The sequence below is a fragment of the Rhizobium sp. MHM7A genome, from assembly GCF_005862215.1.
GTDB lineage: Bacteria > Pseudomonadota > Alphaproteobacteria > Rhizobiales > Rhizobiaceae > Rhizobium > Rhizobium bangladeshense.
Window position 1 is genome coordinate 57,672 of sequence record NZ_VCHT01000006.1, and the last position, 56,810, is coordinate 114,481.

General features: G+C 60.8%; 50 protein-coding genes and 4 pseudogenes (2 of these 54 cut by a window edge). 29 read left to right on the forward strand and 25 right to left on the reverse strand.

Annotation, left to right across the window (positions count from 1 at the left end; genetic code table 11):
* The 3 genes in view from FFR93_RS20430 to fhuB are tightly spaced (at most 32 nt apart) and all read left to right on the forward strand, a layout consistent with a single transcriptional unit that may run on beyond the window.
* Positions 1–40, forward strand: the 3' portion of a protein-coding gene (locus tag FFR93_RS20430; protein ID WP_138394544.1) for a GNAT family N-acetyltransferase. 452 nt of this gene lie to the left of the window's left edge; the window shows 40 of its 492 coding nt (coding positions 453–492); its start codon lies beyond the left edge, outside the window; the stop codon is at positions 38–40.
* Positions 41–72: 32 nt separating this feature from the next.
* Positions 73–906, forward strand: a complete 834-nt coding sequence (locus tag FFR93_RS20435; RefSeq protein ID WP_138394758.1) for an iron-siderophore ABC transporter substrate-binding protein — start codon at positions 73–75, stop codon at positions 904–906.
* Entirely contained in the window at positions 903–2,870 is a 1,968-nt protein-coding gene (gene fhuB, locus FFR93_RS20440) for a Fe(3+)-hydroxamate ABC transporter permease FhuB (RefSeq protein ID WP_138394545.1), read from the forward strand. The genes FFR93_RS20435 and fhuB overlap by 4 nt, the downstream gene beginning before the upstream one ends.
* A gap of 67 nt (positions 2,871–2,937) precedes the next feature.
* On the opposite strand, the gene FFR93_RS20445 is transcribed toward fhuB, so the two are convergent.
* On the reverse strand, positions 2,938–3,687 hold the full coding sequence (locus FFR93_RS20445) for an SDR family oxidoreductase (protein WP_138394546.1): 750 nt from the start codon (positions 3,685–3,687) through the stop codon (positions 2,938–2,940).
* 94 nt (positions 3,688–3,781) lie between these two features.
* Between FFR93_RS20445 and FFR93_RS20450 the strand changes: the two genes are divergently transcribed.
* Positions 3,782–4,684 carry an AraC family transcriptional regulator gene (locus FFR93_RS20450; RefSeq protein ID WP_138394547.1) on the forward strand — a complete coding sequence of 301 codons (903 nt, stop codon included), beginning with the start codon at positions 3,782–3,784 and terminating at the stop codon, positions 4,682–4,684.
* 22 nt (positions 4,685–4,706) lie between these two features.
* Here FFR93_RS20450 and fhuF read toward each other — a convergent pair whose 3' ends face one another.
* Together fhuF and FFR93_RS20460 are read right to left on the reverse strand one after the other, a co-directional pair.
* Positions 4,707–5,492, reverse strand: coding sequence for a siderophore-iron reductase FhuF (gene fhuF, locus FFR93_RS20455; protein WP_138394548.1), 786 nt, complete (start codon positions 5,490–5,492; stop codon positions 4,707–4,709).
* Positions 5,493–5,496: 4 nt separating this feature from the next.
* Positions 5,497–7,671: a TonB-dependent siderophore receptor gene (locus FFR93_RS20460; protein WP_138394549.1), complete on the reverse strand. Its 2,175-nt coding sequence runs from the start codon at positions 7,669–7,671 to the stop codon at positions 5,497–5,499.
* Positions 7,672–8,148: 477 nt separating this feature from the next.
* Here FFR93_RS20460 and FFR93_RS20465 point away from each other — a divergent pair, with 477 nt between their 5' ends.
* Both FFR93_RS20465 and FFR93_RS20470 read left to right on the forward strand, forming a co-directional pair.
* Positions 8,149–8,820, forward strand: a complete 672-nt coding sequence (locus FFR93_RS20465) for a L,D-transpeptidase (RefSeq protein ID WP_138394550.1) — start codon at positions 8,149–8,151, stop codon at positions 8,818–8,820.
* Positions 8,821–8,833: 13 nt separating this feature from the next.
* The gene (locus tag FFR93_RS20470) at positions 8,834–9,370 is read left to right on the forward strand and encodes an OmpA family protein (RefSeq protein WP_064712310.1); all 537 of its coding nucleotides are present in this window, start codon (positions 8,834–8,836) and stop codon (positions 9,368–9,370) included.
* A 249-nt stretch (positions 9,371–9,619) separates the two neighbouring features.
* Here the strand turns inward: FFR93_RS20470 and FFR93_RS20475 are convergent, their stop codons facing one another.
* Both FFR93_RS20475 and FFR93_RS20480 read right to left on the reverse strand, forming a co-directional pair.
* Positions 9,620–10,090, reverse strand: coding sequence for an Hsp20 family protein (locus FFR93_RS20475; RefSeq protein WP_138394551.1), 471 nt, complete (start codon positions 10,088–10,090; stop codon positions 9,620–9,622).
* A gap of 233 nt (positions 10,091–10,323) precedes the next feature.
* Positions 10,324–12,789 (reverse strand): beta-glucosidase, encoded by a 2,466-nt coding sequence (locus tag FFR93_RS20480; RefSeq protein ID WP_138394552.1) that lies wholly within the window; start codon positions 12,787–12,789, stop codon positions 10,324–10,326.
* 172 nt (positions 12,790–12,961) lie between these two features.
* Here FFR93_RS20480 and FFR93_RS20485 point away from each other — a divergent pair, with 172 nt between their 5' ends.
* Positions 12,962–13,591, forward strand: a complete 630-nt coding sequence (locus FFR93_RS20485; RefSeq protein WP_064712421.1) for a TetR/AcrR family transcriptional regulator — start codon at positions 12,962–12,964, stop codon at positions 13,589–13,591.
* 32 nt (positions 13,592–13,623) lie between these two features.
* Here the strand turns inward: FFR93_RS20485 and FFR93_RS41535 are convergent.
* The 3 genes and pseudogenes from FFR93_RS41535 to FFR93_RS20500 form a co-directional block, all read right to left on the reverse strand.
* A pseudogene (locus FFR93_RS41535) lies at positions 13,624–13,731 on the reverse strand (alpha/beta hydrolase); the annotation flags it as partial.
* 78 nt (positions 13,732–13,809) lie between these two features.
* On the reverse strand, positions 13,810–14,532 hold the full coding sequence (locus FFR93_RS20495; RefSeq protein WP_064708499.1) for a response regulator transcription factor: 723 nt from the start codon (positions 14,530–14,532) through the stop codon (positions 13,810–13,812).
* Between the two features lie 13 nt (positions 14,533–14,545).
* The gene (locus tag FFR93_RS20500) at positions 14,546–15,784 is read right to left on the reverse strand and encodes a GAF domain-containing sensor histidine kinase (protein ID WP_138394553.1); all 1,239 of its coding nucleotides are present in this window, start codon (positions 15,782–15,784) and stop codon (positions 14,546–14,548) included.
* 275 nt (positions 15,785–16,059) lie between these two features.
* Between FFR93_RS20500 and FFR93_RS20505 the strand changes: the two genes are divergently transcribed.
* The 5 genes from FFR93_RS20505 to FFR93_RS20525 all read left to right on the forward strand — a co-directional run bounded on the left by FFR93_RS20505 (position 16,060) and on the right by FFR93_RS20525 (position 21,419).
* Complete coding sequence (locus FFR93_RS20505) at positions 16,060–17,076, forward strand: ABC transporter substrate-binding protein (protein ID WP_064708497.1); 1,017 nt, start codon at positions 16,060–16,062, stop codon at positions 17,074–17,076.
* A gap of 71 nt (positions 17,077–17,147) precedes the next feature.
* Positions 17,148–18,599: a sugar ABC transporter ATP-binding protein gene (locus tag FFR93_RS20510; protein WP_138394554.1), complete on the forward strand. Its 1,452-nt coding sequence runs from the start codon at positions 17,148–17,150 to the stop codon at positions 18,597–18,599.
* A complete protein-coding gene (locus tag FFR93_RS20515; protein ID WP_138394555.1) occupies positions 18,596–19,546 on the forward strand; it encodes an ABC transporter permease in 951 nt (316 codons plus the stop codon). Before FFR93_RS20510 ends, FFR93_RS20515 begins: the two co-directional genes overlap by 4 nt.
* Positions 19,543–20,493 carry an ABC transporter permease gene (locus FFR93_RS20520; RefSeq protein WP_138394556.1) on the forward strand — a complete coding sequence of 317 codons (951 nt, stop codon included), beginning with the start codon at positions 19,543–19,545 and terminating at the stop codon, positions 20,491–20,493. Before FFR93_RS20515 ends, FFR93_RS20520 begins: the two co-directional genes overlap by 4 nt.
* A 14-nt stretch (positions 20,494–20,507) precedes the next feature.
* Positions 20,508–21,419 (forward strand): SMP-30/gluconolactonase/LRE family protein, encoded by a 912-nt coding sequence (locus tag FFR93_RS20525; RefSeq protein WP_138394557.1) that lies wholly within the window; start codon positions 20,508–20,510, stop codon positions 21,417–21,419.
* Between the two features lie 238 nt (positions 21,420–21,657).
* On the opposite strand, the gene FFR93_RS20530 is transcribed toward FFR93_RS20525, so the two are convergent.
* Positions 21,658–24,684, reverse strand: coding sequence for a glycoside hydrolase family 38 C-terminal domain-containing protein (locus FFR93_RS20530; RefSeq protein ID WP_138394558.1), 3,027 nt, complete (start codon positions 24,682–24,684; stop codon positions 21,658–21,660).
* An 867-nt stretch (positions 24,685–25,551) separates the two neighbouring features.
* On the opposite strand from FFR93_RS20530, the gene FFR93_RS20535 reads away from it, so the two are divergent.
* From FFR93_RS20535 to FFR93_RS41960, 3 genes and pseudogenes are all read left to right on the forward strand, one after another.
* The gene (locus FFR93_RS20535; RefSeq protein ID WP_205910748.1) at positions 25,552–26,841 is read left to right on the forward strand and encodes a PLP-dependent aminotransferase family protein; all 1,290 of its coding nucleotides are present in this window, start codon (positions 25,552–25,554) and stop codon (positions 26,839–26,841) included.
* Positions 26,842–27,309: 468 nt separating this feature from the next.
* Positions 27,310–27,822, forward strand: a pseudogene (locus tag FFR93_RS41955) (aminotransferase class III-fold pyridoxal phosphate-dependent enzyme); the annotation flags it as partial.
* 88 nt (positions 27,823–27,910) lie between these two features.
* Entirely contained in the window at positions 27,911–28,561 is a 651-nt protein-coding gene (locus FFR93_RS41960) for an aminotransferase class III-fold pyridoxal phosphate-dependent enzyme (protein ID WP_281407909.1), read from the forward strand.
* 49 nt (positions 28,562–28,610) lie between these two features.
* Here the strand turns inward: FFR93_RS41960 and FFR93_RS20545 are convergent, their stop codons facing one another.
* Both FFR93_RS20545 and FFR93_RS20550 read right to left on the reverse strand, forming a co-directional pair.
* The gene (locus FFR93_RS20545; RefSeq protein WP_138394559.1) at positions 28,611–29,384 is read right to left on the reverse strand and encodes an SDR family NAD(P)-dependent oxidoreductase; all 774 of its coding nucleotides are present in this window, start codon (positions 29,382–29,384) and stop codon (positions 28,611–28,613) included.
* Between the two features lie 20 nt (positions 29,385–29,404).
* Entirely contained in the window at positions 29,405–30,307 is a 903-nt protein-coding gene (locus FFR93_RS20550) for a sulfite exporter TauE/SafE family protein (RefSeq protein WP_138394560.1), read from the reverse strand.
* A gap of 59 nt (positions 30,308–30,366) precedes the next feature.
* Here FFR93_RS20550 and tauA point away from each other — a divergent pair, with 59 nt between their 5' ends.
* The 4 genes from tauA (at position 30,367) to FFR93_RS40955 (ending at position 33,307) form a co-directional block, all read left to right on the forward strand.
* Positions 30,367–31,371, forward strand: a complete 1,005-nt coding sequence (gene tauA, locus FFR93_RS20555; protein ID WP_138394561.1) for a taurine ABC transporter substrate-binding protein — start codon at positions 30,367–30,369, stop codon at positions 31,369–31,371.
* Positions 31,372–31,433: 62 nt separating this feature from the next.
* Entirely contained in the window at positions 31,434–32,225 is a 792-nt protein-coding gene (locus FFR93_RS20560; RefSeq protein ID WP_138394759.1) for a taurine ABC transporter ATP-binding protein, read from the forward strand.
* Positions 32,222–33,076: an ABC transporter permease subunit gene (locus FFR93_RS20565; RefSeq protein WP_138394562.1), complete on the forward strand. Its 855-nt coding sequence runs from the start codon at positions 32,222–32,224 to the stop codon at positions 33,074–33,076. The genes FFR93_RS20560 and FFR93_RS20565 overlap by 4 nt, the downstream gene beginning before the upstream one ends.
* Positions 33,077–33,133: 57 nt before the next feature.
* Entirely contained in the window at positions 33,134–33,307 is a 174-nt protein-coding gene (locus tag FFR93_RS40955) for a hypothetical protein (protein WP_171049224.1), read from the forward strand.
* Positions 33,308–33,564: 257 nt separating this feature from the next.
* Here the strand turns inward: FFR93_RS40955 and FFR93_RS20570 are convergent.
* From FFR93_RS20570 to FFR93_RS20575, 3 genes and pseudogenes are all read right to left on the reverse strand, one after another.
* Positions 33,565–35,552: pseudogene (locus tag FFR93_RS20570) on the reverse strand (primary-amine oxidase).
* 89 nt (positions 35,553–35,641) lie between these two features.
* Positions 35,642–35,815: a hypothetical protein gene (locus tag FFR93_RS40960; RefSeq protein WP_171049225.1), complete on the reverse strand. Its 174-nt coding sequence runs from the start codon at positions 35,813–35,815 to the stop codon at positions 35,642–35,644.
* On the reverse strand, positions 35,812–37,263 hold the full coding sequence (locus FFR93_RS20575; RefSeq protein WP_138394563.1) for an APC family permease: 1,452 nt from the start codon (positions 37,261–37,263) through the stop codon (positions 35,812–35,814). The genes FFR93_RS40960 and FFR93_RS20575 overlap by 4 nt, the downstream gene beginning before the upstream one ends.
* A gap of 121 nt (positions 37,264–37,384) precedes the next feature.
* Between FFR93_RS20575 and FFR93_RS20580 the strand changes: the two genes are divergently transcribed.
* Both FFR93_RS20580 and FFR93_RS20585 read left to right on the forward strand, forming a co-directional pair.
* Complete coding sequence (locus FFR93_RS20580; protein ID WP_138394564.1) at positions 37,385–38,416, forward strand: AraC family transcriptional regulator; 1,032 nt, start codon at positions 37,385–37,387, stop codon at positions 38,414–38,416.
* 260 nt (positions 38,417–38,676) lie between these two features.
* On the forward strand, positions 38,677–38,913 hold the full coding sequence (locus tag FFR93_RS20585; protein ID WP_138394565.1) for a hypothetical protein: 237 nt from the start codon (positions 38,677–38,679) through the stop codon (positions 38,911–38,913).
* A gap of 416 nt (positions 38,914–39,329) precedes the next feature.
* Here the strand turns inward: FFR93_RS20585 and FFR93_RS41540 are convergent.
* Together FFR93_RS41540 and FFR93_RS20595 are read right to left on the reverse strand one after the other, a co-directional pair.
* Positions 39,330–39,562 (reverse strand): annotated as a pseudogene (locus FFR93_RS41540) (NUDIX domain-containing protein); the annotation flags it as partial.
* A 15-nt stretch (positions 39,563–39,577) separates the two neighbouring features.
* Positions 39,578–40,648: a LacI family DNA-binding transcriptional regulator gene (locus FFR93_RS20595; RefSeq protein WP_246661346.1), complete on the reverse strand. Its 1,071-nt coding sequence runs from the start codon at positions 40,646–40,648 to the stop codon at positions 39,578–39,580.
* A gap of 184 nt (positions 40,649–40,832) precedes the next feature.
* Here FFR93_RS20595 and FFR93_RS20600 point away from each other — a divergent pair, with 184 nt between their 5' ends.
* From FFR93_RS20600 to FFR93_RS20620, 6 genes are all read left to right on the forward strand, one after another.
* Positions 40,833–41,819: a tripartite tricarboxylate transporter substrate binding protein gene (locus tag FFR93_RS20600; RefSeq protein ID WP_138394566.1), complete on the forward strand. Its 987-nt coding sequence runs from the start codon at positions 40,833–40,835 to the stop codon at positions 41,817–41,819.
* Positions 41,820–41,884: 65 nt separating this feature from the next.
* Positions 41,885–42,358 carry a tripartite tricarboxylate transporter TctB family protein gene (locus FFR93_RS20605; protein WP_138394567.1) on the forward strand — a complete coding sequence of 158 codons (474 nt, stop codon included), beginning with the start codon at positions 41,885–41,887 and terminating at the stop codon, positions 42,356–42,358.
* A 24-nt stretch (positions 42,359–42,382) separates the two neighbouring features.
* Positions 42,383–43,882, forward strand: coding sequence for a tripartite tricarboxylate transporter permease (locus FFR93_RS20610; RefSeq protein ID WP_138394568.1), 1,500 nt, complete (start codon positions 42,383–42,385; stop codon positions 43,880–43,882).
* Between the two features lie 37 nt (positions 43,883–43,919).
* Positions 43,920–44,048, forward strand: a complete 129-nt coding sequence (locus FFR93_RS41965) for a hypothetical protein (protein ID WP_281407910.1) — start codon at positions 43,920–43,922, stop codon at positions 44,046–44,048.
* Between the two features lie 37 nt (positions 44,049–44,085).
* Positions 44,086–45,822, forward strand: coding sequence for an L-arabinonate dehydratase (araD, locus tag FFR93_RS20615; protein WP_138394569.1), 1,737 nt, complete (start codon positions 44,086–44,088; stop codon positions 45,820–45,822).
* Positions 45,823–45,841: 19 nt separating this feature from the next.
* Positions 45,842–46,567: a ribonuclease activity regulator RraA gene (locus tag FFR93_RS20620; RefSeq protein WP_064708488.1), complete on the forward strand. Its 726-nt coding sequence runs from the start codon at positions 45,842–45,844 to the stop codon at positions 46,565–46,567.
* Positions 46,568–46,741: 174 nt separating this feature from the next.
* Here the strand turns inward: FFR93_RS20620 and FFR93_RS20625 are convergent, their stop codons facing one another.
* The 4 genes from FFR93_RS20625 to FFR93_RS20640 all read right to left on the reverse strand — a co-directional run bounded on the left by FFR93_RS20625 (position 46,742) and on the right by FFR93_RS20640 (position 50,909).
* Positions 46,742–47,599: an AraC family transcriptional regulator gene (locus FFR93_RS20625; protein ID WP_138394570.1), complete on the reverse strand. Its 858-nt coding sequence runs from the start codon at positions 47,597–47,599 to the stop codon at positions 46,742–46,744.
* A 150-nt stretch (positions 47,600–47,749) separates the two neighbouring features.
* Entirely contained in the window at positions 47,750–48,460 is a 711-nt protein-coding gene (locus FFR93_RS20630; RefSeq protein ID WP_138394571.1) for a formylglycine-generating enzyme family protein, read from the reverse strand.
* Positions 48,430–49,485, reverse strand: a complete 1,056-nt coding sequence (locus FFR93_RS20635; RefSeq protein ID WP_138394572.1) for an aldo/keto reductase — start codon at positions 49,483–49,485, stop codon at positions 48,430–48,432. Before FFR93_RS20635 ends, FFR93_RS20630 begins: the two co-directional genes overlap by 31 nt.
* Positions 49,486–50,000: 515 nt before the next feature.
* Entirely contained in the window at positions 50,001–50,909 is a 909-nt protein-coding gene (locus FFR93_RS20640; protein WP_246661347.1) for a LysR family transcriptional regulator, read from the reverse strand.
* A 109-nt stretch (positions 50,910–51,018) separates the two neighbouring features.
* Here FFR93_RS20640 and FFR93_RS20645 point away from each other — a divergent pair, with 109 nt between their 5' ends.
* A complete protein-coding gene (locus FFR93_RS20645; protein ID WP_138394573.1) occupies positions 51,019–51,891 on the forward strand; it encodes a glucose 1-dehydrogenase in 873 nt (290 codons plus the stop codon).
* A gap of 297 nt (positions 51,892–52,188) precedes the next feature.
* Here FFR93_RS20645 and FFR93_RS20650 read toward each other — a convergent pair whose 3' ends face one another.
* The 3 genes from FFR93_RS20650 to FFR93_RS20660 all read right to left on the reverse strand — a co-directional run bounded on the left by FFR93_RS20650 (position 52,189) and on the right by FFR93_RS20660 (position 55,149).
* Positions 52,189–52,656, reverse strand: coding sequence for a DUF2269 domain-containing protein (locus FFR93_RS20650; RefSeq protein WP_064708484.1), 468 nt, complete (start codon positions 52,654–52,656; stop codon positions 52,189–52,191).
* On the reverse strand, positions 52,653–53,939 hold the full coding sequence (locus tag FFR93_RS20655) for an SDR family oxidoreductase (RefSeq protein WP_138394574.1): 1,287 nt from the start codon (positions 53,937–53,939) through the stop codon (positions 52,653–52,655). Before FFR93_RS20655 ends, FFR93_RS20650 begins: the two co-directional genes overlap by 4 nt.
* 835 nt (positions 53,940–54,774) lie before the next feature.
* Complete coding sequence (locus FFR93_RS20660; protein WP_064708483.1) at positions 54,775–55,149, reverse strand: response regulator; 375 nt, start codon at positions 55,147–55,149, stop codon at positions 54,775–54,777.
* Between the two features lie 299 nt (positions 55,150–55,448).
* On the opposite strand from FFR93_RS20660, the gene FFR93_RS40965 reads away from it, so the two are divergent.
* Positions 55,449–55,610 carry a hypothetical protein gene (locus tag FFR93_RS40965; protein WP_171049226.1) on the forward strand — a complete coding sequence of 54 codons (162 nt, stop codon included), beginning with the start codon at positions 55,449–55,451 and terminating at the stop codon, positions 55,608–55,610.
* 250 nt (positions 55,611–55,860) lie between these two features.
* Here FFR93_RS40965 and FFR93_RS20665 read toward each other — a convergent pair whose 3' ends face one another.
* Entirely contained in the window at positions 55,861–56,160 is a 300-nt protein-coding gene (locus tag FFR93_RS20665) for a DUF982 domain-containing protein (RefSeq protein WP_138394575.1), read from the reverse strand.
* Between the two features lie 302 nt (positions 56,161–56,462).
* A protein-coding gene (locus tag FFR93_RS20670; RefSeq protein WP_171049227.1) for a DUF4142 domain-containing protein crosses the window boundary here: on the reverse strand, positions 56,463–56,810 show its 3' portion. The gene runs 33 nt beyond the window's last position; only the last 348 of its 381 coding nucleotides appear in the window; its start codon lies off the right edge, out of view — the gene reads right to left on this strand; it ends in the stop codon at positions 56,463–56,465.

Here is a 56,810-nt window from a genome sequence, read left to right on the forward strand (position 1 = left end):
GCCGCTCGCTGGGGCGCAGCCGAGCGAGACCGCGCTTTGAGACGACGTGACTTTCTTCTGGGCGCGCTGGCGATAACGGGCGCACCCACTATCACGCGCGCAGGCGATAGTGGCGTCGTGTCGCTCGATTACGGGTTGGCATCGACGATGCTGGCGCTCGGCAGCGTGCCGCGTGCCATCGCCTCGCTGCGGAACTGGTCGGAATGGGTCGTCGAGCCGACCATGCCGCAAGGCGTCGTCGATATCGGCACCACGTCGGAGATCAATCTCGAAGTCCTCACCAGCCTCCGGCCATCGCTCATCCTCAGCACGCCGTTCCTTGCGGCGCTCGATGAAAAGCTGTTTCGCATCGCGCCCGTGGAGACTTTCACGGTCTATGCCGAAAACGGCGAGGCGCTCGGCCGCGCCTACGTCGAGACGCTGCGTCTCGGCGCCATGATCGGGCGGAGGCAGGAAGCGGAGGCATTTCTCGCCAGCGCCGACGCCACGTTCGGCCGGCTGCGCGAGCGGGTCAAGAGCCTGTCCGCGCCTCCTGTCGCCGTTATCAACTTCATCGACCAGAGACATGCGCGCATCTATGGCGGCCCCGGCCTTTACGGCGGCGCCATGAGACGCATCGGCCTCGAGAATGCCTGGAAAGGGGAGGCCAGCTATTGGGGATTTCGAACAATCGGCCTGGAACAGCTCGCCGATCTCGATGAGGAGGCCCATCTCGTCGTCGTGTCGCCGCTGCTGCCGCCCGATGTCCTGACCCGCCTTTCAGAAAGCCCGCTCTGGACCAGCCTTCCCTTCGTCCGGCGGCAGCGGATCTCGGTCGTGCCAGGCGTCCTGATGTTTGGGATGGTCCAGGAGGCTTTGCGCTTTTCGACCATAATGGTCGATGTTCTGGAGACTGCCGCCCGATGAAAGCGCAATCTTCCCGCTTTGGCGCGCCCGCACTTGCGGTGCTGCTGCTGTTTTCTGGCCTCAGCCTGGCCGCCGTTGATCTCCGACCGGCGCTGCCGCATCTGGAGGCGAGAGGCAGTTACGACGCGCAGCACCTTCTCCTTCTCCATTCGACGCTTCCGCGCATGGTCACGGCCCTGATCGCGGGAGCCGCCCTCGCACTTTCGGGAACGATCCTGCAGCAGGTGCTGCGCAATCCTCTGGCCTCGCCAACGACGCTCGGCGTTTCGGCCGGCGCCAATCTGGCGCTGGTATCCGTCATGCTCGCCTTCCCCTCACTGACGGGATGGGGCCGCGACGCGGTAGCGCTCGGAGGAAGCGCCGCTGCCGCCTTCGCCATCTTTTCTATCAGCGCCCGGCACGGCTTCTCGCCCTTTTCGCTCATCCTGTCGGGCATGATCATCGGCCTCTGGTGCGGGGCTGCGGCGGCCATCCTCATTCTGATGAACGATCAATATCTCTCGGGGATCTTCATCTGGGGCGCCGGGTCGCTGTCGCAGCAAAGCTGGTCAATCCCGACCTCGCTGCTGCCTAAGGTGGCGCTGCTCGCCGCTCTTGCCCTTATCGCCACCAGACCGCTGGCGCTCAGCCAGCTCGGCGATGCCGGAGCGACGAGCCTCGGCCTGCCGATCAAATGGGCGCGCGGCTTGATCATGGCGATCGCGATTGCGCTGAGCGCCCTCGTCACCAGCGCCGTCGGCGTCATCGGTTTCATCGGCCTGGTCGCGCCGCAGATCGTTAGGCTGGCCGGCGCAACACGCGTCCTCAGCCAGTTGATCTGGTCGCCCATCGCAGGTGCCGGCCTTCTGCTCCTGACCGACGAGTCGATCAAGCTTCTTGCTCCCGGCGATTTCGTCCCAACGGGAGCGGTGACCGCACTGCTCGGCGGGCCGATCCTCATCGCGCTCCTGCCGCGGCTTGCGACGGCCTCGCGCGCGCTGCCCGGCATGGCCTCGCCGCGGCTCGTGTTCGGCAACAGCGCGGCGGCATCGCTTGCCCTGCTTCTTCTCTCCGTCGTCGCATTAGCGATTGCGGCGATCTTTTTCGGGCGCGCCACCGACGGTGCCTGGGCTTGGCTTCCGGCCACCTCGTGGGAGGAAATCCTTCCCCTTCGCCTGCCGCGCGTCGCCGCGGCTTTCGGCGCCGGAACCGTGCTCGGCGTGACAGGCCTCATTCTGCAGCGGCTGACCGGAAACGAAATGGCGAGCCCCGAGGTTCTCGGCGTGTCGGCTGGGGCGACGCTCGGCGTCGCCGCCGCCATGTTCGCCTTCGCCGCGCCGGGGCTGACGGTTCAGCTTGCCTTTGCCGGCGGCGGCGCGCTTGGCGTGCTGCTGCTGATCTTCCTCTTGAGCGCCCATTCCGGCTTTGGCCCGAACCGCGTGCTGCTCGCCGGCATTGCCTTCGGCGCGATCCTTGACGCGGGCATCGGCGTCCTTGCCGCAGGCGGCGACCCCCGCGGCCTGGCGCTTATCCGCTGGATGGCGGGCTCGACCTATTTTGTCGACAACACGGTTGCCGTGAGTGCTCTCTCGATCGCCCTTGCCTGCCTCGTGGCGGCTTTTCTCGCCAGCCGATGGCTCGCCCTCCTGCAACTCGGGCCGGAGACGGCGAGCGAACTCGGCCTCAGGATCGCTCCCGCCCGAGCGGTACTGTTCGGGCTCTCGGCGATCATGACGGCAGCGGCCACACTTGTGGTCGGCCCCTTGAGCTTCATCGGGTTGATGGCGCCGCACCTCGCCCATGGGCTCGGCCTCCGCCGGCCCTCCATCCAACTCCTCGCCGCCGCCCTCATCGGAGCGATCCTGCTCGTCATCGCCGATTGGGCCGGCCGCATGATCGCCTTCCCCTATCAGGTCCCCGCCGGTTTGATTTCGGCTCTTGTGGGAGCCCCGATGCTGTTGATTGTTCTGCGCCGGCGACCGTGAGAGGCGCCCCCGCCCCTCGAGACAAGTATCCGTGAAGCCGTTTTGAGCCATGCGGCTTCGCGTCCGGTCAGCCGGCCAATGCCTCGGCATCGGCTCCTGCGGGAATGCGTATCGGAGAGGACGGATCCTTCGCGGCGCGCCACACGGCCTCGACGACAGCGGAGGGCTTGGTCAAGGCAGTTTCGGGCTGCTGCTCCCAAGACGCGAACACGTCCGAGACGACGGAGGAGTAAGCCTCGGGGAAGCCGCCCTGCTTTTGCATTCGCGTCCGTGCCGTTTCACTGAACCGCGTATCCGGCGCCCGCCCTGGAAGAACGATCCTCACGCGCACATTGAACGGCTCGAGCTCGAGCGCAACGGACTCGGTAAAGGCATTCACCGCTGCCTTGCTGGCCGTATAGACCGAGAGGAGCGGAAGCGGCTTCAGCGTCACGCTCGACGTGATATTGACGATGACCCCCTCCTGCCTCTCCCGCATCTGCGGCAGGACCGCTTGCGTCATGGCGATTGTGCCGAGCGTATTCGTCTCGAAAATATCGCGGACAATATCCATCGGCGTCCCCTCGACCGCGTTGAGCCAGCCGATGCCGGCGTTGTTCACCAAGACGTCCACCGGACCGGCCACATCAAGCGCAGCTCGGATGCTTTCAGGGCTTCTCACGTCAAGCGCGATGATCTTGAGGTTCTCCGATGGTGGTAGAATGTCTTCGCGCGGTGCGCGCATGGTGGCGACCACCTTCCAGCCCTTGCCCCAGAAGAACCTGGCGATCTCAGCGCCAAATCCCGACGAGCACCCTGTAATGAGAACGGTTTTCATCTCTGTCTCCTATTATGCTGACCGCCTAGATATAGACGGCGACCATCGATACTGCCTATGATGCAATGTCCGAATTTCGTTATCAGGAGTATCGATGAGCGACCCCTTGGCGGAGATAGTCACACTATTGCAGCCGGCGGCGCACCTTTCGAAGGTTGTCAGCGGAGCGGGAACCTGGCGCGTTGAACGCCACGAGACGGGGCAACCCTTTTACTGCGTGGTCATGGAAGGTGCCTGCCTGCTGAGCACCAAGGACGATCACATCATTCTCCGCCAGGGAGACTTCATGCTGATCCCGGCCGCCTCTTCATTCACGATGTCGAGCCTCGACAGCGGACCATCCGCTGAAATCGCCCCCCTCACTGTCACGGTATTTCCTGATGAGACACGGCACGGCGAGCCCGAAGGAGTTGCGAATGCGCGACTGCTCGTCGGTCACTTCGCCTTCGGTTCGCCTGATGCCGCCCTGCTGGTCTCCTTGCTGCCGCGCCTCGTCCACATCAGCAACGATCAGCGGCTTTCCGCTATCGTCCAGCTACTGACGGACGAAGCCCGGACCGAGCGGCCAGGAAGAAACATGATCCTTGCCCGGCTCTTGGAAGTGCTGCTTGTCGAGGCGCTGCGCTCGACCGGCGAAGAGACGGCCTCGGTCGGAATCCTGCGAGGTCTGAACGACGGACGTCTCGTCTTCGCCATCCGTCGATTGCATGAAAATCCAGCCAGAGAGTGGACGGTGGAACAGCTTGCCGAGGCAGCCGCACTGTCACGGTCTGCATTCTTCAACCGCTTTCGCCGCGTCGTCGGCATGGCGCCGATGGAATATCTGATGTCCTGGCGGATGGCGCTCGCCAAGAACCTGTTAAGGCATAGAGATCTCGGAATTCAGGAAATCGCGGAGCGGGTCGGCTATGGTTCAGCAAGCGCGTTCAGCACGGCATTTACCCGCTTCGTCGGAATGCCTCCGTCGAGATATGCCGAACTGGCAAAAACCGCCTGAGTTGCGGCGGTCGCATTATGCCTTAGTGGCGTCCGTCGGGCAGGGGGCAGGCTTCGCCGCAACCGCCGACACCCGGCAGGTTATAGCGCAGGCAGCAGACTTTGCGGCGGGCGAATTCGAGCCCGCATTGCTGGCGTGCGGTGCGGATCATGCCGAACATCGGATTGCGCGCGCCGCCCGGCCAGTGCGCATCATCGAGCAGCGTCATGCCGCCCTCGACGAGGGCGGGCTCGTGGCGATGAGCGATCTCTTTGAGAATCCAGGAGAGGTAGGCCGCGACATTGTTCCAGAGAAGCTTCGGCGCGACGCCGGCATTAGCGGCGATCGCGGCGATGACGGGCTCGGCATGGCCGAGCATCAGCCGGTGAAGCTCACCGGCTGGGTCGGTGGTCGGTTCGGGCATGCCAGACAGCACGAATGCTTCCGGTTCGCCGGTCTGCTCATTACAGACGAAAGACAGTCGGTTGATCTCCATTGGCAAGGCGATGCGGTTCACGAACATGTGGACGCTCGGAGCGATCGTCAGCATGCTGAAATAATAGAGCGTCCACATGGAGACGATCGCGCGGCGATCGCTGCCCGGAAATTTTTGCCCATAGCGAGCGATGATGCCGTCAAAGATGTCCCGGTCGCCGAGCTCGCTGCAGAGAACGATGATCCCGGTTGGTGGCGGAGAAGCCAGCAGCTTGCCGCGGCAATAAGAAAACGGACCATCACCAACCAGGCCATCGAGGCCGACCGCCTGGCGGGCGACAGGATGATCGGCGATCGAAGAGCGAGAGACCGCCCCGTTCATCTCCACCGCCATGCCGTTACCACCGATACTTCAGAGTTGCGGTCATGTTGCGGCCCTGGCCGAGATAGCAGAAGCCCTCGTTGCAGACGGTGTCCCGCTCATCGGCAATGTTGCGGATATTGAAGGCCGCCGTCAGGCCTTCGTATTTCTTGTCGACCGCGCCGAAATCATAAGCGGCGGACGCGTCGATGTAGAAGCTCGAGGGGTTCTTCGACGTATTGGCCGTATCCGTCCAGTTCTCGCTAACATAACGGACGCCCGCGCCTACTGACAGACCATGGAAAGGATTGGTTTCCTGGAAGGTATAGTTGGCCCAGAGGCTTGCGACATGCGAGGGCGTCAAGGCTGGCGTATTGCCCTCGTTTACACCGCCTCCCGTCACTTCCGACTGGTTGTAAGTGTAGGCCGCAATAAGATCCCAGCCATCGGCTACCGCCGCCCGGGCTTCAAGTTCGATGCCCTTTCCGGTTACTTCGCCGATCGAGCCATAAGCAAACATCACCGGATCGACCAGTACCGGCTTGTTCTTTTCGACGATGTGATAGGCAACGGCCGACAGGAGAATGTCGGAGCCGGGCGGCTGGTATTTCACACCGAGCTCGTATTGTTCACCCTCTGTCGGCGCCAGGATCTTGCCGGATTGCGAGCGATTGTTCACCGGATCGAACGAGGTGGCATATGAGACGAAGGGAGCAACGCCGTTGTCGAAGAGGTAGAGCGCCCCGGCTTGCCAGGAGAAGGCGTTCTTGTCGACTTCCTCCGAGCTGACCGTGGGCAAGGTCGCATCGCGCGTCTGGTTCACCCAGGTCTGCCGGCCGCCGAGGTTGAAGCGCCAGTTTCCGGCCTCGATCTGGTCCATGGCGTAAATGCCGACCTGCCGCATGTCGGCAACGGAAGCCAAGATACTATAGTCCGGCGTAGCGCCCGAGACTCCATAAGTCGGGTTGGCGATATCGAAGTCGAACGCCGGATCGGCGGCTCCGGCGCCATATCCGAAGCTCGACTGAAGATTGGTGTAGTCGAGCCCGAACAGCATCGTATGGGCAAGCGGGCCTGTATCGAACTTCGCCTCGAGCTGATTGTCGATCTGGAAAACGTTCATTTCGTCCCGGATCGCATTGGTGCCACGATGCGCGACGGTTCCGCTCCAGCCGGTAACGCCGAGATAGCGGGCCTCCAAATCGAGATGCGAGTATCGCAGGTTCTGCCGGAAGGTCAGCCCGTTGTCGAATTCATGCTCGAACTGATAACCGACCTGCTGCTGCTTGACCTTCTGGTAGTCGTAGTCGGGATCGCTCGCCCTGAGCTCGTGGATCTTGCCGTCCAAGGTCGTGATCGCTCCGACGTTGGAGTCGGTTTCGTCCGATTGCGCCAGACCGTATACCGTGAAAGTCGTGCCCTCGTCAGGCTTCCAGCTGAAGGACGGCGCGAGGAAGTAGCGGTCGTCGGCAATGTCGAAATTAGTATCGCCGCGGCGGGCGAGGCCAACGATGCGATAAAGGAAATCGTCGTTGCCTTCGCTGATCGGCCCGCCGAAATCGAACATTCCCTGCAGCCGGTCCTCGGTGCCGTAGCTAATGCCGACTTCGCGGATCGGCTCCTCGGTCGGAAGCTTCGATATCTTGTTGACGAGGCCGCCCGGCGATCCCGCACCATAGAGAACGGAAACCGGGCCCTTGATCACCTCGACGCGCTGCAGCTGATAGGGATCGGTGCGGAACATCCCGTAGTTGATGTAGGGTTGGCGCAGTCCGTCACGAAAGTCCCCGACCGTCGTGACGTTGAAGCCGCGAATGTAAATCTGGTCGAAACGCGGATCGAAGCCGTTCGGCCCCGTCGTCACGCCGGCCGTATAACGCACCGCCTCGATGACGGTCTGTGCGCCGCGTTGCTCGATTTCCTTCTCCGTCGTCACCGAGATCGAACGCGGTGTCTCGACCAGCGGGGTGCTGATCTTGGTCGCGCCCGAGCTGTTTTTGGCCGTGACTGATGTTCGGTCGGTCTTGCTATCTGAGGATGCACCTTGAATGACGATCGGTTCCAGCGCAGTCGCGTTGGCATCTGCGGAGGCGCTCTGGGCAAAGGCCGGCGATATGGCAACGCCGATCAGGAAGATCGCTGTCGAGGCAAATAAGGTCTCTCTATAAATTTCTGGTAGATTATTAGAAACGTTCAAAAAAACACGCGGCATTGCTTGGTCCCTGCGTCACGGATGCGGGCGGAACCTATGGAGCGAAATTGACCTTGTCAACATAATATGATTGTTTTTGTCATCTTTATCCGATCATCTATCCGTGTACGCTATTCCCGAACAGGTTGCACGCTGCCTCGATACTGGAAAGTCCCGAAGGGCGTGGTCCAATCCAAGAGCAGGCGCACGGAACTTCTGCGAGTGAGGTCGGGACGGGTCAGCTATCAGAGTTTGAGTGCCTGCAGACGAGATCGTCAGTGGAACTGTCCATGGCTTTCGACCGGGTAGGTCGCGTTTCCTATCCATCGCGGAGCGCGGTATAACCTTATTCAACTCGAAGTAACGAACGAAACAACGCGGCCTTGGGATACCCCAATTCGATATCAATCATGGCAAGGAGTAGAGTTTTCTGTTGAGGCAGATAAAAAATCTGGTTTACTGCCACTCGCTTGTTGGCTTTGAGGGGGAAATTGGCCGATGGTGTGCACTCGCAGGAGTATTGTGCTTGGTGGATTGGCGTTGCTTGGGACCGGCGCCGTCCGAAAACCGGCAGTCGCGGCGGCATCTTCTTATTTCGGTGGCACGGCCGTCGACAGCGGCGTGACATTTCGCAGCACCAATTTCGCGAAGATCGACAAGCGGTGGCACCGCCAGGTGGTCAAATATTTCAGCAGCGAGCCGATCGGCACCGTTGTCGTCGATACAAGGCATCATTTTCTCTACCTGATCATGGAGAACAAGACCGCCATCCGCTACGGCGTGGGGGTCGGCCGCGAGGGCTTTAAATGGTTCGGTCGCGCCACGATCGACGCTAAATCGCTTTGGCCACGCTGGACGCCGCCGCCGGAAATGCGCAAGCGCCATCCCGAACTGCCGGAGTTCGTCGCGGGTGGCTCACCGAAGAATCCGCTCGGCCCCCGCGCAATGTATCTGCATCGCGACGGCGTCGACACCGGCTATAGGTTCCACGGCACACTGGAGCCATGGAGCATCGGCAAGGATGCCTCCAGCGGCTGTATCCGCATGTTCAACGAAGACGCCATCGATCTTTACCAGCGCTGCCCCATTGGCACTGCTGTTCAGGTTCTGCCGCATATTGCCGACCAGGCGGGCAATGCGGAGCTGAGCCAGGCAACCCCGGTCGAATGAGGAAATCACCCCGATGTCTGCTATAACAGGCTATACGAAGCGCCTTGTCGGCGCGGCCATGCTCTTGGCGCTCGCCGCCTGCTCGACCACCGAGGTCGCCTCCCTGGAAGAGCCGGCTGCTGTGCCGATGACCGGTCAGACCAACGACCCCGCGCCCGGTTTCGAGAACGTCGCGGCTGGCAGCGAGGAGGATTTCATTCTCAATGTCGGCCGACGGATCTACTTCAAGCAGGACTCCGCCGCGCTCGATTCCGTCGCCATGGCAACCTTGGATAACCAGGCGGCATGGCTCAACCAGAACCCAACCTGGCTGCTCAAGCTGCAAGGGTTTGCAGACGATTCCGGTTCCGCCTCCCAAATGCAGACGCTCTCACAGAAACGTGCCGATGCGGCGATGGCCTATCTTGCCTCGAAAGGCGTAGACCCCAAGCGAATGTGGGCCAAGGGCTACGGCAATGACCGCGAAGTCCGCGACTGCACAGAGCGCTCCTGCAAGGTGCAGAACCGGCGCGTCGTCACCAATCTGCGCACCCAGCCAGATGCGGTCTGATTGCAGGGTGGGCCTGCGTCTTTTCAGGGCCCGCAACAAAAGCCGGGCAAGGGCCGGCCATACCGCGCCGGCCCTTGTTCACGTGAAGGCCCTGTTCAGGACCGCGCTTCAGAGACCGCGGTCACGCTTCGGAGCTTGCCTAGCGACTTCGAAAATAGAGGCTTATCCGCACTTTTCGCGCTGCTTCCGCGTCGTTTCCTGATCTCAACGATGAACGGCTTTATCCGGGACTTCATGGAGAAGCTCTCCTTAAGCCACCTGACGCTCGGCTTCAATCTGAAGAGGCGCCTGCTGAAAGGAGCCCTCTCCGATGGCGATCTTGCGCGGCTTCATGGCTTCGGGAACTTCACGCTTCAGCGCAATCGAGAGAATACCATTCGTCAGCGAGGCATTCTCGACCCTGACGTGATCGGCGAGTTCGAAGCGGCGTTCAAATGCGCGCCCGGCGATGCCGCGATGCAGATATTCGCCTTCCTGCCCTTCCGCCTTCTGCCCCTTCACCAGAAGGACATTCCGCTCCTGGGTGATGTCGAGGTCGCCTTCGGCGAAACCGGCAACCGCCATCTGAATGCGATAGTCGTCTTCGCCCGTCTTGACGATGTCATAGGGCGGCCACGAATCGATCGCCTGCAGGCGCTGCGCATTGTTCAGGAGATTGAAGACACGGTCGAAGCCGATGCTGGACCGATAAAGGGGGGCGAAGTCAAGTTCGTTTCTCATAGCCATATCCTCCGTAAAGCAACATGGGGTGGAGACGCGTCGGAAACCTGCGTCTCCGCTCTGATCATCGGCCCGCTTTTGCGCTGCCGACGGAAATGATCTGGTTTCGCACGATTTTCGATTCAAGAGGAGAGTCCAAAAATTTTGGCCTGCTTTATCCGACAGGCTGGAAAGCCTTTTGGGCGCTGTTTTCATTCACCTAATTCGACTGACGCCGGCCATTTCCACAAGTATCATGCGGAAGACGGCGGCAGCACGTAACCGGCTGGCGACGGCAGGTCGATCACGGATCTTATGTCCGCGGCATTTGCCGCCAGAACCAGCTGATAACCACCCGGTTCGGCCCGGAAGGCGCCGACCTCGATATCGAAGTAGGCCAAATCGCGCGGCATAATCTTCATGACGGCCGTGCCGGTTTCGCCCGGTTGCAGCGAGAGCTTTGCGAAGGCGCGCAGTTCCTTGTCCGGCCGTTCCACTTTCGCTCTCGGCGAGCGCACATAGAGCTGGACCAGCTCCGAGCCGGGACGGTCGCCTGTATTGGTGACGTCGACGCTGAAGGTTATGCCTTCGGGACCCATTTGTCGGGCCGAGAGCTGCGGTTCGCTCCAGCGGAAACTCGTATAGCCGAGGCCGAAGCCGAAGGGGAAGAGAGGTTCGATTTCGCGCGTATCGTGATGGCGGTAGCCGACGAAGATGCCTTCGGCATAGCGCACATGCCCGTCCTTGCCGGGATAGACGGCGGGATCGCCCGTGATGGCGGAATTGTCGGTCAGCACCTTCGGGCAGGTTTGCGGCAGGCGGCCGCCGGGCTCGACATCGCCGAACAACACGTCGGCGACGGCGTTGCCGAGTTCCTGGCCGGGATACCACATCTGCAGGACGGCGCGGACCTTGCCTAGCCAGGGCATCTCGATGGGACCGCCGGTCTGCAGCACGACCACGGTGTTGGCGTTGGCAGCAGCAACCTTCTCGATCAGTTCCTCCTGCCGGCCGGGGAGCCGCATGTCGGGCAGATCAAGTCCTTCGGTGTCCCACTCCCCATCGCGGCCGACGAAGACAAGCGCCACATCGGCATTACGGGCCGTTTCGACGGCGCCCTCGATATCGGCCTCGCCGAGCGGTTTTTCGACGCCGAACCGGACGGCAATGAGATTGATGCCCTCCTCGCTCGCCGTGGACGGCTCATACTCGACGATGACCTCATAGGACCGGCCGGCTTCGAGGGTCATCGTGCCCCGCTGTTCGTCATTGGCGGTGCCGAAATAATTCTCGCCGCGCGTCCAGCCGTCATGGCCATCGACGGTAAGCTCGCCATCAATGAAGAGTCGCGCCAGTCCGGCATTGGTCATGCCGAAAACATGTTCGCCGCTCTCCTCCGGCGCGAACTGCATCGTCATCCGGGCCGAGAAATCGGCCGGATCGAGTTCGCCGGCCGGCAACTCGAACCAGAAGAACTCGCCCTTGTCGACGGTCTCGACGTGAAGGGGATCGCCCTTGCAGCCGCGCCCCGTGAAATATTCGACCTTGATCTTACCCTTGAACACGTCGATCAGGCGGTTGTGGCGGCATCCGACGGCGTGGCTGATGCTGTTGGCATTGGAAAGAGCAGCGCGAATGCCTTCGAGCGGGCTCACCGTATAATGCGCCGCGATCTGCGCGCTGCCGCCGCCCATGACACGGGCGCTCGCGGCATTCGGCCCAATGACGGCGATCCGGTCGAGCGAGGTCTTGGCAAGCGGCAGGATGCCGTCATTCTTGAGGAGGACCGCGCCTTCGGCGCCGAGACGCCGGATCAGCGCCCGGTCTTCCGGCAGATCGATTGCCCGCTCCGTGAGATCCGGTGCACCCTCGAACGCGCCGACTCGCTCGAGCAGCAGCAGGATCCGCCGCGCCGCCGCCCTCACCGTCGCAGCCTCGACCTTGCCCTCATGCACGGCGGCAACGAGTTTCTCGCCGCGATCGCGCGCCGGCCCCGGCATTTCAAGATCGAGGCCGGCATTGATCGTCTCGGCGGTGGAGTGCGAGCCGAACCAATCGGACATGACGATGCCGTCGAAGCCCCATTCCTGGCGCAGCACCTTGGTCAGCAGCCAATGGTGTTCGCTCGTATAGGTGCCGTTCAAGCGGTTATAGGAGGACATGACGGCCAGGACGCCGGCGCGGCGGACGGCCTGCTCGAAGGGCGGCAGATAGATTTCGCGCAGTGTCCGCTCGTCGATGTCGGAAGACATTGTCTGCCGCTCGATCTCCGATTCATTGCCGGCGAAATGCTTGATCGTCGCTGCGACCCCCTCGCCTTGCACGCCCGCGATATAGGCGACGGCCAGCTCGGCTGTCAGCATCGGATCTTCGGAATAACATTCGAAATTGCGGCCGTTGAGCCCGGAGCGATGGATGTTCACCGTCGGTGCGAGCAGCACGGCGGCACCCTTGCTCTTTGCTTGGTGCGCCAGCGCCACGCCCATCTGCTTGACGAGATCGGGATTCCAGGTTGCGCCGAGTGCAATGCCGACAGGAAAGCAGGTCGCCTTGACGCCGGCAACCAGCGAGCCCGCACCACGCGCTCCATTCGGTCCGTCCGTCACCTTGATCTTCGGCACGCCTAAGCGCTCGACGGGAACAGTCGTCCAGAAATCGGCGCCTGATAGAAGGGCGACCTGCTCCTCGAGAGTCATCTTGTCGAGAATGGAATCGATCATGCGAACCTCCCTTGAGTGAAGTCAGAGTTTCGGACGGACCCACCATGGTCACTTCCATCATTAAACCTACCGATTACTCGGTATTTTTAAGATGTCAACCTGTGGAGCCTGATGTATGGTTGGGGCGGCCCGGAAACTCGATGGCGGTGTGACAGAGGTGAATCAGGAGACGATGGCAGGACAGCAGACGGGACAGGAAGAGAAAAGACGGCGCCGGTCCCGCAAGGGAGAGGAGCGTCGCGCGGAAATCCTGACAGCGGCGATGCGGCGTTTTGCCGAGGACGGCTATCAGAATGCCGCGATCGCGGATATTGCCGGTGATGTCGGCCTGTCACTGCCCGGCTTGCTGCACCACTTCCCGACCAAGGTCGATCTGCTGCTCGCCGTCCTCGCCAAGCGCGACGTCGAAAGCGCGGATTTCATCGGACATTATCGTTCCGGTCTTCGCGGCCTGCTCACGGGCATGGTCGACGTCTTCCGTCGCAACGCTGAAATGATCGAGGTCGTTCGAGCCTTCGCCATTCTTAATGCCGAGAGCCTGATGAAGGACCACCCCGCCAAAGCGTGGTTTCTCGATCGCGCCATCCAGATGGAGAATGACATCGCTGCAACATTCGAGCAAGCCATCGCCGACGGCTCGATCGACAACGGGATCGACGGCAGAGTCATGGCAGCGGAACTGATCGCCGTGATGGACGGCCTGCAGATGCTTTGGCTGCGCGATCCCGATCGCTTCGATATGGTGGGCGGCCTGGAAGCCTATGTCGGTCGCCTGCTGGCGAGGCTCGGTGTGGAGGGCTGAGCTTCAGCCTGCTAGTTGGCCGCGGAGGAGTCTCATGACTCGTCTGCATCGAAGCGGCTCAGCCAGGCGATGATGAGTTTTACCGCTTCGTGATACCTTTGCCCGACCAGCAGTCCCGTATGCGTCGCTCCCCAAAGGCCGTGCACAGCCCTGCGAACTTCTCGCGTTCCGCCAATTTCTGGCTGAGGATTCCTCCCGTGTCCGACGGAGGTCGGAAACTATTTTCCGTCGAGCCATTCCTGCAATTCCGCCTCCGCCCGTTCCAAAGCGCTGTAGTTCAGGAGTTTGCGCAGGAAAGCGATCGTAACGGCGCGGGCGCGCAGATTGAAGCGGCCGTCCTCGTGGTCATCGCCGGCCGTCTGATAGACGTCGAGTTTGTCGTAGAGCTGCTGCAGGCGGTTCTGCACGCTGCGCAGCGACAGGTTCCGGCGTTTGGCAATGGCCCGGTCGGTCAGGCCGAGGGCTATGTCGACGAGGATCTCGTATTCGGAATCGGTGAAGCCGTTGGTCTGACCGAGGCTCTTCTGCTGCAGGCCCCGCACCTCGCGGTCGATGACGCATTGGCTCTCGATGAAGATCGAGCGCAGCGCAAGCTTCAGCCGCTCGTCGGAGGCGGATTTCAGCACGTAGCCATAGGCCGCGCCATCCGGAACGATGCGCGAGACGCCGCGCACATAAGCCTCGTCCGAATAATTCGACCAGAATAGGATGCGGGTCTCCGGCCGCTCCTTCCAGATCGTCCGCGCCGCCTCGATGCCATTGCGGCTCGCCATCTGCAGATCCATGACGATATGCGCCGACTTGTGGTCGCGCGCGAGCTTTTCACCGACGGTTCCGTTCTCCGCCTCGATCACCGTATCGCACTCCGGCAGGGCAGCGTTGACAGCTTCGTGCAAATAGGACCGGTGCAGCGGGTCGTCCTCGACAATCAGAACCTTCATCGTGTCTTTCTCCTCAGTCTGGCTCGCCCCCTGGGGCGTTCGGCGCCAAGGGCAGCACGACGCGCACCGCGGTCCCGCGATTGTTTTGACCGGGGCCGGTCGTGAAGCGCGCCGAGATCAGCCGTGCGCGCGTCTTCATATTGTCGATGCCGCCACCGATGCGCCCCCGCGCCTTGGCGAGCCCGGTGCCGTCGTCGGAGATTTCGATCGACAGCTGTTCGTCGTTGGCTTCGAGCCGCACCATGATCGCCAGCGGCGCGGCATGGCGCACGGCATTGTTGATTGCCTCCTGCGCTATGCGAAACAAGGCGACGCTGACGGTCGGCTCCAGCCTTTCCAGCGCGCCGTTCGTCTCATCGACAAGGCCCCATTCGATGCCCGAGCCGGTGTCGCGGGTCGATCGGTCGAGATGATGTTCGATCGCCTGGGCGAGGCCGAACAGCTGGAGCACGGAAGGTTTTGCCTGCTCGATGATCTGCCGCAGATCCTGCATGCAATGCTGCAGGGACCGAGAGACGGGTTCGAGCGCTTCGGGCGTCACCTCGCCGTTGCGCGACAGCCGATCGATCCGGCGGGCAAGCCGCGTCAGGTCGGCGAGCGTTTGGTCGTGAAGGTCCATGCCGATCCGCTGACGTTCCTGCTCCAGCGCTTCCGTCAGCTTCAGCGCACCCTGGCGCAGCCCTTCCTCGCGAGCACGCGCCTCTGCCTCGACGATAGCCGAGCGTTGCGCATGCTCGGCTGCCTGCAGCGCGAAGAAATAGGGCGTCAGCAGGTCGGCGATGATGCGGGCGCGCTCGACGTCCTCCATCGTATAGGCGCCCGCTCGGTGAGAGGAACAGGAAAGTGCTGCAATGATCGTCCCCTGCACCTTCATCGGCACATGCAGCCGGCTCCTCAACGATTGCTCGACGATCGGCCGCTTGAACGCGCCCTCGAAATGGAAGCGCGGATCTTTCATGGCGTCGTCCGAGAGCAGAAATTCGACCTCACCTCTCAGGAGCGAACGGATAGGGCTGTTGACGACAGGCGCGCCGGCAATCTCGCCCCAGGCGGTCTCGATGCCCGTCTCATAGGCCGTGTGATAGTTGCCGCCTTCGAGCAGCACGCAGACATCGAGATGGTCGTGCGGGATGATGTGGGCGACCTCGGCCGCGACGGAACGGATGGCCGAGCGGAAGTCGAGCTGACCGGCGAGCAGCCGGGAGATGCCGAGATAGTGTTCGAACAGGGCTGCCGGTGCAAGATGCAGCATTGTCAGTTCCTCCCCGTCACGACAGGCTCCTCAACCGCGTGATCATTCCCAGTAAGCGCCCGCGAATGGGCTGCCGTCTTGCGTAAACCCGCAGCTTATCGCGCAAAACCCGCAAACGAGTTGCCGCCTTGCCCCTGTACAGGCGGGCCGATCTCCCGCATCCTGCCATTACTGAGAGGAGGAAGCTCAGTGCAAGAACAATTTTCACTCAGGCCCGACTCAGCCGGCAGGAGTGAAGCGATCCGCCGACCGGCGCGATCATGAGGGAGGAAGACATGACAATCCGTAAGATGCTTCTGGCATCGGCCGCTATTGCTTGCGCCGCCATGCCCGTTTCCGCCTTTGCCGACACGTCGGCCAAGAAGATCGCTCTTTCCAACAATTACGCCGGGAACTCCTGGCGCCAAGCCATGCTGACAAGCTGGAGCAAGGTGACGGGCGAAGCCGTAAAGGCTGGCGTGGTTGCCGCAGCTGATCCTTTCACCACGGCCGAGAACCAGGCGACCGAACAGGCGGCGCAGATCCAGAACATGATCCTGCAGGGTTATGACGCAATCGTGTTGAATGCTGCCTCGCCGACTGCGCTGAACGGCGCGGTCAAGGAAGCCTGCGACGCGGGCATAACCGTCGTCTCCTTCGACGGCATCGTGACCGAACCCTGCGCCTGGCGCATCGCCGTCGACTTCAAGGAAATGGGCCGGAGCGAGGTAGAGTACTTGTCGAAGAAGCTGCCGCAGGGTGGCAATCTGCTCGAGATCCGCGGTCTTGCCGGCGTCTTCGTCGACGACGAGATCTCGGCCGGCATCCATGAGGGCGTCAAGCAGTTCCCGCAGTTCAAGATTGTCGGCTCCGTTCACGGAGACTGGGCGCAAGACGTCGCGCAGAAGGCCGTCGCCGGCATCCTGCCGAGCCTGCCCGAGATCGTTGGCGTTGTAACGCAGGGCGGCGATGGTTATGGGGCAGCACAGGCGATTGCCGCAACCGACCGGAAGATGCCGATCATTATCATGGGCAACCGCGAAGATGAGTTGAAGTGGTGGAAGGAGCAGAAGGACGCGAAGGGCTACGAGACCATGTCCGTATCGATCGCGCCCGGTGTCTCCACGCTCGCCTTCTGGGTCGCCCAACAGATCCTTGACGGCAAGCAGGTCAAGAAGGACCTCGTCGTGCCCTTCCTGCGCATCGACCAGGACAACCTCGAAACGAACCTTGCCAACACTCAGGCCGGCGGCGTGGCCAATGTGGAATACACGCAGGCAGACGCGATCAAGGTCATCGAGTCGGCAAAATAACTCTCCCCGCGATTGCTGCGCGGCCGCAAATGGCCGCGCAGCAGTCCCTCCGAGCAGGTGTGGCGGACAGCATGAATGAGGTTTTGAAGGCGGTGATCGCCGTCGATGGCGCCAAGGTGAGCTTCGGGGCCGTCAGGGCGCTTGACGGCGTCACGCTCCGCGTCATGCCGGGCGAGTGCGTCGGACTCGTCGGGCACAACGGAGCCGGCAAATCCACGATCGTCAGCGTCATCAATGGCGGCCTTACGCCCCATGAAGGAAGTGTGTCGGGCGACGGCGAGCGGCTGGACCGTTACGGCATCAACGCTGCGCGATCGCGCGGCGTGCGCTGCGTCTTCCAGGAGCTTTCGCTCTGCCCCAACCTCTCCATCGTCGAGAATACGCGCATCATGCACCGCGATCTCGGGGGCTTCGGCTGGCGCAGGCGCGCCGCGAAAGTCATCGAAAAGAGCCTCGATATAGTTTTTCCCGGTCATGGCATCGACAGCGGCCACGCCATAGGAGATCTTTCGATCGCCGAGCGGCAGATGGTCGAGATCGCGATGGCCTTTTCCGACGCCGGCGTTGCGCCGCGGCTGGTGATCCTCGACGAACCCACCTCCTCGCTGGACGCGAGCCTCGCCCGCCAGATGCTCGACCATGTCCGCCGTTTCGTTGCGGCCGGCGGGTCCGTCATCTTCATCTCGCATATCCTGCACGAGATCCTCGAAACCTCAGACCGGATCGTCGTCATGAAGGACGGCCGCGTCGTTGCCGAACGCCCGGCGCGCGGCTTCGACCATCATGGCCTGGTCGAGGCCATGGGCACCGTTGCGAAGGAGGAGACGGGCCAGCGCCCTGCGCGCGAGCAATCCACCGCTCCGCTCGTTCTGTCCCATCAGACGGCAGGCCGTCCCTTTTCAGCCCGCAAGGGCGAGATCATTGGATTGGCCGGGCTGGCCGGTCATGGGCAGACCGAGCTCCTGCTTGCCCTGCATGCCGCCCAGTCAGGCAACTGGCTGCCTGAGCGCGACCCGCTGGTCACTTTCGTGGCCGGCGACCGCCGCCTCAACGGCGTCTTCGAACTCTGGAGCATCCTGCGCAATTTCTCGGTCGCTTCGCTGGGTGACCTCTCGCGACGCGGCCTCATTCTCGCTGATAAAGAGGAGACCAAAGGCGCCGACTGGAAGCGGCGGATCGAAATCCGCACCCCCGACATGGCAAACGGCATATTGTCGCTTTCCGGCGGCAACCAGCAGAAGGTGCTCTTTGCCCGCGCCCTTGCGACACGCGCGCCCGTCCTCCTGATGGATGATCCGATGCGCGGCGTCGATGTCGGAACCAAGCAAGAGGTCTACGCCATCATCCGCGATGAAGCTTCGCGCGGCCGCACCTTCATCTGGTATTCGACTGAAATGGACGAGGTGCGTCTCTGCGACCGTGTCTACGTCTTCCGTGAACGCCGCATCACGGCCGAACTCGCCGGCGACGCCGTCAACGAGAGCAATATCATCGCCGCCTCCTTCGAAGGGGTCGCCGCATGACGTTCCGGCTTTCGTCCGACGCCATGCGTCTTGCCGTTCCCGCCCTATCGCTGACGCTGCTGCTCGCCGCTGTCTTCTGGCTGCAGCCGCGCGCCATGAGCTATGTCGGGCTGAACCTGCTGTTCAACCTGGCTGTGCCGATCGCGCTCGCGACGATAGCCCAGATGCTTGTCATGGCGGTGAACGATCTCGATCTCTCGATGGGCACGTTTGTCAGCTTCGTTGCCTGCGTGAGCGCGACCTTTCTGCGCGACGATCCTGTAATCGGCGTCCTGGTCCTGGCGGTGGCGATCGCAACCTATGCCGCCCTCGGTGTCGTCATCCATCTGCGCAATTTGCCCTCTATTGTGGTCACTCTCGGCATGAGCTTCGTCTGGGGCGGGCTGGCCGTGCTGCTGCTTCCGGCGCCGGGCGGGCAGGCGCCGGACTGGGTGCGCTGGCTGATGACCGTCAAGCCGCCGCTGGCGCCGATGGCGATCGTCGCCAGCATCGTCATCGCCGCCGTCGCCCATCTTCTCGTCATGCGGTCCTCGCTCGGCGTGCTGATCCGCGGCATCGGCGGCAACCAGCGTTCGGTGGAGCGCGCCGGCTGGTCGATCGTCGCGGCTCGCGCCGCCGCCTACGGTCTGGCCGGTTTGTTCGCCGTGTTAGCCGGCATCGCCCTTGTCGGCCTGACGACGTCTGCCGATGCCAATATCGCGCTGCGCTATACGCTCCTGTCGATCGCCGGCGTGATCCTCGGCGGCGGCGAATTCATAGGCGGGCGCGTTTCCCCTGTCGGCGCGGTCATCGGCGCGCTGACGCTGACGCTTGCCGGCTCGTTCCTGTCCTTCCTGCGCATCTCGCCCGACTGGCAGATCGGAGCCCAGGGCGCGATCCTGATCATCGTGCTCGCGCTTCGCCTGATGCTGAACCGCCTGGAGAAACGGGAGAAACGCCGCCGATGACTCCTCTCCTCAGGCTTTTCGGCAAACCCTGGATCTGGTCATGGTTTGCCGCCTTCATCGTCTGGTTCCTGACGGTCATGGTGACACTCGGCGCCAGCACGCTCGGCCTGTCGCAGGCCGCGCTCACCTTCGCGGCCTTCTCGGTGATCGTCGGCATCGGCCAGATGTTCGTCATCACGCTCGGTCCCGGCAATATCGATCTGTCGGTTCCCGCCACGATGACGCTTGCCGGCACGGTGGCGCTGAAGCTGATGAACGTCGAAAACGGGCTGATTCTCCCCGGGCTTCTTGTCGCGATCCTCATCGGCCTCGTCGTCGGCCTCGGCAATTATGCACTCATCAAGGCGCTGCGCATTCCGCCGATCATCGCAACACTCTCCATGAGCTTCATAGTGCAGTCCGCGGCGATCTGGACGAACCGGGGCTTACGCATCAAGCCGCCCAGCATGCTTGCGGAATTCACCACCTCGAATACGCTCGGCGTGCCGAACGTGGCGATCGTCGCGCTCCTCATCTCGCTACTAGCCTGGTTCCTGCTCGAGAAGACGATCTACGGGCGCTGGATCTCGGCGATCGGCCAGAGCATGCCGGCCGCGCGCATGGCCGGCATCCCGGTCGACGGCACGCGCTTCGTCACCTATCTCTTCTGCGCCGTGCTCGCATCCGTCGCGGGCTATCTGCTCGCCTGCTTCTCCGGCGGTGCGGCGCTCAATATGGGCTCGGAATATCTGCTGACGTCGATCGCCGTCGTCGTGATCGGCGGCACGGCGGTCGCCGGCGGCGATTCCAACGTCCCGGGCATCTGGGGCGCGTCGCTCTTCATGTTCCTTGTCGTTTCCATGCTCAATACCTATGGGCTCGGCGCGGGCATCCGCCTCATCATGACCGGCCTCATCATCATCAGCGTCATTATGCTCGCCGGCGGTCGCCGGACCGGCATGCGATAATCAGGAAGACCGCCATGGCCGAGGGCAGCATCTATGAAATTCACGACCCGCGCTTCCGTCAGTTGATCGTGACGAGCGCAGGCCTCGACGAACTCTATTCCGGTTGCCGCTGGGCGGAAGGCCCCGTCTGGTTCAACGACGCGAACCAGCTTCTATGGAGCGACATTCCCAATCAGCGCATGCTGCGATGGACGCCCGAAGGCGGCGTCTCCGTTTACCGACAGCCGTCCAACTTCACCAACGGCCACACGCGAGACCGGCAGGGCCGGCTCATCTCCTGCGAACATGGCGGGCGCCGCGTCACGCGCACCGAGATCGACGGCTCGATCACCGTGCTCGCCGACCGCTTCGAGGGTGCACGGTTCAACTCGCCGAACGACGTGGTGGTGAAATCGGACGGCACGATCTGGTTCACCGATCCCACTTACGGCATCATGTCGAATTACGAAGGCTACCAGGCCGAGCCGGAGCAGGCGACACGCAACGTCTACCGGCTCGATCCGGCGACCGGCGAGCTTGCTGCCGTCGTCACGGATTTCATCCAGCCGAACGGCCTCGCCTTCTCACCTGATGAGACGATCCTCTACGTCGCGGATTCGGCAGCAAGCCACGATGAAAGCCTGCCGCGTCACATCCGCGCCTTCGACGTGGTCGACGGCAGGCTTGTGAACGGCCGCGTCTTCTGCCTCATCGACAACGGCATCCCGGACGGTATCCGCATCGACGTGAAGGGAAACCTCTGGTCCAGTGCCGGCGATGGCGTGCACTGCTTCGATCCGGCAGGCAAGCTGATCGGCAAGATCCGCGTACCTCAGACCGTCGCAAACCTCGCCTTCGGCGGCCCCGGACGCAACCGTCTGTTCATCGCCGCAACGCGCTCGCTCTATTCTGTCTACGTTGCCGCGACCAGCGCCCAAAGACCGTGAGCCGGTGATCGCCGCGTTCAAGGGAGCGAAACTGGCCGTTGAAAGCTGACCTTCACATGGTCCGACTGTGTTGCTGCCCGTGTAATTTGAGACGCTGCGGATAGCACAAATTGGATGTCGCCTGCTGTTTTTCGATTGAGATCGAAAAAGGTCATTCCGTTTGCTCACCGGTTATGCGGAGTCGTCGGGTGAACGCCGCCGCATCTAAGCGGCGGCGCGTCATCTCGTGACTCGGGCATCAGGCCTTTTCCAGCTTCCAGGTGCGGATCTCGAATGGCATGATGTCGGCGGGCCCCTTACGGTTCATCGGCTCTTCGAGAATGGTCAGCGGCTCCGATGCTGTCCACCCGGAGGCAAGGCCGATGGAAAGGCGGCCGCGGCGGCCGGCGGGCTCGTACAGGCGAAGGATCAGGCCCTCGCCCTCCTCCGCGGTCTTGAGGCCGGAGAAGGCGACGGGAATGCCGTCGACGGCGAGCGGCGCGAAGGTGCCGGCGGAGAGGCCGCTGGCTTCCGCCGTTATAAGCGGCTGGTTGAGATCGATCGCCTCGTCGAGGACGCCGCCTTCATACCAGGCGCCGTCATGCGGCATCAAGGCATAGGTGAAGCTCTGCTCGCCTTCGTCGGCCAGTGGATCGGGATAGATCGGCCCGCGCACCAGGCTCATGCCGATCAAATTGCCGCGAGCGCTGTGGCCGTATTTGGCATTGTTGAGAAGCGCCAAGCCGAAGCCCGGCTCGCTGATATCGACGAAACGATGAGCGACGGCTTCGAACATGGCCTGTTCCCAGGACGTATTCGTATGCGTTGCCCGCTCGACCACGCCGAAAGCGCATTCGAAGGTCGCCTTCCGCGCCTGGACATCGACCGGGTTCAGGGTCCGCAGCAGCGTGCGACGGTCGCGCCAGTCGATCGTCGTCTCGATGTCCAGCCGTTTGGCATTGGCGCTGAGCACGTATGTCTGCGTGACGCTCGAGTTGCGATAGCGGTGGACGACGCGTATCGCCGCACGGTGCGGACCGTTTTCGACCAGGCTGATGCTTTCGGGCGCATCGAGACGGACGGCCTTTTCGGCATAATCGGCGTCGATATCCCAGGCATCCCAGTTGCGCGGTTTGTCGGCCGGATAGACCCAGAGCTGGTTGGCGGAGCCATCGACCGCCTCGCGGCCGGTCGCCTTATGGATGAGGCTGGCAACAGCCCCATCCCTGCCGATGACGACCGAGAGATGATCGTTTTCGAGACGGTCGGCGCTGGCCTTCAGCCCGCCCGCCGGTTTCAGCGCCTGCCTGTCGAAGACGGCGATCGACAAGGGGGCGACGATGTCAGCGCTCGAGATCACCGCGCCATCGGCAAGTGTCGCGCTTACCGGCCGGGGCGCAAGCGACGGATTGACGACGATCAGCGCGTCGGTGACCCCGCCCTTCGGCAGATTGGCCGACAGCGCCTGCAATGCCTTCGCGTGCTCGGCCTTTGCGTGGTCGATAACGCCGCCGAGCTCCTGCTCCGCATCCTGATAAACCTCGCGGATGCTGGAACCGGGCAGGATATCGTGGAACTCGTTCTTCAGCACCACGCGCCAAGCCGTCTCGAGGCTTCGCGGCTTTTCGCCGCCGAGCATATGGGCGAGCGAAGCGAGCGTTTCGGCGGTGATCAGCGCGCGTTCGGCCTGGCGGTGCTTGCGTTTGACGCCGCTTTGCGTCGTCAGCGTCGCGCGGTGCAGTTCGAGATAGATCTCGCCGTCCCAGACGGGAAGGTGCTTTTCCCTAGCAGTTTGGTGCGCCTCTTCGTAGAAGCCCTTGACAGTGCCCCAGCGCGCCTGCGGAATGGCAGGAAAATCGCGCAGCTGCACTTCGCGCTCGACCATCTCGGGTGTGACGCCGCCGCCACCGTCGCCGTAACCGACGGCGAGAAGCGAGGCGTGATGCTGCACCTTGCCGCGGAAATTCTTCCATGTCGGCAGGTAGCAATCGGCCTGCACGAAGCCGTTATAGCCCTGCATCGGATTGTCGAAGGTGTGGGTCAGCACCTGGCTGCCGTCGAGGCCCTTCCACCAGAAGAGATCGGAGGGAATGTGGTTGGTCTCGCTCCAATTGACCTTGATGGTGAAGAAGCTGTCGATGCCGCCCTGTCTCAGGATCTGCGGCAGCGCGCCTGAGAAGCCGAAGCAGTCCGGCAACCAGCAGACGGTATGGCGCGCGCCGAAAGTCTTTTCGAAGTAACGCTGGCCGTAGAGCACCTGGCGAACGAGGCTTTCGCCTGTGGGCATATTGGTGTCGGGCTCGACCCACATGCCGCCGACCGTTTCCCACTTTCCTTCCGCGACCTTCTTCTTGATGCGCTCGAGAAGCTCGGGATCTTCCTCTTCCATCTGCGCGTAATAATGGGCGGTCGACTGGTTGAAGCGAAAATCTTGCGAGCGCTCCATCAGCGACAGCGCCGTGTTGAAGGTGCGCCGCATCTTCCGCCGCGTCTCGCGGTAGGGCCAGAGCCAGGCGAGATCGATATGGGCGTGGCCGGTCAAAACCAGTTCGCCGTTCGGAGGGAAGCGCTTCTGCAATTCCTTCAGCCGCGCCGTCAGACCCGCGAAGGCGGCGGCCGCCAAAGCGCTCTGCTCGTCGGAGAGGCCCGCCGGACCGGATACAAGCTCCGGCAGCTCCCAGATCTTCTGCTGCATGACAGCGCTTGAGGTGCGGGAGATGTAGGCTGCGGTATCCGATGGCCAATCGAGGCTGCGCAGGGCCTGCTCCGCAGCATCCATCATATGCGGCACGACCTCGTGTTCGCCCAGCACGCCGATGGCCTCGGAGACCTGCTGCAACAGAAGATGCAGACGATGCGCCGAGCCGTCGAGCCAAATCAGCCGAGCCTTGTTGAGCCGAGGCGCCCGATTCGGCTCGCCGAAGGGAAAACGAGCGACGCTTTCCGTTGCAATCGAGAAGCGATGGCCCTTCACCGGAAATTCCTGGTGATAGGGATCGAGGCCGAATGTCTCGCTTTCACCACCGGGATAGCTAAGCGTGATCAGGCTCTCGCCGCCGAGATCGAGCTGCAGGCGGATATCCTTGAGCGGCCAGCCCTCCGGTGCCTCGGCGCGCGCGGCAAAATGCACCGCACCCTCACGATGCGGCCAATCCTGCTGATGGCCAATCGGCTCACCCTCGAAGGTCCACCCGTTGATCGGGACACTCTGCCGGTCCCGCCAGTGCGCGAGCTCAGCTATGCGGACCTTGAGGCGATCGAGGCGTTGGGCGATGGTGAGCGGCATGGCTTATCCTGTTGAGAATCAGCGGAGAAAGATCCGGAATCATGGCGTTGGGAGATGAGAATGGTGCTACGGAGATCGGATTGCCGGCCCCTCCTCCCAGTGGGCCTGCTGAGACTTAGATTAAGTAACTTTGATTTCACGTCAAGCCCGATCAACAGGCTTACCCCTGTTGACGCTGGTGGTGAAGCTCGATTAGATCTTCCAAGATGTTTGCGTTCACGCGCCTGATTGTCCCTCTAGATTGAGGCCATCAAACCGAATCTCGACCTTTTTGATTAAAATGGGGCACGGCTTCAGGGCGTCGAAAGCCAGAGCCTCAGAATCTCTGACACGTCCGGCAGAGGGCAAGCTCGCACCTCGTGGCCGAACCGATAATATGGTCGCGACGGCTCGTCGTATTAGATCGAACTTGTCGACCACGCAGTCTGTCGAGACTCATTACGCCGACGGAGTTTCACTGCAACACTTGTCAGGACGAAGTCGTTACGTCGTCCTTGCCAGTGCTTTCGAGACGATTGTGACGCGGTATCAGCAGGCCGACCTTCAGCAGCAGCCCGACAATGCCAGTGATTCCGTTGAGCCCATGCATCCATGCCGGAAGCTCCGGCACCAGCCAGACAAGCAGCACCGGCAGAAGAAAGCTGGCGAAGCCCGGAAGGATTTGCCAACTAAGCGATCTGTCTGCCTATTTTCATGTGCCTCCGGACAGAAATTGATGGCGAGATTGTCCGCAAACCGAAGGGTCAGTTGGGATTGCTTCATCCCAGGCTAGATGTGGTTGAGCAAATTATCCAAGACTGGCCCGAGTCTTGCGTGTCCCTCTTTATGAAACCTCTGGGCACGAACAATTCGCAGGCGGTCACGGACGTGACATGGCGTCGTCTTTTCGGCGCTTTGACGAAGGACGGACAGGCACTTAACCTGCAGATTCGACGCATGATCGTCCATGCGATCGAAACGGGCATGCTCAGCAAGAATACGCGTCTGCCGTCCACACGCCAGCTTGCCAGCCTTCTCGGGATTGCGCGCAATACCGTCACGACTGCCTATCAATCGCTCATCGACGAAGGCTTTCTGGTCTCACGAGAGCGCAGCGGCATCTTTGTCGCGGCAGGCGGCAACGGTCGGATCAAGGCACGACATCAGGCTGATGCAGTGGACGACTGGTCGTCGCGCTTCGCGATCAAACCATCGGGTCTTCGGCAGATTTGCAAGCCGCGCAACTGGCTCGACTACGCCTACCCTTTCGTATTTGGCCAATACGATCCCGCCCTGTTCCCGACCAATAACTGGCGCGAGGCGGTGCGGGCAGCTTCCAGCGTGAAGGAAATACAGGGCTGGGCCGGCGACATGATCGACGATGACGACCCCGACCTTGTGGAGCAGTTGCAAGTGCAGGTGCTACCGAGGCGCGGCATCTTCGCCGGCAAAGGCGAGATCATCGTCACGATTGGCTCGCAGCAGGCTTTGTCGATGCTTGTCCAGCTGCTCGTCGGCCCGACCACGGCAGTCGGCATAGAGGATCCGGGCTATCCCGACGTCCGCAATATGGTGAGCCTCGCTACAAGGAACATCGTTGGCCTGACGCTCGATCGCCATGGCGTGTTGCCGGACGACGATTTTGTCAGCCGTGACGTCACCTTTCTCACTGTCAGCCACCAATGCCCCACAACCGCCGTCATGCCGCTCGATCGACGCCAACAATTGCTACAGATTGCCAGCCGCGAGAACGTCGTGATTGTCGAGGATGACTATGAGGCGGATCTGTCCATTGAGAGCGATGGAGACATCCCGTCCCTCAAGAGCCTGGATGCGGAAGGACGGGTCATCTATGTCGGCAGCTTCTCCAAGGTGCTGGCTCCAGGGCTGCGTGTCGGCTACATTGTCGCCCCGCCGCCGGTCATCAGCGAACTCAGGGTTTTGCGCCGTCTGATGTTGCGTCACCCCCCGACCAATAACCAGCGCGCACTCGCCAATTTCATCGCGCTCGGCCACTATCGACAACATCTTGGCCGAACCGGCGCCGTGATGCTTGAGAGGGCAAACCTGATTGCCGATCGGCTTCCCGATCTGGTGCCGTCATGCAGGATCATCCGGGGGCAGGGTGCGACAAGCTTCTGGATAGAAGGCCCCCCGGCTTCGACGGCCGGCAGTTGATGGATTTGGCGCGCCAGTCCGGAGTATTGGTCGAGGCGGGCGACATCTTCTTTGCTGATCCTCTCGCAGGGCGTCGATATCTCCGGCTCGGCTTCGGCTCGATTGCGACCCATCGGATTGAGGCAGGGCTCTTCAGGCTGGCAAAACTTATCGAGAAGTCTGTCGAGAGATCCGGCACAGGGTTGCGCGACCATGGCAGACAGCCGGGCTGTCATCCGGCTATTTTGGTCTGATGCCGGGTCCAGATCGGACATTCCATGGAGCCAGAGACGCTTTGGCCGGGCGCATGCACTGTGACCTATGCTAAGTGATGCCATCCTTTAATCGGAGGCAATCATGAATTCCCTCGTTCAACCCAACGACATCCGTGACGTCATCGAAGCCGATCGCGCGCATGTCTGGCACCATCTGACGCAGCACAAGACGTTCGAAACCGTCGATCCCCGCATCTTCGTCGAGGGACGCGGCATGCGGGTCTGGGATGCCACGGGCAAGGAATATCTCGATGCGGTATCGGGCGGCGTCTGGACGGTGAATGTCGGCTTCGGCCGCGAGAGCATCGCCAACGCCGTGCGCGACCAGTTGGTCAAGCTCAACTACTTTGCGAATTCAGCCGGCTCCATTCCCGGCGCGCTCTTTGCGCGGAAGCTCATTGACAAGATGCCCGGCATGAGCCGCGTCTACTATTCGAATTCCGGATCGGAAGCGAACGAGAAGGTCTTCAAGATGGTGCGGCAGATCGCACACCGTCATTATGGCGGTCAGAAATACAAGATCCTCTACAGGGAACGCGACTATCACGGCACGACGATCGGAACGCTTGCTGCAGCAGGGCAGCCGGAACGGCGCGAGCAGTACGGACCTATGCCGTCTGGCTTCGTGGAAGTGCCGCACTGCCTCGAGTATCGCGGCCAGTACGGCGACATTGCGAATTACGGCGAACGGGCGGCACAGGCGATCGAGGACGTCATACTCCGGGAGGGACCGGAAACGATTGGCGCGCTGTGTCTCGAGCCGATCACGGCCGGTGGTGGCGTCATCGTTCCCCCCCCCCGGCTATTGGGAAACGGTGCAGGACATCTGCCGGCGCTACGATATCTTACTTCACATCGACGAGGTCGTCTGCGGCGTCGGCCGCACCGGCAAGTGGTTCGGTTACCAGAATTTTGGCATCGAGCCGGATTTCGTAACCATGGCAAAAGGCGTGGCATCCGGCTACGCGGCCATCTCTTGCACCGTTACCAACGAAAAAGTCTTCAACCTCTTTAAGGACGATCCCTCCGATCCCCTTTCCTTCTTTCGCGACATCTCGACCTTTGGGGGTTGTGTGGCTGGCCCGGCTGCCGCGCTTGAGAACATGCGGATCATCGAGGACGAGAATCTTCTCGAAAACACCACGCTTATGGGTGAGCGCCTCCGCGCCAACCTGTGGGAGCTGCAGACGCGCCATGAGGTCATAGGCGACGTTCGAGGCGCAGGCCTGTTCTGTGGTGCCGAGCTTGTGAGCAACAGACACACAAAAGAACCTGTTGAGGAAAAGCAGGTGCAAGCCGTCGTCGCAGCCTGCCTGGCGAATGGTGTCATCATCGGCGCCACCAACCGGTCGCTGCCGGGATTGAACAACACGTTGTGCTTCAGCCCGGCCCTGATCGCCTCGGCCAGCGATATCGACGAGGTTACCGGTGCGGTCGATACGGCGCTGACCAAAGTTTTCGGCTGATCGACACAACAACAACGAGATGAGGGCTACGCCGATCATGCCGTGGCCTTCATCGTTCCGGTTGGGCAGTCGTTTCGCGATGGATCTGGAATGGCGCCCAGGATTGGCTGACCGGCATGATCTCGATGCTGTTGATGTTGACATGCGCCGGCAGTGAAGCGACCCAGTAGACGGTCTCGGCGATGTCTTTTGGCTGGAGCGGACTGGCGCCCTGGTAAAGCTTGTCGTATGCCGCCTTGTCGCCCCCGGTGCGCACCAGTGTGAATTCGCTTTCGGATAGTCCCGGTTCGATCGACGTCACGCGAACGCCGCGGCTGGAAAGATCGCTACGTAGGCCAAGGGAAAACTGTCGGACGAACGCCTTGGTGCCCCCATAGACATTGCCGCCGGGATAAGGCCAGTTCGACGCGATCGAGGCCAGGTTCACGACGAGGCCACGCCGTGCGATCAGACCGTCGAGCATTAACCGCGTAATAGTGACCAGACCGTTGATATTGGTGTCGATCATCGTTCGCCACTCGGCGAGGTCGCAGGTGTCCGCGGTGCCGGTGCCGAGCGCCAGGCCGGCATTGTTCACAAGCGCGTCCACGCCCTGAAACACGGGGGGCAGTGATGCAAGCGCCTGGCGCGTCGCCTCTTCGTCACGAATGTCGAAACACAACCCATACGCCTGTGCTGCACCGCCCAGTTCCGCCACAAGTTCATCAAGCCGGTCCTTACGCCGTCCCGTCACGATGACGCTCCATCCCTCAGCAACGAAGCGTCGGGCAATGGATTGCCCGAATCCGGACGTGGCACCGGTCACCAGCGCTATTTGGGGCATTTTTGAATTCCTTCCAACGATCAGGTTGAGATGAGAGCGAAAACAGCTTGCGCTAGACCGGCCAGGGCGATTGCGACCAGGCCGCCGGATGCTATCCGATGCCATATATTAGGCCGAAGCCACCGGGACAGCAGATAGCCGGCGCCAAAGCCGCCCAGGGTCACAGGAACATAGGAAACGAGGAGCCCGGGCAACTGTGGATCAACCCCGCCGATGAGCAAGCGGCTTGCAAGGCTGACCAAATCGATCACGCCGAAGAATACGGCCAGCGTGCCGCGGACGTGGGAGCGCTGCGTACCACCGGCGAGAAGCCAAGCAGCCGCAAGCGGCCCGCCGACAGCAAAGGCCGAAAGAAGTAGGCCAACTGCGAAACCGAACGCAAGTCCAAGGGCGCGGCCTGCCAGCCATCTCGGAGGATTGCGAATTAAGGCGACGCTGGCAGCCAGCATTACGAAAGCTGCGACAAATATACGGGCGGTGGATGCATCCAGGTACGCGGCAAGCCAACCGCCGGACAGCGCTCCGCAAAAGCCCGACACCAGAAGGATGCGTGTGGCGTTCCAATCCACGCTTCCTCCCTTGCGGTCGCCAAGGGTACATGCAGTCAGCACGAGATCGTTGAACAGGATGAACGGCACGCTGACGCTGGGCGCGATCAATGCGTTGGTCAATCCAAGGGCGGCAACCATCGCATAACCAAAGCCGGTAATGCCGCGAAACGCGCCCGCCACAAATGTCATGGCTGCAATCGCCAATATCTCCATCAAGCCTCCAGCATCAGCTCGCGCCTGATCTGCTTCTAGAATCTGCGTTCTGCCTAATGGCAGAGCCAGACCCGCACATCTGGGGTGCCAGTTAGAGTTCTTCGCACCGTCACTGGTCCAGATGGCGGGAGAGATGGCTGCAACTGGCTCTTTCGGCACAATGCTTGCTTCCGTCTTAATGGGTCCGTCTTCCCGATCCTCTCAAGGAGTGAGCTTCCATGAACCGCCTCAGCAAAGCCTTTGCATCCCTTGCCGTGACGTGCAGCGCCGTTTTAGGAATCTCGTTCGGGGCGGCGGCTCAGGACAAGAGCGTTACCTTCGCCTACCAGGACATGATGACGCCCATCCGCGTCTTGATGGAATCCGGCAAGTTGGAATCCGAAACCGGCTACAAGATCAAGTGGGTCAAGTTCGGCGGCGGCGGCGACGTTATCCGCGCCATGTCCTCCGGTGACGTTGAAATTGGGGAAGCGGGCTCCTCGCCTGTCGCTGCTGCCGCCTCGCAAGGTCTGCCGATCAAGCTCTTCTGGATCCTCGACGACATTGCCAACGCCGAACAGCTCGTCGCGCGCAATGGCAGCGGCATCAAGACGATTTCCGACCTGAAGGGCAAGACGGTCGCCGTTCCGTTCGTCTCAACGTCGCACTACCAGCTGATGTACGCGCTTTCCGAAGCCGGCCTGTCAAGCAAGGACGTCAAGCTGCTCAACATGCGTCCGCCGGAAATTGCGGCCGCATGGGAACGCGGTGATGTGGACGCCACCTTCATCTGGGCGCCGGTTCTCGATGTTGCCAAGAAAAGCGGCACTGTCATTGCCAGCGCCGGGGATTTCGCCGCCAAGGGCAAGGCGACGTTTGACGGCATCGTCGTCACCGACAAGTTCGCCGCCGCCAACAAGGAGTTCATGACGACCTTCGTCAAGCTGCTTGCGGCGGCCGATGCCGACTATACCGCGAACAAGGCTTCGTGGACGCCGGATTCCAAGCCGGTCGCAGCCGTCGTCAAATGGACCGGAGCGAACGCAGCGGACGTTCCCGCAGGCATGGCCGCCTACAAGTTCCCGACGCTCGACGAACAGGCTTCCGCCGATTGGCTGGGCGGCGGCGCGGCCAAGGCGCTACAGTCGACGGCCGAGTTCCTGAAGGAGCAGGGCCGCGTGACCGAGCTTGCCCCGGATTATGCCGCCTTCGTCACAGACGAATACGTCAAGGCTGCCAAGTAAGCCAATCCCATGGGCGAACTGGAGTGCGGTTGGCCCATCTTCTGTTTGGAGCGGTGAAGCAGATGCTCGAGATTCGCAATGTTAGCGTCCACTATGGTGAAGGCGAAAGCGGCGTAGTCGCGCTCTCACGCATCAATCTGGATATCCAGCCGGGCGAGTTTGTAGTGGCGCTTGGCGCCTCTGGATGCGGGAAGACCACGCTTCTGTCCTGCATCGCGGGCTTCCAGCCGGTGACGGAAGGCATTATCGAGATCGACGGCAAGCCTGTTACCAAGCCGGGAGCAGATCGCGGCGTGGTCTTTCAGCGCCACGCCTTGATGCCGTGGCTTTCGGTCGTGGACAACGTCGCCTTCGGTCTACGCATGCAGGGCATGGCGAAAGCCGAAAGACTCGAGCGCGCACGCCACATGCTGAGCCTCGTCAGCCTCGACGAATTTGGCGAGAAAAAGATCTACGAACTTTCGGGCGGCATGCAGCAGCGCGTCGGCATCGCCCGAGCACTTGCCGCAGATCCCGAAATGCTGCTCATGGATGAGCCTCTCGGCGCACTTGACGCCTTTACGCGCGAGCAGGTCCAGGAACTGATCCTTAAGGTCTGGGCTCAGACAAACAAGATGGCTTTCTTCATCACTCATGATGTCGAGGAGGCGATCTTTCTTGCGACAAAACTGATCATCATGACACCGCGCCCCGGGCGCATCGCGCGCATGATAGCGCTGAATTTCGGCCGGCGTTTCCTGGAAGGCGGTGATGCACGCGCGGTCAAATCCTCGCCGGACTTCATCGCCATCCGGGAAGAGGTCCTGGCCGCGATCCACAAAGGCGACAAGATGAAGGAAGGGTTGGTGGCATGAACGAGGGAGCGTCGAACACTGCGGCTGAGTTACCCGTCGCGCGACCGTCACGGGCCAAGCCTGCTCGCAGCCGCACCGCCCTGACCGCAATTCAAATGGGCCTGATCAGCATGCTGACCGTGTTGCTGGTTCTAGCGGTCTGGATCGCAGTGACTCATCTCGGCCTGGTCAAGCCGCTGTTCCTTCCCAAAGTTGAAACGGTCTTGAATGCCTTCATTTCGGCCATAGAGGGCAATATCGATGGCGCTCCGCTCACCGAACATGTTCTGATGAGCCTGTTTCGCGTGATTTCGGCTTTCCTGTTGGCGGCCTTGATCGGTATTCCCGTCGGCCTTTCCATGGGCCTCAGCCCTGCCATCCGCGCGATGCTCGACCCGTTCATTGAGTTTTACCGGCCGCTGCCGCCGCTCGCTTACTTGCCGCTCGTCATCATCTGGTTCGGCATCGGGGAAACATCGAAGGTTCTGTTGATCTTCCTCGCCTGCTTCGCGCCCGTGGCTCTTGCCGCACGGGCCGGCGTGTTGTCCGCTTCGTCCGACCAGATCAATGCGGCGCGCGCCCTTGGCGCCAGCCGTTGGCAGCTGCTTTGTTTCGTCGTTTTCCCGGCGGCCCTCCCAGACATCCTTGTCGGCCTGCGGATCGGTATGGGGGTCGGCTGGACAACGCTGGTCGCCGCCGAAATGGTCGCAGCCTCAACAGGCGTGGGCCAGATGGTCCTGAATGCTTCGAACTTCCTGCGCACCGACATCGTCATGATGGGCATCTTCGTCATAGGCTTCTTCGCGATCATGTTTGAATTCGCGATGCGCTGGCTGGAAAAGAAACTCGTGCCATGGCGTGGGAGGGCGTGATTGATATTTTCACTGGCCGCTCAGTGTTCACGAAACATGTCTCCGCAGGAGCGCGGGTTGATCGATCGCCGCCGTCGAATCGGAAGGAAGACGGAAGCGATCCTTCAGCAAGATGGCACCCGCCTGCTGAACTCGGCGCGGCTGAAACAGGTGGTGATGGCGAAGACCTACCTTTATCAGTTCCTGGCGACGCAAGCAGAAGCAGTGAAAGCGTTGGCGGAGAAGCTCTGAGGTCAAAATCTATCGGTACCTGGCAGCAAATCGCATCCCTGCAGTTGAACGGATACGAACCGTCGACCACGCGATTCCCTCGCGCGGCATATCGGTGATTTATGGAACCGTCTTGACGATTGGAATGGAGCGTACTTTGAGAGCAGCGCAGAGGACGGCGCCGAGAAATCCTTGCGGAACGACCGGACCCCGGACCCTTCCGAGAACCCGATCGCCCACTATCATGCGGGCATCATCCTTCGTCCTGCTTCTACGCTTTACGTGTGGCAACAGGAACCGCTTGCGATTTTTTCATGCGAGTGCGGCAGGCGATTGTCGACGCTCTCCTCGTTTCCATCAGGCGGCAGATCCATGGCGATGTTGGATGCGAAGAAGCCGTTCGGCTTCAGCGTAAAGCCTGCATATTCTACCGGCATGATCGGAAAATCCTCAGGCTTGCAGACATGGGTATGGCCGAAGGAATGCCAGAGCACGACATCGGCATTCTCGATTTCGCGGTTCTGCTTGACATAGCCCGGCAGGCCGTCACCGCCGGCATGCACGTTCGGATAGTCGCCGCTCGCATATTTTTCCCTGGCATCGAAGGCCGTGACCCAGATGTGTTTCTTGGCGAAGCCGCCGCGTTGGGCAACGGTGGACTCCGGCTTGGCAAGCATGACCGGTGACGGCATGACGACGATCTTGTAGCCTGGCGCTTTGCCGACGCTGTTCCGCATATTGGGGTGGAGACTTTCCAGTAGCGGCCGGTCTCGCCATTGGCGAGCGCAGGCGAATCGAGTTCGCGCTTCAGCACGCGAGTCCTGGTATCGAAGACATTGCCATAGGGATTGTCTTCACCCCAGGGACGCGGCACAAACTCATGCTCGGTCACGGTGTTGCCATCGCCATCGACATCCATATGCAGGCGCGCATTGAAGAAATGCTGATGGGTCGGACCGCCGAGATTGTCATCGACCATACCGCCCCATGGATAGGTTTCTCCAGTCGCGACTGCCGCCGTCTGGATGATGCCGGTGAGCTTGGCTTCGAGTTGGATCGTGCCATCCTGGTAGAGATACCAGTAGAAGCCGTAATCATAGTTGCCGACAGTTGCGAAGAAGGAGATGACGAGGCGGCGGGAGCGGCGCACTTCGAAAATGCCGTTGCGGAACTCGTAATGCTTCCAGAGGATGCCGTAATCTTCCTCATGCATGCAGATGGCGTTCTTCATAATGAAAGGCTGGCCGAAATCATCGGCCGCCGGCACGTCGAAATAGTGAATATGGCCGAGGCAGTCGCAGCCGAGTTCGAGGCTGTTGGCCAAACGCCCGAGGCCGTATTCGCCGGCATCGAAGGCGCTCTTCCAATAATGGTTCGCGGTCGGATCGGCATACGGCACGACCATTTCGGTAACGCTGGCGCGAAAGACGACGGGCCGCAGCCTTCCCTGATCCTTGATGCCGAGTTCATGCAGAACGAGGCCCTCGCGCGGGGTGAAACCGACACGGAAACTCCAGTTCTGCCATTCGACTTTCCAGCCGTCGACGGTAAAGCTCGGCCCCTGCGGCTGAACAATATGCAGCGGCTTGAGATCGGGCCGCGGTTCCGAGAAGGTTTCGCGGCCATAATTGCGCTTCTTCCTCGGGACCGGAATGATCTTTTCATCATCGACGAGATCGACCACTCGGTTGGTGATCAGGTCGACGACCGCCACGACACCCTCGATCGGATGCGCATAGCCGTTGTCACGGATATCTTCGCGCCAATAGGACACTGCGCGGACGATGCGCTTTCCCTTCTCGAATTCGCGGCCAAAATAGCCGGAGGAAAATGGATCGATCTGGATGAGCGGGATATCCTCGTCGGTAATGCCGCGCTTCTTCACGGCAGCGATCCAGCGCGGATCGGATTTGACGGTGCCTTCGACGGTTTCGAATTCGCACAGCATGACCGGCGGCTGGCCGTAGGGCAGCTCGTCGAGAGGTAATCTTATATAGGAGGACACTTTGCCGGCGGTCAGATCGACGATGCCCTCGAAGGTCTCGCCGTTGCTGATATCCATTGCCAGGATGAAGGCGAGGCGCGGCAGACTGTCGCCCACGCGATGGATCGCAAGATCCGCCTTGGTCGGTTCCTCCAGCCGGATTATCGGAAAGCGGAAGGTGGCTGCGAGTTTCTGCCTATCCTTGAGTATGGCAACGGCAGAGGCAATTTCGGCAAGGCTCAGAGGATCGAGCGGATGGGTGACTGCGACAACGGCGTCCATGAACATACCTCTTTGATTTAGGCTCTTTGATTGTGGGCCTCTTGGCTTCCGGAAAGACGACGCGCCTTCACGCTCGCAAGCTGCGGTGATCAGGATCGACCGGAGCAGAGCTGCATCTCGGTCACCATCGCTTCTGCGTGAACGCAAAACACGGAGCAGAAAACATGCGCCTCAACGGCAACCAGCAAAGTTGCGCCGGCTAGGATTGCGATCGCGAGAACCAGAAGGTGATCGACGGGTGCAAGTTCAGCAATGGCACTCATTCGAAAACCTTTCCGAGCGAGGCGTAGAGAGCGGGCTTGGATCTCTTGACGTGGATTGCAAGCAGCGCTCCGAGAATGCCCACCAGCACCATGACATAGGGGAAAGCCTTGACGATCAGGCTTTCACTGCCGGAAAGCAGGGAAAGATTGGAACTGACCAGCACCAGCGAACCGATGAGACCGAGCAGCGCCAGCGTCGGGGCGATCATCGTGGTCCAGGTGCCGTAGCCGTTCGGCGTCTTGCGGAAGAACATGACGATCGCGACGGAGACCAGCACCTGCACCTGCAGAATACCGATCCCTGCAAGCGCTGCCATCCACGAAAACACCACGGTGTATGGATCGGCTCCGAAGATCACGAACAGGGCAAGGACGACGGCCGCGATCAGACTTTGCAGCAGTCCCGCGGCGTAGGGTGAGCCATGCTTGGCGTGAACCTTGCCAAGCACCTGGGCGGCCAAGCCTTCCCGGCCGAGGGCGAAGAAATAGCGGTTGAGCGTATTGTGGAAGGACAGGATGCAGGCAAACAGGCTGGTGATCAGCAGCACGTTCATCACCTGGCTCGACCATGCGCCGAGCACGGAATTGGCGGCAGCGAAGTAGAAGCTGTCGAGGCCGGCAGCAGCAGAGGCCTGCACATTGCCCGGACCGTAGAATTGCACGATGGCCCAGGTGGAAAAGGCATAGAAGAGGGTGATGAGCAGCACCGCAACATAGGTCGCGCGGGGAATGGTCTTTTCGGGATCTTCGGCTTCCTCGCCGAAAATGGCCGTGGCTTCGAAGCCGATGAACGAACCGATGACGAAAACCAGCGCCACACCAAGACCAGGCGTAAAGACCTGCGACGGCGCGAAGGAAGAAAAGGCGATGCCTTCCGGTCCGCCGCCTGAAAAGACGATGGCAAGATCGAGAACCATCAATATGGCGATTTCGGCAATCATGCAGACGCCAAGGATCGCTCCTGAGAAGGCGATGTTGCGCTGACCGCAGACCAGCACGACGACGAGTGCCGCGAAGGCCCAGACCCACCACGGCAGGACCAGCCCAAGCGGCGCTATGGCGTTGGCCATGAAGAAGCCGAACAGGCCATAAATGGCGATCTGAACCGCGCTATAGGTGACCAGCGCCATAAAGGCCCCACCCACGCCGACCGGCTTGCCGATGCCGTGGGTGATATAGGTGTAGAAGGCCCCCGCCCCTCCCACATGGCGGCTCATGGCGGTGAAGCCGACCGAGAACAGCAGGTAAAGCAGGCCGGCGAGCATGAAAGCGCCAGGAACGCCTGCGCCGTTACCAAAGGCAAAAGCGGCTGGCGAAGCGCCGACGACGGCCGTGAGCGGCGCGGCCGCGGCAACGACGAAGAACACGATATGGGCAAGCCCCACCGAGTCCTTGGCCAGCCGACGCTCCGGCGATGATGGCGCGGGCATGCTTGCTTCCAGTGTCATGGAGAACCCCTCTTTGCTTGTTTGTTGCCAAGAGGGTAAGCGCGGCGATCTGGCCCCGAAATTGCAATTTGTGCCAATGAATCGATAATTCGCGCCACGACGGTCATCGGAGACGCTGAAAATGGCAGTTGCATCGCATTTGATCAGCCGGATGCCCGTAGTTGCTTCAATTCGAGCCTCTGTCCTGATCCCGCTGGTGCAACAAATCGACAAAAGATCCGGGAAAACGGACCTTCTTTTGGCCTCGCACGGCATTCTGCGCTCGCAACTGGAAGATCCCTACGCTGTCCTGCCCATGGCGCGTTACGTCGCACTGTTCGAGGATGCCGCGACGATAATAGGCGAACCGGCACTGGGAGCCCGGATGGGCACAGGGTTCAAGCCAGCCGATCTCGGCCCCATCGGCATGCTCTTCGCGCTCTCGCAGAACATTCGCAGCGCCTTCCAACGACTGTCGAAATATGTAAACGCGGTGCAGGGCGCGACCAATTCGGGCGTATTCGAAGAGAATGGCGATTTTATCTGGAGCTACCGGATCGTCGATACCGGCATGTGGCCGCGCCGGCAGGACAGCGAATTCACGATCGCCGCCTCCTGCCAGCTTGTCCGTTCCTGCTTCGGCCGCGGCTGGCGGCCGACCGAAATTCAGCTTGAACATCACGCTTCGCGCGATGCCGGCGCGCTGGAACGGATCTATGGCGCGCCCGTCCTGTTCGGCCAATCCGGCAACCGGATCGTCATGAACAAAGCGGATGCCGATCGTGTCTACCGCTCCGAAGACAAAAGTCTTATCGAAATCCTGGAGCGGCATATCGGCGATCTGGTCGACGATCCGACGGCCGGCGACGCCGTCACGGAAAAGGTCCAGGCCCTGATCGGCATCTATCTCGGCCGCAAGCCGATCACGGTCGCAATCCTCGCGGCGGAACTGAAGATGTCGCCGCGAAGCCTGCAGCGTCGGCTGTCGGAGGAAGGCGTGTCGCTTCGCGATCTCATTCGCCAACACCGCCAGACGCTCGCAGCTCATTATCTCGGCGACCGACATGCCCCACCGATGTCCGAGGTGGCGCGTGTGCTAGGTTATGCAGACAATACTGTGCTCTGGCGTGCGCTGCGGTCCTGGAAGAAAAGGAAACCATCTGCCTTCGGATAAATCGAAGAGCATGCGATGTGTCCACAAACCGCCGGACAACATCGGTGGCATTTCTCGGAACGGCCAAGGATCATCAAGGCCCTCTCGCCAACCTGTCGGTGACGTGATGTGTTGGAGCCGGTCGAGCTTTCTCGCTAGGACACACCAGGACATCTCAGTGTTTTCTTGTCAGCTCTTAATGAGAGCAGAATCTGAGAAATCATCGAGCGTCTAGCGCAGTTGAAAGGAATCGAACCGGAAACGGCTCGCCGGGAATAACTATGTATCTTGCAATCGGTGTTTTTCCGTTCGTCGGTACACAGCCGCTTCAGTCGATCCATTATGCGATCTTCTTCGCACAGAATGTGAACATCTTCGCAACAAGCCTCGGACAGGGCTCGTACGAACGGCTCCCTTCGGACCCATTGCCGCCGCTCGCCGGCCAGGTCCGGAACTTCCGACACTGGTGCCATAAGCCGACATACTGGCTGGCGGCCGAGCAGACCGGCATTGGATGAACCAAGCGGCTATCCTGAAACCTTGAGGAAAGGGTGGCGGCGATGCTACCGCATCCCAACAGATCGTGAACAAAGGCGTAGCCGTTGCTAAGATCCGGCATCATCCTGAAGGTGTCGCCGCTGCCAAATGGCCAGGTGGTGCATCAGACTTCGGTCCGATTGAGGATTATGACTGATCGGCATATTTTCCTTCCGCTGGATTGCAAGCTTCAGCACGAAAAGGGTGTCTGCCCCTGATCCGGAGCACCCTTTTCATTTGTTTTTAGGTTTCATGCTGGCAAACAAGTCGTCCATCTAGCTGACGGGTTATGTCGCCGAAGAGGTGCCCGTCTGCGGGAGCCGTCGAGATCGATCACGCATAATCCTTAGGTGCGAGTGCCGGAGCTACGGTCGCTTAGAGTTCGCTTCGCTTCCTGAAAAACCGGAAAAATGCTGATGGCATCGCGCTCAGCCTCATAGAATTGCTTGCATAACTCTGCGGAATAGAGACGACTGCATGTCAATCCAGTTTCCTCCGCCACCTCACTAGCGCTGCTTCCCATGCCTTTTCGCCTTCCTCGATGCCGCCGACGATCTGGCACCACTCGCCGATCTGTTTCGCGATGGATCGAGTGAACGGCCAAACCACCACATCTCTGGAAGATGAAATGCCGCGCGGCTGCGATCAAGCGGACTGCCTCGCGACGATCTGGAAATCAATTTCAATCATGGGTTCGACAGTCTCGCCGGAAATTTTTCTCAATATTGATTGCGCGGCCTTTGTCCCAATCATGCGTCTGTCGATGCGGACTGTTGTCAGCGGCGGATAGGTGTGCGGCGCGAAGTCGAAGTCGCCGAACCCAATAATGGCGACATCCTGCGGAACCCTGCACCCCCTTGCTATCGCTTCCGTCAGCGCCCCGTGCGCGACAACATCGGAGCTTCCGAATACAGCTAGCGAACCCGATCCACGACCAAGTAACTGACTCAACGCTCTCCGCCCGTCACTAAAGGTCGAGGGGGAGTTCATTTCTACGTCGGGGAGTTCCACCTTTGCGACCCCGGAGAGCCGCTTTATGAACCCATCTCTACGTTGAATGGCTCGAGGATCGTTGGCGCCGATTTGCGCATATCGGCTATAGCCCTTCGCCATAAGATGTTCGGCTACCAACGCTCCGACATCATAATGCGAAAACCCCACCGCGGTATCGAGCGGTGACGGCGTCGAGTCCCAGATCTCGACGACTGGCAGACCGGCGCCTGACAACATCGCTCGCGTCTCCTTTAGATGAGTGATGCCGGTCAGGATTATGCCGTCGGGTCGCCGCGCGAGGATGGCTCGCGTCAGCTCCATCTCCCGCTTGTGGTCATAACCGGACAGGCCCAGCAAGAGTTGATAGCCTGCCGCGACGAGTTCGGCGTTCAAGCCTTCGATTGCCTCAGCGAAGATCGTGCTGGACACCGATGGAACGATGGCCGCCACCAGCCGCGTCCGCCGCGAAGCGAGTCCGCCAGCCAGCAGGTTCGGCACATATCCTGTCCTGGCGATGACGCGTTCTATCGCTTCAAGGGTCTTAGGCTTGACGAGGCTGGGCGTGTTGATTGCGCGGGAAACCGTCACGGGAGACACCCCGGCAAGCCTAGCGATGTCCGCCAGTGTCACCGGGCTCGCTACCTCTGTCAGCCTGCGGGTTTTCTGTCCAACCATGATCATCTCCACTGGAATGATGTACGCTTTCATTTTGTCACTTGGCAAGTCTTTCAGGAAAAAAGTTTCGTCATTTTCTTCAAAGCGCTGATATCACACACCAAAATTTGGAGCGACCAAGTCTTGCGAGACCAAATTATGATGCTAGAATGAAAGCGCTTCCATTTTCCGGTTGAGGAGCCGGACCTCGATTTCATCAGGGCGTAGGAGCGCCCAAACGGGAGGAGAAATCATGCGTTTAATGCGCTTCATCACAGTGGCGGCGATGGCCGCTTCGATCACTTCCTTTGCCGCGTCTGCGGGGAAGGCCCAGAACCAGGACTATCCGTCTAAAACTGTGACGGTGATCGTGCCCTTTGCCGCAGGCGGCAATACCGATACCTTCGGTCGCCTCGTGGCCGAACAATTGGATAAGCGCCTCGGCCAGCGCTTCATCGTGGAGAATAAGCCGGGAGCCGGCGGCAACGTCGGCCTTGGCGATCTCGCGAGAGCGGTTCCGGACGGATACACCATCGGCATGGGCACGGTCAGCTCCAACGCGATCAACCAGACGCTATTCAGGACATTGCCCTATGACAAAGCAAAGGGATTCGCGCCACTATCGTTGATCGCCCGGCTGCCGAACGTTCTGGTAGTCAATCCGGAAAAGCTGCCGGTCAATTCCGTGCAGGAACTGATCGAACTGCTCAAGAAGGAGCCGGGCAAGCACACCTATGCCTCCTCGGGCATTGGCACATCGATCCATCTCGCCGGCGAACTGCTCGCCACCAAGGCCGGTGTCAAAATCACCCACGTGCCGTACAAGGGCAGCAGCCAGGCAATCATGGACGTTGTCGCCGGCCATGTCGACTTCATGTTCGATAACATCCCGACGGCTGCCCAGCAGGTCAAGGCGGGTAAGCTGCGCGCGCTGGCAGTCACCAGCCTCGACAAGGCATCGCTGCTGCCGGACGTGCCGACTATGGACAGCGTCATTCCAGGCTTCGAGGCAACGTCCTGGCACGGCATTTTCGCACCGCCAGGCACGCCGCCGCAAATCGTCGAGAAGCTCAGCAAGGAGGTTCAGGCCATTCTTCACGACCCAGCCATGAAGGAGAAGATCGAAGGCATGGGCGCAACGCCCGTCGGCAATACCTCGGAAGAGTTTGCGACCTTTATCAAGGACGAAACTGAAAAATGGGCAGAGGTCATCAAGGCGGCGAACGTCCCGCTGCAGTGAAATTCCCCACCGGCCGGCGCATCGTCGCGTCAGCCGGGGGTTTCTGACCTATGGATCGTAAAGCCATGTTGAAGATTAGAAACGGTCGCGACTTTGTTGGCGGCGCGGCGATGATCGTCGTTAGCCTACTGTTCATTGCCTTCGGGCGAGAGCTCGATGTCGGGAATTCGTTCCAGATGGGACCTGGCTACTTCCCCGTCATGCTGAGCTTGCTGCTAATCGGCATCGGAGTCCTCATCATAGTTCAGTCTCTGGTGGTTGCCGTCAGGGATGAGCCGGATGCACCGGCAAACTGGAAAGCCTCCATACTAGTGATCCTGGCGCCAGTTTTCTTCGGCCTCGCGCTCCCGAGACTAGGGCTCGCACCGACCATGTTTCTGATGGTCGGTGGTGTTAGTTGCGCCAGCAGATATGCCGGCTGGCGCCATTCGATCGCGCTCGCGCTGTTCATGGCGATCAGTTCGGTCGTTCTGTTTACACGGCTCCTGTCGCTTCCCGTCAGCGCCTTCGGTCCATTGATCCCCTTCCTCAGCAACTGACCGATATCATCCGCGGAGTTTCGCATGGACATCCTTTCCGACCTGTTGCTGGGTGCCGCCACCGCCTTCCAGCCCATGAACCTGCTCTATGGCTTCATCGGCTGTCTGCTGGGCACCGCTATCGGAGTGTTACCCGGTCTCGGGCCGACTGCCACGATTGCCATGCTGTTGCCGATTACCTTTGGACTGCAGCCGGAATCGGCATTAATTATGCTTGCCGGCATCTTCTATGGGGCTCAGTATGGCGGCTCGACCACGGCGATCCTGATCAATCTTCCGGGCGAAAGCTCGTCTGTCGTCACCGCGATCGATGGTTACCAGATGGCCCGGCGTGGGCGCGCCGGCGCAGCACTGGCAACGGCCGCGCTTGGGTCCTTCTTTGCCGGAAGCGTCGCAACCGTTCTCCTTGTCATCGCCGCCCCGCCGCTCGCCGCGGTCGCATTGAAATTCGGGCCCGCCGAATATTTCTCGCTGATGGTTTTGGGCCTTGTGGCATCCGTGGCGCTTGCCAGCGGTTCGCTCCTAAAGGCCTTCGCGATGATCGTCTTCGGCCTACTGCTTGGCTCGGTCGGCACCGATGTGGAAAGCGGCATGCCGCGATACATCTTCGGCATCCCAGAACTTTACGACGGTCTCAATTTCGTCGCAGTCAGCATGGGCATATTCGGCATCTGCGAGATCCTCCGCAATCTCGAGAACGAGCATGAGCGTTCGGTCGGAGTGAAGAAGGTTAGCGGCCTGATGCTGACCCGCGACGATTTCAGGCGCATCCGCGGCCCAATCCTGCGCGGCACAACGCTCGGCTCGTTCCTGGGCGTGCTGCCAGGCGGTGGCGCTATGCTATCCTCCTTCGCCGCCTATGCGCTGGAAAAGCGCATTTCGCCAAACCGCGCCGAATTCGGAAAGGGCGCGATCGAGGCCGTGGCTGCACCGGAATCTGCCAATAATGCCGGAGCGCAAACCTCCTTCATTCCAATGCTCACACTCGGCATACCCGGTAACCCGGTTATGGCCCTGATGGTCGGCGCGATGATCATTCAGGGCATTACTCCCGGCCCCAACGTCATCTCCGAGGAACCTGATCTATTCTGGGGCATGATTGTCTCTATGTGGTCGGGAAATCTGATGCTGGTCATCCTCAACTTGCCATTGATCGGCTTGTGGGTACGAATGCTGACCATTCCCTATCACCTGCTGTTTCCTGCAATCATCGGCTTCTGCTGCATTGGCGCTTACAGCATCAACAACAGCGTTTTCGACGTTTTCATCATGGCGGGCTTCAGCGTCGTCGGCTTTACGCTGTCCAAGCTGCGCTTCGAGCCTGCACCGCTGTTGCTCGGCTTCATCCTGGGGCCAATGCTGGAGGAGAACCTTCGCCGCGCAATGCTGATCAGCCAAGGCGATCCGACAATCTTCGTGCGCAGCCCGCTCAGCCTTTCGTTGCTGATCGTAGCCTTGATCGTGCTGGGCATGGTGCTTTCACCCTCGATCAGCCGCAAGCGCGACGAAGCCTTCACCGAGTGATCCAATGCGAAACTTTACTGAGACAAGGGAGCAGCCGATGACCGAAAATCTACGCAAGGCCCTCACAGGCAACTCCGGCATTCTTGTCACCCCCAATGACAAGGCCGGAGAAGTCGATACCGTCCGGCAGAAGCCGATCGTCACATCAAACGCAATCCGCTTCTGACAAAGTCAAAGCGGTCGAAGACCGTCCGGAGACGCTAATGACATCGAAAAAGACCTACGAACAACTGCGATCCGCCCGCTGGATGGTGCCGGACGATCAGCGTTCCTTTGGCCACCGTTCGAGGACAATGCAGATGGGATACGATCCGGTGGACTGGGAGGGCCGTCCTATCGTCGCGATCCTCAACACCTGGTCGGACGCCCAACCCTGCCACATGCATTTCAAGGACCGTGTGGAATGGGTCAAACGCGGCATCCTGCAGGCAGGTGGTTTTCCCTTGGAGCTCCCGGCGATATCGTTATCGGAAAACTTCGTCAAGCCGACGACCATGCTTTACCGCAACCTGCTGGCAATGGAAGCCGAGGAATTGTTGCGCTCGCATCCTGTTGACGGCGCCGTTTTGATGGGCGGTTGTGACAAAACTACGCCGGCCCTTATCATGGGCGCGCTCAGTATGGGCCTGCCCTTCATCTTCCTGCCGGCCGGACCGATGCTGCGCGGCAATTATGCCGGCAAGTATCTGGGCTCCGGTACAGACGGGTTCAAGTATTGGGACGAGCGTCGTGCCGGCACCATATCGAAAGAAGAATGGCAGGGCATCGAGGGCGGTATCGCCCGCTCCTACGGCCATTGCATGACCATGGGAACCGCCTCAACCATGACTGCAATTGCCGAGGCGATGGGGCTTTCCCTGCCCGGCGCCTCGTCCATCCCTGCCGCTGATTCCAGCCACCAGCGCATGTCAACCCAATGCGGACGCCGGGTCGTCGAGATGATCTGGGAAGATCTCACGCCGCAAAAGATAGTAACGCCAGCGGCGGTCGAGAATGCAGTAACGGTGGCCATGGCAACGGGCTGCTCCACCAATGCTATCATCCATGTAATCGCCATGGCGCGACGGGCTGGCATTCCGCTTGAACTCGACGATCTCGATCGGATAGGCCGCACCACGCCAGTGATTGCGAATATAAGGCCATCCGGTAGCAATTACCTGATGGAGGACTTCTACTATGCCGGCGGCCTGCGCGCGCTGATGAAGCAGCTTGGTGAAAAGCTCGACAATTCTGCGATCACGGTTACCGGCAGACCGCTGACCGATGGGCTCGAAGCGGTGAAGATCTGGAACGAGGATGTGATCCGGCCCCTCGCCAATCCGGTCTATCACGAGGGATCGCTCGCCGTGCTGAAGGGCAATCTTTGCCCCGATGGCGCCGTGATCAAGCCAGCGGCCTGCGATCCGAAATTCCACCGGCACAAGGGACCGGCGCTGGTGGCCGACAGCTATGCTGAACTGAAGAAGATCATCGACGACCCGGATTATCCGCTGACGCCGGATACCGTGCTGGTTCTGAGAAACGCCGGCCCGCAAGGCGGGCCGGGTATGCCGGAATGGGGCATGATCCCAATGCCGAAGGCACTTTTAAAGCTTGGCCTGCGCGACATGATGCGCGTTTCCGATGCCCGCATGTCGGGCACATCGTTCGGGGCATGCGTGTTGCATGCGGCTCCCGAAGCCTATGTCGGGGGACCGCTTGCGCTGCTTCGGACCGGCGACATCGTCGAGATGGATATTCCCGCACGCAGTCTCAACATGCTTGTGTCGGACGATGAGCTGGCGGCACGACGCGGCGCCTGGACGCCGCCGCCGCCGCGTTACGGGCGCGGCTACGGCCTGATGTTCTCGAAGCATATCGAGCAAGCCGATAAGGGCTGCGACTTCGATTTTCTTAAGACGGATTTCGGCCCGATGGTCGATGAACCGGCAATCAACTGACCAGATCAGGAGCTTTGAGATGTCCGACTATGTATTGTCCGATGCCGTTCGTGCCAAGCTGATGAAGATCTCGACGGCCTCTGTGGCGACCGCCCTTTACAAGCGCGGCCTGCGCAACCAGTTCATCCAGAATGTTCATCCCGTTTCGTGGAAGGGCGTCAACATGGTCGGCCAAGCCTTCACGCTGCGCTACATCCCGGCGCGCGAGGATCGCAACGCAATTACGGTCTTCCGCAACGCCGAACATCCACAGCGGGTGGCGGTGGAGACCTGCCCGGCCGGGCATGTGCTGGTCATGGACAGCCGCAAGGACCCGCGGGCAGCGTCTGCCGGCTCGATCCTTGTCACTCGCCTTGCCGTGCGTGGCTGCGCCGGTGTTGTCTCCGACGGCGGCTTTCGCGACGCAGAGGGTATTGGCCGTCTCGATATGCCTTCCTACCACCAGAGACCATCGGCGCCGACCAATCTCACGCTGCACGAAGCGCTGGACATCAACGTACCGATATCCTGTGGCGATGCCCCGGTCTTTCCGGGCGACGTGATGCTTGGTGATGGCGACGGTGTGATGGTGATCCCCGCCCACCTTGCCGACGAGATCGCCGAGGAGTGCACTGAGATGGAGATTTATGAAGACTTCGTGCTGGATCAGGTGAAGGCTGGCGACCCGATTATCGGCCTTTACCCGAGGACCAGGGATGAGTACCTGCCTAAGTACGAGGCATGGCGCAAAGCGAAGGATCGCTAAGACGCAATCTTTAAAAAGATCCTGCTGTCGAACAGCGCCACAATGGCACCGGCACCGATGGTCGCGAAGTCAGACGGCTGTCACTTCATGGCGAATGGCCGATCTCAGGGGTGCTGCCCAAGGGCTCGCCGCCGAGTTGAGCGGGGAACGGCCTCAAACGAGGGGTCCAGCAAGTCATTTATCTCGCCACCGAGAGGGCGAATGGCCCGTGTGGGAGCGGAACAAGCGCGCAAAGTGACTTGGACTCGCGATCCCGCAGAGCGCCGCGATCTCGATGATCGGCAGATCCGTCTCGCTCAAAAGACGAGCCGCTCGTTCCATACGGCGGCTGGATATCGCTTCCAAAGGGGTCTGGCCGGTTGCTCCGCGAAAGGCCCGGAAGAAGTGCCCCTCCGAGATCCCAAGCGGAAGCGACAGGTCGGATATCGCGATCGGCTCCGCCAGTCCGGCATCTATTCTGTCGTAGGTATCGCGAACCTGCCGTCTCGTCAGGGCGTATTTCACCTTCGCCCCGCGCGAACTGCCCCCTTCGCCTCTATTCATGAGATACTCGCAAAGGGCAAGGGCCATCGTTGAGCAGTAGGTCGCGTCCAGACCGCCGTCACGATGGAGAAGGCCGCTCATCTGCGCCGTCATGCCGTAAATAAAATCGTCACGGTCGATGAGGAACGACTTCCTGCCAAGGATCTGGGGGCTTCCCACGCCCGGATCAATGGCGATCGCACCCCATTCCCATGCCACATCGCGAAGCACAAGCTCGCGACTGCAACCGGCGGGCAGAAAGGAAACCATGCCCTTGACGTCGCGGCCCTCATAGCGAAATCCGTCGTCGGTTCGAAATGCGTGATGCGCGGCGCCGCCATTCAGCGTAACCATGATCAGATGGAAGTCCGGTGCAATCCTGCCTTCGACGCCTCGCGTGCGTCCCCGCCGGGCGGTTTCAAAACGACCGCCGGACCACTCTATCCGCATATGGTCCTGGGGCGCTAGGTTCAACTGCCAGCCTTCGATCTTGGTCTTCTGTTGTTGCATCAAATACTCGACTCCAGCCAATCACCCACATAGTCCATTCAGCAGAAACGATGCTCAACGATAGGACTGCTGGCCGGCGTATTCATCTGGAAATCGGACGTTATCGATCCTCGCCGTTCAACAGTGTGTGAGCCTTCTCAGCAGGCGAGGCTACGATTTAAGGTCGTAGGCGCAGCGAAAGCCGATGTAGACGACATAGAAGTCGGCAGGCTTCCACTGCATGGCTTCTTCGCGCATTTTGTCCGGGCCGTACCACCATGACCCGCCAGCCGTGAGCGCGTTATCGCCGTCTCGCTCGGCGAGCCACTCCCACACGTTGCCACCCATGTCGTAAAGCCCGTTCACGCCTTGGCGGGTGGTTCCCGCGGGGGCATGCCGAAGCCACGGATCGTTACCGTTCGTATTCGCCCCTTCCGGTGTATCTCCCGTTGGATAGGCATAGGTTTTTCCGGCGATGAAGCCCGCTCCCGATCCACTTCCATGTTCGCTATAGGCGGCACGCTTCCACTCGGCGCGGGTCGGCAGCCGGCCGCCAACTGAGGTGCAATAGTCGCGTGCCTCATACCAGCTCACATGAACGGCGGGTTCGGCCATTTCTTGCGGTCGGTTTCCAAACGGGTTTCGAAACGTCCAACCTGGGCGACGTTCCCATCCGCTCCCCCATTCGTGACCGCCGCCGTCGCGTTCAGCAGCCGTCCTCAGCCTGGTCGCGGCAGCGAAGGCGGCGAATTCGGCAATACGAACCTCAGTCCTGTCGATGGCGAACCCTGCAATTGTGACGCGGTCGTTCCCGGCCGTAGCGGCGGCCGGGAACGCAAGGAGGATGAGTGTCAGGTACGTTGTGCTTGCGGGAAAGGCCATGTGACGACGCCGCCGTATTTTTTGCCGGGATAAGGAGGTTGTTTAAGCGCATCGGCGACGCCTGTCAGCCCGGTATAATAATCCGCCATGCGTTCACGCGTCGCGCGGTCGGGCAGGTCGCCGTAGAGCGCACCCATGTTGTCGACGACGTGCTGTGGCTGGCTCGTCGCGGGGATAACATTCGTCACGGCCGGGTGGGAGATGATCCATTTTAAAAAATACTGCGCCCATGTCTCGATGCCCATCTCCTTGGCGAAGTCTGGAATGGACTGTTCCGCCACGGGCCCAAAAAGCCGCGCCTTTTCGAACGGAATGTTGACCTGAACGGCGACACCGTTGGCGGCGCAGGCATCGAGCAACCGCTGTTCGGCGGTACGCGTCAGGATCGTATAGGCGATCTGGACGAAGTCGAGCGTGCCTGTGTTCACCAGGCGCTCCATAGTGTCGTAGTATTCCGGGCTCCACTGTGTGATGCCGATATAGCGCACAGAACCCTCGGCCTTTTTCTGAGCAAGCCAGTGGCGGACTTGATCATGGTTTTCGAGACTGTGAACCTGCAGGACGTCGATGCGATCCCGCCATAGCCGTTGCCGCGATTGCCTGAGCTGCCCTTCCGAATGGCTGTTGTCGGAAAGATATTCACCGGTGGTCCAGGTCTTGTTGGTGATGAAGATGTCTTCAGCGATGCCAAGATCGGCGATGAAATCGCCGACGCACACTTCCGACATTCCATAGAGCGGCGATGTATCGATGACCCTTCCGCCATGTTCATGGAATAGGCGGACTACCTCGCGGACATGGTCGCGCGGCTCTCCTGGTTGGAGGTCGAAGGTCTCGAATGTGCCGAGGCCGATCGCCGGGATCATCTCCCCCGATTTCGGAATGGGCCGCATGATTGGGGCACGGCCAGGTTGTTGTGCGACGGCCTGTCGCATGGAGAAAGCCGAAGCGAACATCGATGTTGCGGCAACTGCCGCCACGCCGGTTAGAAAAGTCCGGCGTTTGGTTGCGAGTCCTGAGGTCATTCCAAAAATCCCTGTTGTGACCACAGGGACGTTAATCGGTACAGAGTCGCCGCGCGCTCTCTATCCTCACCATTTGCTCGATCATGATCATTTTCTGCACGCGGCGGGCTCCCACCTTGGTGCTGGTTCACAATGCAGAGGCGCAACGTGTCAGGCCCTTCTGTATAGGGGTTCATCTGCCAAATATGGCATCGGGGCGACATGGGTGGTGCCTGTCTGCTGGTCTAAGCGGACAGCGAGGAGGGCGTCCGTGAGGCGCTCGCCACCCCTTCCCCTCGTGGCCTCCGGCATGCTGGGGGCTACTTCTGTTCTACCCCTGAAGCTCTGTTCGGGGTTTGCCCCGCCGCCGGAACCGTTCAGGTGATGGGCCATCCGGACGCTCCTGCACCTGCAACAGTCCGTTTGGAAATTAATGGATAAGAGATCTCCGGATGATGCGTGTGCTCACTGCGGCATCGGCAGTCACGGAGGTACAGTAAGTACTGTACTGTACTGTCTTGCCTGTCTGCTTCTGCTCATCGCATCGGCTGCAGCACCTGTTTGGCTACATCGATAAAGGCACGCAGCTTCGGCTGGGCCTGCGCACGCTGAGGGAAGTAGAGAAACAGGCCGGGGGTCCTCGGCAGGAAGGGCTCGAGAACTCCGACGAGATAGCCGTCGTGCAATTCGGACTCCACCGCAATGTCGGCGACATAGGCGAGGCCGAGACCGGCGCGCGCGCAGGAAGCGAGCAGCGCACCATCGTTTACGATCAAGCTGCCGGGCGGATCGACGGAGAAAGTGCGGCCGTCCCGCTCGAACTCCCACCGGTAGAGGGCGCCTGACCGGGGGAAACGATAGCGGATTGCCTCATGCGCCGTCAGCTCCTGCGGCGCCTCCGGCCTTCCATGCGCGGCGAGATAAGCCGGGCTCGCCACCACCGACCAGGCGATGTCGCGCGTAAGACGCACCGCGACCATGTCGCGCGCGATATACTCGCCGATGCGTATTCCGGCATCGAAGCCACGCCCGGGCAAGTCGACCGTCGCATCCTCGACCGCAATCTCGATCGCAATTCGAGGATGCGCAAGTCTCAGCGCGGGAATGACCGGTTCGACGACAAGCGGCACCGCCATGCGTGGAACGGTAAGCCGTAGTAATCCGGAGGGCTCGTCTGTTGCTGCCGCCTCCTCGACAGCTGCGATGATTTCGGCCGCAGCCGGATTGACGCGCGCCAGCAGGGCCGCACCCGCCTCGGTCAAGCCGACGCGCCTGGTCGTGCGGACGAACAAGGGCGTTCCGAGCCTTTCTTCGAGGGCCCTCACCGCCTGGCTCACGGCAGCCGGCGAGACATCCAGCCGCGCTGCCGCCGCGGTGAAGCCACCCGCCTCCGCCACTGCGAGGAAAGCCGAAAGGCCAGAGAATGGATCCGGTCGCATGTTCATGTGCCGATTATAAACTAAAACTTCAAAATCATGAAAGCAGACACGGATTTTTCCGGCAAATACTCTCTGTTAGCCTTCCTCCATCCATCGCAGAGAGAGGAGACGAGTGATGACAGAAGAAATCACATCCGCCACGATGATGCTTCCGCGCAGGCACGTTCTAGCCGGCATGCTTGTCGCTGGCGCAACGGCTAGCACCGGGCTCACAGCGGCCCCCGCAATGGCGCAAACCCCTGGTATCCTCGAGGGCAAGGTCGCAATCGTGACCGGCGGCACCTCCGGCATCGGCGCGGTGACTGCCGCCGCGCTAGTCCGGGCCGGTGCAAAGGTCGCGTTCAATGGTCGCCGGGAAGCGCTCGGGCGCGAGGTAGAGAGCCGCCTGCGCGCCGCGGGCGGCGACGTTGCATACATTAAATCGGATGTGCGGGATGCACATCAAATCGAGCGTTTCGTGGCCGAGACCGTCGAGCGTTACGGCCGCCTCGACATCGCATTCAACAATGCCGGCATCGACCTGCCGCCGGCGCCGATCGCCGACACCGACATTGCTGGTTTCGACGATCAGATCGTTACCAATTTGCGTGGCGTATTCGTCGCGATGAAATACGAGCTGCCGCATCTCGTGCAATCACAAGGCGCTATGATCAATACCGCCTCGATCGGTGGCCGCCACGCCTTCCCGAACATCGTCGCCTACGGAGCTTCCAAGGCCGCCGTCATCCACATGACCCGCGCCGCCGCTCAGGAGTACGGCCGGCACGTGCGCATCAACGCCATCGCGCCGGGGCCGATCGAGACACCCATGCTGGAGCGCGTGCGGCGAGACTGGAAGGTGACGACGGAACAACTCGTTGCCCCTTACCCCATGCGCCGCGTCGGTACGCCAGAGGAAGTGGCCTCGCTGGTGGTGTTCCTGGCCAGCGATGCAAGTTCGTACATTAGCGGACATGTGATCGGCATCGACGGTGGCGATCTCGCCTAGTCCGATCATTGGACTAGCGACCGAAGCCGCCACCGGTCACTATCGAGCACTTCTCCGTGGCGCGTTTTCCGGTCAATACCTCCGACCTCGTCGCGACCGGACCCCGCGCCACCCTTTCCGGACCGACGCCAGTCGGCTGCCGCTTGGGTTCTTTCCCGCCTCCGACTGTCTGCTGCCACCAGTGTGTCACGTCTTGCTACCAACAACGCTACCTCTCGGCATGACCGAGCCGTCCAGCAAACCTATTCGACAGGCGAGCACCGCCTTTGCCGCGCCTTTAGCAAATGCTCACCCTGATCATTCGACCGGCCGCGTGATCATCAGCCAGATAATTCCCAAAACTGCAGCAAAGGCCGGAAAGCCGAAATAAAACCAGGTCCAGAACAGCCTATGGTATCGCGCCGGCAGCGGCTCACCATTCGCCGCGGCTTTCGTTGCAATATTGCGCATCTCCATCTGCATCCAAACGACCGGCAACCAGAAAGCACCCGTGATGAGGTAGAGAACGATCGACCAAAGGATCCACCGCTCCCACAGGGAATACCCGACATACCAGGCGAGCGCTATGCCAGTGACCGGCTGGGCGATCACGGCCGTTGTCGTAAAAACGAAATCCGCAATGACCACGATCCGCGCGACGGCGGCCACTGTCGTCGCATTGCCGGTGCGATGCGCCACCAACATGAAGAAGGCGATGCCTGCGCCGGTCCCGAGAAGAACAGTGGCACCGATAATATGCAAGAACTTGAGCACGAAATACGTCATCGCTCCTCCAAAATCGCGAGAGCAACCAGGTGCAACACGAGGATCGGCCATATCTTTGTCAGTGGACCGAGCGGCTCATTCCACAGCTCCGGTAATATCGCCGTGCCGGCCGCCGCGTAAAAGAGTGACAGCAGGACAGCTGCGTAGAGGCCCCATCGCGCGGTGCGGCGTATGGCAATGGCACATCCGATTATGATGTCTGTAAGTGCCCCGGCAATAACGCTTGGTCCCGCCAAAGCACCTGCACCGCCGGCCAGCATCAACTCGACACCCTGCTCGAAACCCGTTGTCAGCGAAATTATACCCGTGGATATCCAGAAGAGCGGCAGCAGCACAAAAATGACCGGCTTCAGGAAGTAGAGCCTGGCAAACCAGCGCTCCTGAACCGAAACTGGCCGACGTGCCAAAGCATCGTCCAACGACAAAGGCAGGATGCCGGTGGCGGCTGTCCAATCGCTTGGATTACCCACGGCACCGCGGACGATTTCCTTTGCGGCCGTGCTTCGAACTGGCGGCCGCCAGCCCAGCAATCCGGCAATGTCGCCGAGCCAATAGAGGAGGCTGGCAAGCGGGCGGGGCAGCAGATAGCGCTTAGCGGGACGCCAGCCGAGCCACCTTCGGTATCGCTCTACGATCTCATGGAACTCAAGCTGTTGCGGCCCGACGATTTCGAGCGAAAGTTTCGATGGGGCGGTTTTGTCGATAAGCCGAAGGACGGTTTCAGCAACGTCCTGCAGCTGCACCACCTGAAGCTTCCCCGTGGAAGGCATCAATGGCAGAAACGGCAGCGCGGCAAGCCCCCGAAACAATGCGCTCGAGCCGAAGGCCGCATCGCCAACGATCACCGCGGGACGCAATATTACCCAATCGAGATCGGTCTCCATCAACGCCATGTCACCGGAAAGCTTGGTGCGTGAGAATGCCGACGGCTGCTGCCGATCCACTCCGACCGCCGAGAAATGGACCATTCGGCGCACACCAGATTGCTGGCATGCACGAAATAAGGCTCGTGGCCCGCGAGCGTGGACGCCCGTCATGCTGTGCCCCATTCCGTCCTGCAGCGCGCCGGAACAGTTCACGACGGCATCTATGCCTTCGAGATGACGCAGCCAGTCGGCAGGAGCCACGGCCCTTGCCATGTCGACTTCGACCCAAGCGCCGGAGCCAGCTGCCGGCCGTTTTCCGGGACGAACCGCGTGAATGACGTCATGTTCGCTTGCCGCCAGCCGGGCGCACACCGCGCTGCCTACCAGTCCCGTCGCACCGATGACTAAGATTTTCATACTTGCGGCTTTCACGATCAAAATCCCCGAACTTCTGCCTGCGCCATTCGTTCCGATGCCAGCCCGGCAGTACCCAAGCTGTTCGGCGGATATTCGCGTCCGCGCGTATTCGTCTATTGCTGCACCGCCTGGGGCCGAGATCTGCCTTCACCAATGTCCAGATGAATAGCGTCAAGACCAGGGCTCCAGGCCGCGCTGCGACAATGGCCATGGCCGTGCGATCGTGGCTGAGATATTTAACGAATATCATGGTGCCCTCGGGCTCTTGTCGCCCGTGCACGTGCAGAAGCTGCCTTGGGCCCAAGATCCGGCGGAGCGCAGCGACCACAGTCGGAGAGGCCGCGGCAGCCGCCTCCATCGCATAACTATGTTTTCCGCGACAGGACTGAAAGTGGCGCTGAGTATGGCCCTATCTATAATGCGGCTTTTTCGCCGCCCATCGGCTGCCCCGAGGCCTCGGCATCGGTTTAGAGCGGCGCGGCCTGGCGCGGCTGCGACCAGAGTCAACGACGAGAAGGCTGCGGTTCAGTGTGATAGAGCGCCGCTGACATGCCACCGGGCCGCCCCTATCACGAGGGCATCCAGCTCTGCGAGTGCGCTCGTCATCGTTGATTTCCTCCGAAAAACTCCGCACTCCAGCCGCGTCAAGGCTTCGCAGGTTCCGGAATATCCGATGCGAGACCTCAAGAGGGTTGCTGTTGGTGGAATTTTCTGTGGCTGCTGCTTTATCAGTGCAGCTTATTGACAAGCCTGAGACAAAGCTAAGGGAGCCGTGTCGGTAAAGGTGGAGGTTTGGTTCCGTCGTGATTGTCGACAGCAATTTGCATACTTCCCGTCAGGAGCTGTATAAGGACAAGGCGGCGGCGACCTTTTCCAGGTCGATCGGTTTGCCGCAGAGCACACCCCCCTTGTACTTGGCCGGAATGACAGTCCCGTCGTAGCCGGTCGCAAAGACGAAGTTAATGTCGCGCTCCTCCAATTCATCGGCGACAGCGAAGACGAGTTCGTCACCGAGGCAGACATCGAGGATTGCCGCATCGATATGTTCGCGGCCAATAAGTCCGAGCGCGTGACCGACTTTTGCCGTCGGACCCACGATGGTTGCGCCTAGGTCTTCGAGCCTCCGGCGGGTTTCGTCGGCAAGATAATATTCGTCTTCGACGATAAGGATGCGCTTTCCTGAGAAAACTTTTTGATCGCTTTCTTCCACTGGGGCCTCTCCGAAGGAACAGGGGTAACAGCCGGCAACCCGACCGACGTCTTCGCCGGCCGAGGCGCTCGACCCGAGGAGGGAGCGCCCTCTCATCCCGCGAGCATCGACGAGAGGGCAGGCGGACGCCGCTTCGGATGGTCGCGAAGAACTCGAGATCGGCAGATGTAAATGGGCGTAGGTGATGGCTTGAACAAGGTCCACTTCCAGCTGGTACGCGAGCGGACAAAAAGCTTCAACCTGTTGCTAAGGTTTGCCACCGGACCCACATATGAGCAAAGCCTTATGGATTGATTTTTATGGTAAGCAGAATCAGGAGAACGCTGACCGTGCAGCAGCGCGCAGCGGCGTTCGAGCACACGAGTAAGGTCGCGGTGGAAACCGCTGAAGAAGAGCGTCGCCTTCGCGACGAAAAGAACGACCGCCTGCGAAAATTGCGGCTAGCGTCTACGAAGTCCTGACAGACAGAAGCTTTTGCTCACGGCTTATCTGGCATAGGAACGTTGAGCATGGACACGCCGGGGCAGCGAAATCCGCTCAGTCTTGTAGACCGCATCGACTGACCTTTAAGTCCGGTCGCCTGACAGGACCCCGCCTCACTGGGGAACACACAACGATATTCGGTCGAGCGCTGAACAACCGTGGTAGTGGTTTCGAACGGCCAACGTTATCCTTGGCCGCGGCTCAAGGTGCTGCCGTAACCAGCTCATTTCAGTACAGCTGAGGATCCTTATCTCGTGACACCTGAGAGAGAGCAACGATTTGGTCATCCGGCGCCAGCAAATCGTGTTTTTCAGCGAAGGCAACATACAGGCCGCGTGCCGTCTCCGGCTCGATTTCGCCGCGTAGCGCCGCACCGCAAGCCTTGAGCGCGACGGAATGCGCGCGATCCCGTAACGACGCTGGCCATTCGGTCAGATGCCGATATGCGTCCATCACGCTGCGGACCTCAACTGGGAATCCAAGACCAACAAGAACGGAGACAGGCTGTCTAAACATATCGGGCTTCATCATTTCTCTCCTTCCCGACCCGCGATGTTGACGGGCGCCGCGGCCATGGCGCCCTCTGATGTGTGTAAGTTCGGCCGCTTTCCGCGCTGGATCAGCCGACTGCACCCGATTTGGTTTTCGTGTGTCGCGAGTTCAAGAGGAATCGCAAACGTCGCTGCACTGATCCTGCGACAGCCTGCAGCCGTCCTAGCACATTAGCTGAGCGTGCTCTTAATGGTCCTAAGCATGACCAGATGGCTTTGAATGCCGGTTACTGCGACCATCGACGCTCCTCGTGCCATAGGGTCGTCGCCGTTTCTGGCCTAGCCTTTGTGGGTGGTTAGAAGCTCCTCATGTCCATCGATCTGGCCGTTGATGTACATGCGGTCGAATTCCGCTCCTTTTGCCGCTTGGAGCTTCTGCACCGCCGTCTGATGTTTTCCGCTGAGCCCACTAGCGCCTGGCTTGGAGCCGAACGCCTCAGCAACTGCCGCTTGTTCAGCTATCTCAAGTTCGGCAAATGTCCTGACTGCGCGGTTCCTTGCTTTGGCTACAGCGAGCTCACTCGTAGCTGTCGCAAAGTCGCCTCCCATCAGGGCTTGCAACTTTCCTTTTTCGACGCCTGCATCCTGCACAAGGACATGAGTTGCCATCGGCAACAGGCTCACCGC

Excerpts from the sequence above, each read along its gene's own strand:
- FFR93_RS20515 (WP_138394555.1), top strand. The coding sequence starts at position 18,596 with ATGACGTTCCGGCTTTCGTCCGACGCCATGCGTCTTGCCGTTCCCGCC.
- fhuF (WP_138394548.1), bottom strand. The coding sequence starts at position 5,492 with ATGGCGGTGGAGATGAACGGGGCGGTCTCTCGCTCTTCGATCGCCGAT.
- FFR93_RS20655 (WP_138394574.1), bottom strand. The coding sequence starts at position 53,939 with ATGAAAATCTTAGTCATCGGTGCGACGGGACTGGTAGGCAGCGCGGTG.
- FFR93_RS20520 (WP_138394556.1), top strand. The coding sequence starts at position 19,543 with ATGACTCCTCTCCTCAGGCTTTTCGGCAAACCCTGGATCTGGTCATGG.
- FFR93_RS20495 (WP_064708499.1), bottom strand. The coding sequence starts at position 14,532 with ATGAAGGTTCTGATTGTCGAGGACGACCCGCTGCACCGGTCCTATTTG.
- FFR93_RS20665 (WP_138394575.1), bottom strand. The coding sequence starts at position 56,160 with ATGAAGCCCGATATGTTTAGACAGCCTGTCTCCGTTCTTGTTGGTCTT.
- FFR93_RS20585 (WP_138394565.1), top strand. The coding sequence starts at position 38,677 with ATGTATCTTGCAATCGGTGTTTTTCCGTTCGTCGGTACACAGCCGCTT.
- FFR93_RS20575 (WP_138394563.1), bottom strand. The coding sequence starts at position 37,263 with ATGACACTGGAAGCAAGCATGCCCGCGCCATCATCGCCGGAGCGTCGG.
- FFR93_RS20470 (WP_064712310.1), top strand. The coding sequence starts at position 8,834 with ATGTCTGCTATAACAGGCTATACGAAGCGCCTTGTCGGCGCGGCCATG.
- FFR93_RS40960 (WP_171049225.1), bottom strand. The coding sequence starts at position 35,815 with ATGAGTGCCATTGCTGAACTTGCACCCGTCGATCACCTTCTGGTTCTC.
- FFR93_RS20445 (WP_138394546.1), bottom strand. The coding sequence starts at position 3,687 with ATGAAAACCGTTCTCATTACAGGGTGCTCGTCGGGATTTGGCGCTGAG.
- FFR93_RS20530 (WP_138394558.1), bottom strand. The coding sequence starts at position 24,684 with ATGCCGCTCACCATCGCCCAACGCCTCGATCGCCTCAAGGTCCGCATA.
- FFR93_RS20525 (WP_138394557.1), top strand. The coding sequence starts at position 20,508 with ATGGCCGAGGGCAGCATCTATGAAATTCACGACCCGCGCTTCCGTCAG.
- FFR93_RS20605 (WP_138394567.1), top strand. The coding sequence starts at position 41,885 with ATGTTGAAGATTAGAAACGGTCGCGACTTTGTTGGCGGCGCGGCGATG.
- FFR93_RS20510 (WP_138394554.1), top strand. The coding sequence starts at position 17,148 with ATGAATGAGGTTTTGAAGGCGGTGATCGCCGTCGATGGCGCCAAGGTG.
- FFR93_RS20565 (WP_138394562.1), top strand. The coding sequence starts at position 32,222 with ATGAACGAGGGAGCGTCGAACACTGCGGCTGAGTTACCCGTCGCGCGA.
- FFR93_RS41965 (WP_281407910.1), top strand. The coding sequence starts at position 43,920 with ATGACCGAAAATCTACGCAAGGCCCTCACAGGCAACTCCGGCATTCTT.
- FFR93_RS20450 (WP_138394547.1), top strand. The coding sequence starts at position 3,782 with ATGAGCGACCCCTTGGCGGAGATAGTCACACTATTGCAGCCGGCGGCG.
- FFR93_RS20500 (WP_138394553.1), bottom strand. The coding sequence starts at position 15,784 with ATGCTGCATCTTGCACCGGCAGCCCTGTTCGAACACTATCTCGGCATC.
- FFR93_RS20650 (WP_064708484.1), bottom strand. The coding sequence starts at position 52,656 with ATGACGTATTTCGTGCTCAAGTTCTTGCATATTATCGGTGCCACTGTT.
- FFR93_RS40965 (WP_171049226.1), top strand. The coding sequence starts at position 55,449 with ATGGTAAGCAGAATCAGGAGAACGCTGACCGTGCAGCAGCGCGCAGCG.
- FFR93_RS20505 (WP_064708497.1), top strand. The coding sequence starts at position 16,060 with ATGACAATCCGTAAGATGCTTCTGGCATCGGCCGCTATTGCTTGCGCC.
- FFR93_RS20485 (WP_064712421.1), top strand. The coding sequence starts at position 12,962 with ATGGCAGGACAGCAGACGGGACAGGAAGAGAAAAGACGGCGCCGGTCC.
- FFR93_RS20645 (WP_138394573.1), top strand. The coding sequence starts at position 51,019 with ATGACAGAAGAAATCACATCCGCCACGATGATGCTTCCGCGCAGGCAC.
- FFR93_RS20545 (WP_138394559.1), bottom strand. The coding sequence starts at position 29,384 with ATGCCCCAAATAGCGCTGGTGACCGGTGCCACGTCCGGATTCGGGCAA.
- FFR93_RS20465 (WP_138394550.1), top strand. The coding sequence starts at position 8,149 with ATGGTGTGCACTCGCAGGAGTATTGTGCTTGGTGGATTGGCGTTGCTT.
- FFR93_RS20640 (WP_246661347.1), bottom strand. The coding sequence starts at position 50,909 with ATGAACATGCGACCGGATCCATTCTCTGGCCTTTCGGCTTTCCTCGCA.
- FFR93_RS20580 (WP_138394564.1), top strand. The coding sequence starts at position 37,385 with ATGGCAGTTGCATCGCATTTGATCAGCCGGATGCCCGTAGTTGCTTCA.
- FFR93_RS20630 (WP_138394571.1), bottom strand. The coding sequence starts at position 48,460 with ATGGCCTTTCCCGCAAGCACAACGTACCTGACACTCATCCTCCTTGCG.
- fhuB (WP_138394545.1), top strand. The coding sequence starts at position 903 with ATGAAAGCGCAATCTTCCCGCTTTGGCGCGCCCGCACTTGCGGTGCTG.
- FFR93_RS20600 (WP_138394566.1), top strand. The coding sequence starts at position 40,833 with ATGCGTTTAATGCGCTTCATCACAGTGGCGGCGATGGCCGCTTCGATC.
- FFR93_RS20460 (WP_138394549.1), bottom strand. The coding sequence starts at position 7,671 with ATGCCGCGTGTTTTTTTGAACGTTTCTAATAATCTACCAGAAATTTAT.
- araD (WP_138394569.1), top strand. The coding sequence starts at position 44,086 with ATGACATCGAAAAAGACCTACGAACAACTGCGATCCGCCCGCTGGATG.
- FFR93_RS20620 (WP_064708488.1), top strand. The coding sequence starts at position 45,842 with ATGTCCGACTATGTATTGTCCGATGCCGTTCGTGCCAAGCTGATGAAG.
- FFR93_RS20625 (WP_138394570.1), bottom strand. The coding sequence starts at position 47,599 with ATGCAACAACAGAAGACCAAGATCGAAGGCTGGCAGTTGAACCTAGCG.
- FFR93_RS20560 (WP_138394759.1), top strand. The coding sequence starts at position 31,434 with ATGCTCGAGATTCGCAATGTTAGCGTCCACTATGGTGAAGGCGAAAGC.
- tauA (WP_138394561.1), top strand. The coding sequence starts at position 30,367 with ATGAACCGCCTCAGCAAAGCCTTTGCATCCCTTGCCGTGACGTGCAGC.
- FFR93_RS20610 (WP_138394568.1), top strand. The coding sequence starts at position 42,383 with ATGGACATCCTTTCCGACCTGTTGCTGGGTGCCGCCACCGCCTTCCAG.
- FFR93_RS20475 (WP_138394551.1), bottom strand. The coding sequence starts at position 10,090 with ATGAGAAACGAACTTGACTTCGCCCCCCTTTATCGGTCCAGCATCGGC.
- FFR93_RS20635 (WP_138394572.1), bottom strand. The coding sequence starts at position 49,485 with ATGACCTCAGGACTCGCAACCAAACGCCGGACTTTTCTAACCGGCGTG.
- FFR93_RS20480 (WP_138394552.1), bottom strand. The coding sequence starts at position 12,789 with ATGATCGATTCCATTCTCGACAAGATGACTCTCGAGGAGCAGGTCGCC.